The 57,671-nt window shown below is 69.8% G+C and carries 42 protein-coding genes and 1 riboswitch (2 of these 43 only partly in view); of the genes, 37 read left to right on the top strand and 5 right to left on the bottom strand.

Annotation, left to right across the window (positions count from 1 at the left end):
* Window positions 1–1,540, bottom strand: partial view of an AMP-binding protein gene (locus HMPREF9058_RS06720; RefSeq protein ID WP_009405505.1) — the 5' portion only. Its footprint begins 377 nt before the window's first position; the window shows 1,540 of its 1,917 coding nt (coding positions 1–1,540); the start codon lies at window positions 1,538–1,540; its stop codon lies off the left edge, out of view.
* Between the two features lie 161 nt (window positions 1,541–1,701).
* Window positions 1,702–4,326 carry an AAA family ATPase gene (locus tag HMPREF9058_RS06715; protein WP_009405561.1) on the bottom strand — a complete coding sequence of 875 codons (2,625 nt, stop codon included), beginning with the start codon at window positions 4,324–4,326 and terminating at the stop codon, window positions 1,702–1,704.
* Between the two features lie 494 nt (window positions 4,327–4,820).
* Here HMPREF9058_RS06715 and HMPREF9058_RS06710 point away from each other — a divergent pair, with 494 nt between their 5' ends.
* Entirely contained in the window at window positions 4,821–5,759 is a 939-nt protein-coding gene (locus tag HMPREF9058_RS06710) for a PAC2 family protein (protein WP_009747573.1), read from the top strand.
* Between the two features lie 60 nt (window positions 5,760–5,819).
* Here HMPREF9058_RS06710 and HMPREF9058_RS06705 read toward each other — a convergent pair whose 3' ends face one another.
* On the bottom strand, window positions 5,820–6,656 hold the full coding sequence (locus HMPREF9058_RS06705; RefSeq protein ID WP_139018949.1) for a spermidine synthase: 837 nt from the start codon (window positions 6,654–6,656) through the stop codon (window positions 5,820–5,822).
* Between the two features lie 87 nt (window positions 6,657–6,743).
* On the opposite strand from HMPREF9058_RS06705, the gene dinB reads away from it, so the two are divergent.
* The 24 genes from dinB to HMPREF9058_RS06585 all read left to right on the top strand — a co-directional run bounded on the left by dinB (window position 6,744) and on the right by HMPREF9058_RS06585 (window position 38,175).
* Window positions 6,744–8,015, top strand: a complete 1,272-nt coding sequence (gene dinB, locus HMPREF9058_RS06700) for a DNA polymerase IV (protein WP_009406339.1) — start codon at window positions 6,744–6,746, stop codon at window positions 8,013–8,015.
* A gap of 124 nt (window positions 8,016–8,139) precedes the next feature.
* A complete protein-coding gene (locus tag HMPREF9058_RS06695) occupies window positions 8,140–8,553 on the top strand; it encodes a DUF3040 domain-containing protein (RefSeq protein WP_009405634.1) in 414 nt (137 codons plus the stop codon).
* Window positions 8,554–9,192: 639 nt separating this feature from the next.
* On the top strand, window positions 9,193–9,624 hold the full coding sequence (gene mraZ, locus HMPREF9058_RS06690; protein WP_009747347.1) for a division/cell wall cluster transcriptional repressor MraZ: 432 nt from the start codon (window positions 9,193–9,195) through the stop codon (window positions 9,622–9,624).
* Window positions 9,625–9,890: 266 nt separating this feature from the next.
* Window positions 9,891–11,018: a 16S rRNA (cytosine(1402)-N(4))-methyltransferase RsmH gene (gene rsmH / locus HMPREF9058_RS06685; protein WP_009405943.1), complete on the top strand. Its 1,128-nt coding sequence runs from the start codon at window positions 9,891–9,893 to the stop codon at window positions 11,016–11,018.
* Window positions 11,019–11,126: 108 nt separating this feature from the next.
* The gene (locus HMPREF9058_RS06680; RefSeq protein ID WP_009405907.1) at window positions 11,127–11,591 is read left to right on the top strand and encodes a hypothetical protein; all 465 of its coding nucleotides are present in this window, start codon (window positions 11,127–11,129) and stop codon (window positions 11,589–11,591) included.
* Between the two features lie 6 nt (window positions 11,592–11,597).
* On the top strand, window positions 11,598–13,397 hold the full coding sequence (locus HMPREF9058_RS06675) for a penicillin-binding protein 2 (RefSeq protein ID WP_009406371.1): 1,800 nt from the start codon (window positions 11,598–11,600) through the stop codon (window positions 13,395–13,397).
* Window positions 13,398–13,504: 107 nt separating this feature from the next.
* Complete coding sequence (locus tag HMPREF9058_RS06670) at window positions 13,505–15,091, top strand: UDP-N-acetylmuramoyl-L-alanyl-D-glutamate--2,6-diaminopimelate ligase (RefSeq protein ID WP_009405715.1); 1,587 nt, start codon at window positions 13,505–13,507, stop codon at window positions 15,089–15,091.
* Window positions 15,076–16,527: a UDP-N-acetylmuramoyl-tripeptide--D-alanyl-D-alanine ligase gene (gene murF / locus HMPREF9058_RS06665; RefSeq protein ID WP_009406176.1), complete on the top strand. Its 1,452-nt coding sequence runs from the start codon at window positions 15,076–15,078 to the stop codon at window positions 16,525–16,527. The genes HMPREF9058_RS06670 and murF overlap by 16 nt, the downstream gene beginning before the upstream one ends.
* On the top strand, window positions 16,524–17,624 hold the full coding sequence (gene mraY / locus HMPREF9058_RS06660) for a phospho-N-acetylmuramoyl-pentapeptide-transferase (RefSeq protein WP_003786289.1): 1,101 nt from the start codon (window positions 16,524–16,526) through the stop codon (window positions 17,622–17,624). Before murF ends, mraY begins: the two co-directional genes overlap by 4 nt.
* 105 nt (window positions 17,625–17,729) lie before the next feature.
* On the top strand, window positions 17,730–19,289 hold the full coding sequence (murD, locus tag HMPREF9058_RS06655; protein WP_009405990.1) for a UDP-N-acetylmuramoyl-L-alanine--D-glutamate ligase: 1,560 nt from the start codon (window positions 17,730–17,732) through the stop codon (window positions 19,287–19,289).
* The gene (locus HMPREF9058_RS06650) at window positions 19,286–20,815 is read left to right on the top strand and encodes an FtsW/RodA/SpoVE family cell cycle protein (RefSeq protein WP_009747494.1); all 1,530 of its coding nucleotides are present in this window, start codon (window positions 19,286–19,288) and stop codon (window positions 20,813–20,815) included. The genes murD and HMPREF9058_RS06650 overlap by 4 nt, the downstream gene beginning before the upstream one ends.
* Window positions 20,799–22,058 (top strand): undecaprenyldiphospho-muramoylpentapeptide beta-N-acetylglucosaminyltransferase, encoded by a 1,260-nt coding sequence (gene murG / locus HMPREF9058_RS06645; protein ID WP_009405694.1) that lies wholly within the window; start codon window positions 20,799–20,801, stop codon window positions 22,056–22,058. Before HMPREF9058_RS06650 ends, murG begins: the two co-directional genes overlap by 17 nt.
* On the top strand, window positions 22,055–23,629 hold the full coding sequence (murC, locus tag HMPREF9058_RS06640) for a UDP-N-acetylmuramate--L-alanine ligase (protein WP_009747299.1): 1,575 nt from the start codon (window positions 22,055–22,057) through the stop codon (window positions 23,627–23,629). Before murG ends, murC begins: the two co-directional genes overlap by 4 nt.
* 386 nt (window positions 23,630–24,015) lie before the next feature.
* A complete protein-coding gene (locus HMPREF9058_RS06635; protein WP_043537680.1) occupies window positions 24,016–24,861 on the top strand; it encodes a cell division protein FtsQ/DivIB in 846 nt (281 codons plus the stop codon).
* 267 nt (window positions 24,862–25,128) lie between these two features.
* The gene (gene ftsZ, locus HMPREF9058_RS06630; protein ID WP_175284677.1) at window positions 25,129–26,502 is read left to right on the top strand and encodes a cell division protein FtsZ; all 1,374 of its coding nucleotides are present in this window, start codon (window positions 25,129–25,131) and stop codon (window positions 26,500–26,502) included.
* Window positions 26,503–26,531: 29 nt separating this feature from the next.
* Window positions 26,532–27,347, top strand: coding sequence for a polyphenol oxidase family protein (locus HMPREF9058_RS06625; RefSeq protein ID WP_009406052.1), 816 nt, complete (start codon window positions 26,532–26,534; stop codon window positions 27,345–27,347).
* Window positions 27,348–27,498: 151 nt separating this feature from the next.
* Window positions 27,499–27,963, top strand: coding sequence for a cell division protein SepF (locus HMPREF9058_RS06620; protein WP_009747222.1), 465 nt, complete (start codon window positions 27,499–27,501; stop codon window positions 27,961–27,963).
* A 12-nt stretch (window positions 27,964–27,975) separates the two neighbouring features.
* The gene (locus HMPREF9058_RS06615) at window positions 27,976–28,272 is read left to right on the top strand and encodes a YggT family protein (RefSeq protein ID WP_009405529.1); all 297 of its coding nucleotides are present in this window, start codon (window positions 27,976–27,978) and stop codon (window positions 28,270–28,272) included.
* A gap of 165 nt (window positions 28,273–28,437) precedes the next feature.
* Entirely contained in the window at window positions 28,438–29,046 is a 609-nt protein-coding gene (locus HMPREF9058_RS06610; RefSeq protein ID WP_003786267.1) for a DivIVA domain-containing protein, read from the top strand.
* A 245-nt stretch (window positions 29,047–29,291) separates the two neighbouring features.
* Window positions 29,292–30,101, top strand: coding sequence for a signal peptidase II (gene lspA, locus HMPREF9058_RS06605; protein WP_009747362.1), 810 nt, complete (start codon window positions 29,292–29,294; stop codon window positions 30,099–30,101).
* Window positions 30,098–31,018 (top strand): RluA family pseudouridine synthase, encoded by a 921-nt coding sequence (locus tag HMPREF9058_RS06600; protein ID WP_009406043.1) that lies wholly within the window; start codon window positions 30,098–30,100, stop codon window positions 31,016–31,018. The genes lspA and HMPREF9058_RS06600 overlap by 4 nt, the downstream gene beginning before the upstream one ends.
* 76 nt (window positions 31,019–31,094) lie before the next feature.
* Window positions 31,095–32,063, top strand: coding sequence for a ketopantoate reductase family protein (locus HMPREF9058_RS06595; protein ID WP_009405792.1), 969 nt, complete (start codon window positions 31,095–31,097; stop codon window positions 32,061–32,063).
* Window positions 32,064–32,239: 176 nt separating this feature from the next.
* Window positions 32,240–35,833 carry a DNA polymerase III subunit alpha gene (gene dnaE, locus HMPREF9058_RS06590; RefSeq protein ID WP_009406201.1) on the top strand — a complete coding sequence of 1,198 codons (3,594 nt, stop codon included), beginning with the start codon at window positions 32,240–32,242 and terminating at the stop codon, window positions 35,831–35,833.
* 308 nt (window positions 35,834–36,141) lie between these two features.
* On the top strand, window positions 36,142–38,175 hold the full coding sequence (locus tag HMPREF9058_RS06585) for a BCCT family transporter (RefSeq protein ID WP_009406311.1): 2,034 nt from the start codon (window positions 36,142–36,144) through the stop codon (window positions 38,173–38,175).
* A 34-nt stretch (window positions 38,176–38,209) separates the two neighbouring features.
* Here HMPREF9058_RS06585 and HMPREF9058_RS06580 read toward each other — a convergent pair whose 3' ends face one another.
* Window positions 38,210–38,476 carry an RNA-binding S4 domain-containing protein gene (locus HMPREF9058_RS06580; protein ID WP_020991635.1) on the bottom strand — a complete coding sequence of 89 codons (267 nt, stop codon included), beginning with the start codon at window positions 38,474–38,476 and terminating at the stop codon, window positions 38,210–38,212.
* Between the two features lie 186 nt (window positions 38,477–38,662).
* Here HMPREF9058_RS06580 and HMPREF9058_RS06575 point away from each other — a divergent pair, with 186 nt between their 5' ends.
* From HMPREF9058_RS06575 to HMPREF9058_RS06525, 11 genes are all read left to right on the top strand, one after another.
* Window positions 38,663–41,149, top strand: coding sequence for a right-handed parallel beta-helix repeat-containing protein (locus tag HMPREF9058_RS06575; protein WP_009747528.1), 2,487 nt, complete (start codon window positions 38,663–38,665; stop codon window positions 41,147–41,149).
* 74 nt (window positions 41,150–41,223) lie between these two features.
* Window positions 41,224–41,592: a hypothetical protein gene (locus HMPREF9058_RS06570; RefSeq protein ID WP_139018948.1), complete on the top strand. Its 369-nt coding sequence runs from the start codon at window positions 41,224–41,226 to the stop codon at window positions 41,590–41,592.
* A gap of 62 nt (window positions 41,593–41,654) precedes the next feature.
* Window positions 41,655–41,739: riboswitch (SAM riboswitch) on the top strand.
* A 4-nt stretch (window positions 41,740–41,743) separates the two neighbouring features.
* Window positions 41,744–42,952 carry a methylenetetrahydrofolate reductase gene (locus HMPREF9058_RS06565; protein WP_043537678.1) on the top strand — a complete coding sequence of 403 codons (1,209 nt, stop codon included), beginning with the start codon at window positions 41,744–41,746 and terminating at the stop codon, window positions 42,950–42,952.
* The gene (gene metE, locus HMPREF9058_RS06560) at window positions 42,949–45,336 is read left to right on the top strand and encodes a 5-methyltetrahydropteroyltriglutamate--homocysteine S-methyltransferase (protein WP_009406061.1); all 2,388 of its coding nucleotides are present in this window, start codon (window positions 42,949–42,951) and stop codon (window positions 45,334–45,336) included. Before HMPREF9058_RS06565 ends, metE begins: the two co-directional genes overlap by 4 nt.
* A 93-nt stretch (window positions 45,337–45,429) precedes the next feature.
* Window positions 45,430–46,770, top strand: coding sequence for a histidinol dehydrogenase (gene hisD / locus HMPREF9058_RS06555; RefSeq protein ID WP_043537845.1), 1,341 nt, complete (start codon window positions 45,430–45,432; stop codon window positions 46,768–46,770).
* Between the two features lie 380 nt (window positions 46,771–47,150).
* Window positions 47,151–47,399 (top strand): hypothetical protein, encoded by a 249-nt coding sequence (locus HMPREF9058_RS06550; RefSeq protein WP_232211289.1) that lies wholly within the window; start codon window positions 47,151–47,153, stop codon window positions 47,397–47,399.
* On the top strand, window positions 47,399–48,970 hold the full coding sequence (locus HMPREF9058_RS06545) for a glycosyltransferase family 2 protein (protein WP_050798019.1): 1,572 nt from the start codon (window positions 47,399–47,401) through the stop codon (window positions 48,968–48,970). Before HMPREF9058_RS06550 ends, HMPREF9058_RS06545 begins: the two co-directional genes overlap by 1 nt.
* Window positions 48,967–49,680, top strand: coding sequence for a hypothetical protein (locus tag HMPREF9058_RS06540; protein WP_009406401.1), 714 nt, complete (start codon window positions 48,967–48,969; stop codon window positions 49,678–49,680). The genes HMPREF9058_RS06545 and HMPREF9058_RS06540 overlap by 4 nt, the downstream gene beginning before the upstream one ends.
* An 84-nt stretch (window positions 49,681–49,764) precedes the next feature.
* On the top strand, window positions 49,765–50,967 hold the full coding sequence (gene wecB, locus HMPREF9058_RS06535; protein WP_043537840.1) for a non-hydrolyzing UDP-N-acetylglucosamine 2-epimerase: 1,203 nt from the start codon (window positions 49,765–49,767) through the stop codon (window positions 50,965–50,967).
* Entirely contained in the window at window positions 50,964–52,919 is a 1,956-nt protein-coding gene (locus HMPREF9058_RS06530; RefSeq protein ID WP_009405802.1) for a DUF2334 domain-containing protein, read from the top strand. The genes wecB and HMPREF9058_RS06530 overlap by 4 nt, the downstream gene beginning before the upstream one ends.
* A 94-nt stretch (window positions 52,920–53,013) precedes the next feature.
* Complete coding sequence (locus HMPREF9058_RS06525; protein ID WP_003786237.1) at window positions 53,014–54,507, top strand: hypothetical protein; 1,494 nt, start codon at window positions 53,014–53,016, stop codon at window positions 54,505–54,507.
* A gap of 52 nt (window positions 54,508–54,559) precedes the next feature.
* Here the strand turns inward: HMPREF9058_RS06525 and HMPREF9058_RS06520 are convergent, their stop codons facing one another.
* Complete coding sequence (locus HMPREF9058_RS06520) at window positions 54,560–56,893, bottom strand: RecQ family ATP-dependent DNA helicase (RefSeq protein ID WP_009405587.1); 2,334 nt, start codon at window positions 56,891–56,893, stop codon at window positions 54,560–54,562.
* Window positions 56,894–56,947: 54 nt separating this feature from the next.
* On the opposite strand from HMPREF9058_RS06520, the gene HMPREF9058_RS06515 reads away from it, so the two are divergent.
* Window positions 56,948–57,671, top strand: partial view of a sodium:proton antiporter gene (locus HMPREF9058_RS06515; protein WP_009747546.1) — the 5' portion only. It continues 1,211 nt past the right edge of the window; only the first 724 of its 1,935 coding nucleotides appear in the window; its start codon is at window positions 56,948–56,950; the stop codon falls past the right edge of the window.

Genomic DNA, 57,671 nt, shown 5'->3' with positions numbered 1-57,671 from the left:
CCACCTGCGGCATCGAGCGGACCGCGGCCTCCACCTCCGTGGGGTAGATGTTGAAGCCCCCGGAGATGATGAGCTCCTTGCGGCGGTCGGCGATGACGTAGAAGCCGTCCGCCTCCTGGCGCACCAGGTCGCCCGTGCGCAGCCAGCCCCCGTCCAGCAGCACCTCGGCGCTCTCCTCGGGGTTGTCCCAGTAGCCGGAGAACACCTGGGGGCCGCGAGCCAGCAGCTCGCCGACCTCCCCGGGAGCCACCTCGCGCTCGACGTCCTCGGGATCCACCAGGCGCACCTGCGTGGAGGGGTAGGGCACCCCCAGGGTGCCGGGCCGACGCGCAGGCGAGATCGGGTTGCCCAGGATGATGGGGGAGGACTCGGTCATCCCGTAGCCCTCGATGATGGTGCCACCGGTGGCCTCCTCCCAGGCCTGCGCCACCGCTAGCGGGTTGGGGGCCGCCCCGCACACGGCGATCTTGCAGGAGGACAGGTTCGCCCCGGTGGCCCGCGCCCGGGTCACCAGACGGTCGAACATGACCGGCACCCCCGGGAAGAAGGTGGCCGGGCGCCGCTTCCAGGCGGCCAGCACCAGGTCCGCCCCGAACTTGGGCAGCACCACCTGGGTGGCGGCCAGCCCCACCGCGCACAGCAGTGACAGGGACATGCCGAAGGCGTGGAAGAAGGGCAGGACCGCGTAGAAGGTCTCCTTGCCCGCGCTCGTGGTGCCGGACGCCCAGGCCAAGGACATCTCGGCGTTGGAGCGCAGGTTCTCGTGGGTGAGGCACACGGCCTTGGGCGTGCCCGTCGTCCCGCCGGTGTACAGCAGGGCCGCCGCCTCCGAGACGCTCGGCAGGGGAAAACCTGTGGCCAAGGGGATGGCGGAGGCGGCCAGGTCGTCCCAGGAGCGCACCCCGGCCGGGATCCTCCCGCGCAGCTCGCGGCGCTGGGTGCGGGCGGCCGCCACTGGCAGCCTGAGGGCCAGGCGGCTGCGCAGCGGAAGATGGCGGGACAGGTCCACCGAGTACACGCTCAGGCCCCCCAGGCCCGCCGCCTCCAGGGAGCCCACCGCCGCCACGAGGCGCTCGAGGGTCTTCTCCCAGGCGATGATGACGCGCCCGCGGTGAATGTGGAACTGCTCGCGCAGCTGGGCGGCGGGCGCCAGTGGGTTGTGCTCGGCCACGATCGCCCCGATGCGCCAGGCCGCGTAGGCCACGACCACGTGCTGAGGGCAGTTGGGAAGAATGACCCCGACGACGTCCCCGCGCCCGACCCCCAGGCCCCGCAGGGCCTCCGCGGCCCGCGCCACCTGGGTCTTCAGCTGGGAGTAGGTCGTCGTGGCGCCCAGGAAGTCCAGGGCCACCCGGTCCGGGAAGTCCCGGGCGGCGTCGCGCAGCATGCAGGACAGGGGCTCGCTGACCGCAGGGATCGTGGAGGGCACCCCTGCCTGACGGTAGACGGCCTCAAGGGCCTCATTACCGGAGGCCTCCGAGCCGGCCGCCGACGCGGCGCCACGCGTGAGCGCGGCTACCGATGTGCGTGAAGCACTCATGGGTCTTCCCCCCTTGTCTGCCGTGAGCCTTCCCCCGACGGGGAGGGTCTCGCCCGCCGCGGGTGCCGCCCGCGAGCGACGATGAGAACTCAGGAGCAACCGTAACCTACGGTGGCGTAACCTGCGTGGTCGGAGGCGTTGACAACCCTGTGCGATCCGGCTCACCGGCTGGAGGAACGCGGCTCCAGGCCCCGGAGGAGCGGCAGGCGGCTGACCACCCGCAGGCGGCGCGTGGGACGAGTCATCGCCACATACAGGTCGCCCGCGCTGCGCTCACCGACCTCAGCGGGATCCACGAGTACCACGACGTCGAACTCCAGCCCCTTGGACAGCAACGGGTCGACCACCAGCAGCCGCGAGCGCAGCACGTCGCCTCCCGGAGCCTCCATCGCCGCGGCCAGGTCCGGGTCCTGGCGCAGCAGCGCCTCAGTGCGCCCGGGGGAGGGGCAGATGACCGCGATGCGCCCGACGCCGGCACCCACCTGCTCGTCCAGGCGAGCCGCCTCCTGGGCGACGACCTCGCGCAGGAGACTCGCCCAGGCCTCGGGCTGGGCGCCTTCAGGGGACTGCGACAGGTCCGTGACCTCCAGGCAGTCGGGCAGGTCGCGCACCGAGCGCACCGGGTAGACCGGCGGGTGGCCCAGATGCGTCACCGTCTCCTCAGCCGCCTCCATGATCGTGGCCGGCGTGCGGTAGCAGACGGTGAGGGCCTCCTCGCGCAGCGGGGTCGACCCTCCGCGCGAGCGCCCCGACTGCCGGCCCTGGCGCGAGCGCGAACGGGCCCGGTGGCGGGACCGCGACCGGGACCGGCCCTGGGCCTCCGCAGCATCCGCAGCATCCTCGGCCGACGCCGTCCCCAGGGCGGTGAGCACCTCGCCCCAGCTGGCGGGGGCGTGGGGGCCCGAGTACTGAGCCAGGTCCCCCACCACCGTGAAGGAGCGCACCGGGCAGCGACGCGCCAGCGCCCGCCACGCCATGGTGCCCAGCTCCTGGGCCTCATCGACGACGACGTGCCCGTAGGTCCACGTCCGATCCGCCCGGGCCCGCTCGGCCAGAGTCAGAGTCGGGCCGCCCTGGGAGACCCGGTCGGCCAGCATCTCGGCACTGACCATCCCACCGCCCAGCTCCTGGGACTCGATCGCCTGGGCCGCGTAGGCCACCAGGTCCTCGCGGCGGCGGGTCTCCAGCCGGGCGCGCCGGGCCTGGGCGTCCTCACTGGGGCCCAGCAGCTCGGCCAGCTCGTCAATGAGCGGGATGTCCGCCGCACTCAGAGCGCTCCCCGGCTCACGGCGCAGCAGCGCACGCTCCTGCTCGCTCAAGGACGGAGCCACCTGCTCCAGGAGGGCGGGCCGGCTCCACAGCCGCTCCAGCAGCCCCTGGGGCGTCGTCGGCATCCAGCACAGGTTGATCTCCCGGCGGGCGTCCCGGGCGGTACGGATGTCCTCCCGGATCCAGGCGCGCGTGTCAGCGTCCGAGGCGTCCTGGTTCGTGGTCGCCGCGTACTGGTCGGTCAGGCGCTCCAGCAGCCAGATCACGAAGGCCTCGCGGGCCAGGTTGTGGGGCTTGCCGCCCCGACGGGCCCGGGAGGCCGCCTCACGCACGTCGTCGGGCTCCAGGGACAGGCGCACCCCCTGGACCTCGATCTCGCGGGGAGCATCCGGGACGCGCTGCAGGCCCCGCACCGCCCGCTCCAGGGCCTTGACCCACACCGAGCGCCCCTTGAGCTCGGCGACGCGGGCGTCCTCCTGCGCCGTGGCCCGCACCCCGGGAACCAGGTCGCCGATCGTCGTGGAGACCACCCCCGTCTCACCCAGGGAGGGCAGCACCTGCTCCACATAGCGCAAGAAGGTGCGCGAAGGCCCCACCAGGAGCACGCCGGAGCGCTCCAGGCGCTCGCGCTCGGAGTAGAACAGGTAGGCCACCCGGTGCAGCGCCACCGCCGTCTTACCCGTCCCCGGGCCGCCCTGGACCACGAGCACACCCCGGCCGGAGGAGGTGACGACCCGGTCCTGCTCGGCCTGAATCGTGGCCACGATGTCACCCATACGGCCGTCACGGGCGCTGGACATCGCGGCGATGAGCGCCCCCTCGCCCTGCAGGTCCCCAGCGGCCACGGAGGTCCCCGACGAGCCGGACGGGCCCTGGCCGGCCTTCAGGGCGGCCAGGTCCAGGACCTCGTCCTCCACCCCGAGCACCTGACGGGCCCGAGTGTCGATGTGCCGCCGGCGCACCAGCCCCATGGGCTCGGAGGCCGTGGCCTGGTAGAAGGCCCGGGCCAGAGGGGCGCGCCAGTCCAGGATCACCTCACGGTGCTGGGCGTCCTGCAGGCCGATACGCCCCACGTAGTGGCGCCGGCCCCCGTCCGTGACCGGGGAGGAGCCGCCCACGCCCCTGCCGGAGCCGGAGACTGCGGCCGGGGCCCGCCCGGAGGCCCCCGAGTCCGACGCGTCATCGGGCGAGGTGCTCATATCCATCCGTCCGAAGACCAGACGGTCCTCGACCCCCTCCAGGGAGGAGACCAGAGACGAGTAGTGCACGGCGTAGGCGTCCCGCTCCCCGCGGGACTGGTGGGTGCCGCTGACGCCCTGGGCCTCGGTACGGGCCAGGGAGTGGCGGGCCTGAGCCAGCTGGCGATCCAGCTCGCTGTAGGCGAGGTCGACGACGACCTGCTCACCGCGCATCTCGCGCTCGCGGACACTGCCCGCATCTTCCTCCGCCCGCGACGGCGCCTCCTGCTGGGAGTGCGGTGGGCGAGAGGGGATCGTCTGACTCACAAGGCCTCGCATCGGTTCTGGTTCTGGCAGGCATGCGCGTGGGGTGCACTGGCCGGCTCTGGTTGACGCTGACGGGTACTGGGGTCGGTGATGGCTTCAGTACGGTCGACCCATTATTCTCCTGCTGACGCCCCGACGGGGACGCCGAGGGCGAACAAGGCGCCCCAACCCGGCGCGGGCGGGAACATCGACAATCCAGAAGGTGTTGGCAGGAGTGCCCAGGACGCTAACCGCCGTTCCCGGGCACTCACCCGGACGAATCCTGATAAAACGCCGAATCGTCTCACTGAGCCGAGGACGCTCGACGTCGCTCGACCATGAAGCGACTCACACGGAATCGCTCCGGGTGCCGAACCCAGGCCATGCCCAGACCATGACCATCGCACGACACGGACACGCCCTCCCCGGCGCCGTCGGTCTCGCCGCCCGTCACCTCGAGCGGCGAGCGCACCAACGGACCCATGCCACGGGAGGATGAACCAGACCAGACAGGAGGAGACGGGCTCGTGAGACCACTGTTCACCATCCAGCACCCCGCGGATCAGCCGATCTCCCCGAGGGTCCTCATCCACTACTTCGAGGGCGCCATGGACGCCGGCAACGCCGGCGCGCTGGCCGTCGACCAGCTGCTCATGACGCTCCCCAGCGAGCGTGTCGCCACCTTCGACATCGACGCCCTCGTGGACTACCGCGCCCGGCGTCCCACGATGACCTTCGTTCATAACAACTACTCCTCAGTCACCATGCCCGAGCTGGTCCTGGATCTCCTCCATGACGACGACGGCGAGGACGTCCTCCTGCTCCACGGCAGCGAGCCGGACTACCGCTGGGACGAGTTCGTCGGAGCCGTGGCCCACCTGGCCGTCTCCATGGGCGTGAGCCAGGCCGTCGGCATGAGCGGCATCCCCATGGCCGTGCCCCACACGCGCCCGACCTACGTCCACCACCACGGCAGCCAGCCCGACCTGCTGCCCAACCAGCCCGAGCTCTTCGGGCACGTCGAGCTGCCCGGGTCGATGTCGGCCTACCTCGAGCTGCGTCTGGGCGAGCTGGGCCTGGACTCCCGGGGAGTCTCGGCCGCGATCCCGCACTACGTGGCCCGCGACGAGTTCCCGCAGGGGGCCTCGGCACTGCTGACCGCCGTCGTGCAGGCCACCGGCCTGGCGCTGCCGGTCGGGGACCTCGAGGCCGCCGCCAGCATCAACCGTGCCGAGATCAACGCCGAGGCCGCTCAGCAACCGGAGGTCAGTGCCGTCGTCTCCGCCCTGGAGGCCCAGTACGACGCCATGGCCCCCAGGATCGCCATTGACGAGGTCGACACCTCCGCGCCGATCCTCAACCTGCCCAGCGCCGAGGAGATCGGCGCGCGCCTGGAGGCCTTCCTGGAGGCCAACGACTCCGGGGACCTGGGGTCCCAGGGCTGGAACCCCGGCCGCGGGAGCTGACCGGTACCGAGCGCTGCTGGCGCCCCCGGGCCGGCGGCCGGTCAATTGCCTTGTGCGGGTCTAGCGGACCCGGACACCCTCAGGGCGCGGTAGCGCGGCGTCATCGAGCGCCCAGGTGCGCACCGGCAGTGGCAGGCGGCGCACTGCGCGCTCTGCCTCCTCGAGCTGGCCTTCCGTGAAGGGGTCCTGGTGGGCCACCAGCACCAGGTTGCCCCGGCGCCGGCCACGCGCCGCGGCGGGATCGGCGACGATGAACGCGCGGGAGGTGTCCCCGTCCAGGGCGCCGGCGAGCGTGGTGATCTCAGCGCCGGCCAGGGCACGCGGCATGGAGGCGGTGTTGACCAGCAGCAGTCCTCCTGGAGCCAGCGCCCTCAGGCAGGAGTCGAAGAACTCCCGGTTCCTGCAGGAGGCCGGCACGCTCCCACCGTTGAACACGTCGCGCACCACGACGTCCCACTGGCCCGGCCGCAGCCCCGCCACCACCTCGGCGGCGTCGCCGACCCGGATCCGCAGCCTGGGGGACCGGGGCAGGTCGAACCAGGTGCGCACCTGGCTCGCGAGGATCTCATCGATCTCGACGGCGACCTGCTGGGAGCCGGGGCGGGTCACGTCCCACGCCCTGGCCAGGGCACAGCCCGCCCCGCCCAGGTGGAGCGCCCTGACGGGGCTGCCCTCGCCGCGCAGGGCCGAGAGCACCGCGTCCATCTGCTGGTGGTACTCGAAGTCAAGGTGGGAGGGGTCGCGCAGGTCCAGGAAGGAGGACTCCGCGCCGTCGAGCATGAGAAGGATCCCGGTGTCTCGCGCCACGAGCTCGGCCGTGGCCAGGGAAGTGCGCACCGGGCCTGGGGGCAGATCGGTCAGCGCCGGGGCCCCGGAGCTCCTGCGTCTACGTGTCACAGCCCCACGGTAGCCTGAGAGGAGCGCGGGCGGACTCCTCGGGGGCCGCCAGCCGATGAGTCCGTCGCACTCGTTGAGGAGGTGGAGATGAGCAGGGCACCCCGTTCCCAGGCCGCGCGCCGGTCCTGGGGGGACGATGACTCCGCCACCCCCATCATCCACGTCGACATGGACGCCTTCTTCGCCTCGGTCGAGCTCCTCGAGCACCCCGAGTTGGCCGGCCGTCCCGTTATCGTCGGCGGTCGCGACGGCCGGGGCGTCGTCTCGGCCGCCTCCTACGAGGCCCGGGCCTTCGGCGTCTCCTCGGCGATGTCCATGGCTGAGGCCTCCCGCCGCTGCCCCCAGGCCGTGGTCCTGCCCGTGCGCCACGGCCTTTACTCCCGGGTCTCCGCCCAGGTCATGGTCATCCTGGCGGAGGTCACCCCTGTTCTGGAGAAGGTAAGCATCGACGAGGCCTTCCTGGATGTGAGCGGGGCCAGGCGCCGCATGGGCTCCCCGGTGACCATCGGCTGCTGGATCCGCGCCGAGATACGCCGGCGAGTGGGCGTTCCGGCCTCGGTGGGCATCGCCTCCACCAAGTTCATCGCCAAGCTCGCCTCCTCCCACGCCAAGCCCGACGGACTGCTCCTGGTGCCGGCCGTCGCCACGCAGGACTTCCTCAACGTGCTGCCGGTGGGGGCCCTGTGGGGCGTCGGCACCCGGACGCAGGAGGTCCTGGCCAGGTGGGGGATCCAGGACGTGCGCACCCTGGCGGGCACTGACGTGCGTCACCTGGAGAGGATCCTCGGCCGGGCCGCCGGGCGCCACCTGCACGAGCTGTCCCACGGCGTCGACCCCCGCCGGGTCGAGCCGGTGCGTGAGGAGAAGTCGGTGGGCACCGAGACCACCTTCTTCGAGACCCTCACCGACCGGGAGCACGCCCGGCGGGTCCTGCTGGACCAGACCCACCAGTGCGCCGCCCGTCTGCGCGCGGCGGACCGGCGCTGCCGGGTCGCCGTCCTCAAGGCCCGAGGGGCCGACTTCACCACCGTCACCCGCTCACGCACCCTGGCCACCCCCACCGACCTCGCCCAGGACATCTGGGAGACCGTCTCCTCGCTCTACTCCGCCCTGCCCACCCCGCCCGGTGGCTTCCGCCTCCTGGGGGTGCGGGTCGAGGGACTGCTGCGCCCCGACGACGGTGTGCAGCTCCTCCTGGACGAGGACCCGCGGCGCGGCGCCTCCGAGCGGGCCGCCGACGCCGTGCGCCGCAGGTGGGGAACTCACGCAGTGGCCCCGGCCAGCCTCCTGTCAGGAGACGGCCCCACCAAGGCGCCGCCCGGGCAGGAAGGGCGAGGAGGGCGAGGTCGTCGTCGGTGACCCGGGTGCAGGAGCCGCCTGCGTCCCGGCCAACCTCCTCGGTGAGTTTCTCCTGAGCCCCCGCAGCGCCTATCCTGGCAACTACGGCGCAGATCCCCGGCCCCGCCCGGAAGCAAGGAGCATGATGGCACTGTCAGAGCGAGAGCAGCAGGTCCTGCGAGACCTGGAATCGCAGCTCCATGAGGATGACCCCGAGCTGGCTCAGACGTTCCAGCGTGAGGAGCGTCGGCTCTCACGGCCTTCGCCCCGCCATATCGGCGGCGGCGTGGCCCTGGTCCTGGTCGGTCTGGCGCTCCTCATCGCAGGGGTCTCGGTGCCCCACAGCCTCCTGTCCATCCTGCTGGGGGTCGCCGGCTTCCTCGTGGCCGTCGGAGGTGTCGCAATGGCGCTGACCCGGGTCGAGAACACGTCGAGCCCGCGTCGCCCCGCGGGAGGTCGAGGCGGGCCCGCCAAGAGCGGGAACGGCGGGAAGAAGCGCTCCTCCTTCATGGACCGCCAGTCAGAGCGCTGGGATCGCCGGCGCGACTCAGAGGACTGACCGGCCCGCATCCACCTCCCCGAGTCCCCACTCCTCTGCAGCCGCTCCACCACGCCCGCGCCCGCGCCCCTGCAGCGGTGCTGGCGTACGCCGATCCCCACATCCCTCCACCGCCCCCACTTCCCTCCACCTCCATATCCCTCCCGCCGGCACGGCTCCGCAGGTCCTGTCTCCAACGCTCAGCCGTTGCAGACAGGACCTGAGTATCTGCAGACCCCGATCAGTCCTCTGCGGACCTCGTCAGGTCGGGACAGAATCATGAGAATCTCAAGGAATTCCTCGGACTCGGAAGAGCTGCCTCGAGAGCGGTGCGGCTCCGCTCCTACCTCTGCTCGGAGCTCCGAGCTCCACCAGAACCCTGCGTGCAGGCCGAGTGGAATCTGCTTTTTTCCTGGATATCCACCACGCCGAGGAGGGTGGTGGTGAATGCCTCCCCCCACCTGTCCTCCACCTCCCTCCACTCCGCGTGAACGGGTGTTGAACTGCTGTGATTCCAATGAAAAGTCAGGGGTCTGGGGTGGTGGTGCCGTCGTCGGTGATACGCAGCTGTGACGATCTCGAGGAGAAGGGGTGGGAGAAAAGGGAGGGAAGTGGAGTAGGGTGGGGTGCACGGGGTCGTCGAGGGGAAGGAGGTGGCTCATGTTCTTGGGAACGCATGCACCCAAGCTGGACGAGAAGGGCCGTCTCATCCTCCCGGCGAAGTTCCGTGAGGAGCTTGCGGGCGGCGTGGTTCTGACTCGAGGTCAGGAGCACTGCCTGTACGCCTTCACCGCCGCCGAGTTCGAGCGCATGTACTCCCAGCTGCGTGAGGCCCCCCTCGCTCAGAAGCAGGCGCGTGACTACGTGCGCGTCATGCTCTCGGGGGCGGACTCGCAGATCCCGGACAAGCAGGGGCGGATCACTCTGCCGGCCCCACTGAGGGCCTACGCGGGCCTGAAGAAGGACCTGGCGGTGATCGGAGCCGGTGCCCGGGTGGAGATCTGGGACTCCGAGTCCTGGAGCACCTACCTGGCCGCCCAGGAACAGGTCTTCGCCGACACGGCCGAGGAGATCATCCCCGGTTTCTTCTGACGCCTCGACCTCTTCGACAACTGAACGAACCCGACGGACCGCACGCAGATGCCATCTGGGCTCTGGCGAACCATCTCGTGAGGTCTCCGCCCGATGTCGAGTCCGACGCCTCTTCCCCGGCGCCGGAACCACGGGAGGAGTCCTGGCGAGATGGCCGCCCCGCACGGTGCGTCGGGGAGGGACGGATGTCGAGGGCTCATCAGCAACTGACAACCAGCCGGGTACCCGGACCGGGGCCGGGCCAGCACCAGAAAGGAGCACGCCTCATGACCAGCTCTCAGGCGCAGGCATCCGCTGCCGACGCCGTCGGCCGGCACGAGCCGGTGCTCCTGGAGCGCTGCCTGGACCTGCTCGCGCCCGCCATCGAGGGCGCTGCCGGCAGTGCGGCGGCGCCCGGCCCGGCCCAGCCGGTCATGATCGACTGCACCCTGGGCATGGGGGGCCACACTGAGGCGGCGCTCGAGCGCTTCGCGACCCTCAAGGTCGTGGGCATCGACCGCGACCCCGAGGCGATCGCACTGGCCTCGGCGCGCCTGGCCCGCTTCGGGGACCGCTTCGTCGCGGTTCAGGCGACCTACGACGCCGTCAGCCGGGTGGCTCGTGAGCACTCCGTTCGTGCGGAGGGAGCGGTGGACGCCGTTCTCATGGATCTGGGGGTCTCCTCCCTTCAGCTCGATGAGGCCTCGCGGGGCTTCTCCTACGCCCGCCCGGCGCCTCTCGACATGCGCATGGACCAGGGTTCAGGAATGACCGCCCAGGACCTGCTGGAGCATGCCGACGCCGCCGAGCTCACCCGCATCCTGCGCACCTACGGCGAGGAGCGCTTCGCCTCCCGTATCGCTGCCGCCATCGTGCGCCGCCGCGAGTCCGGGGAGCCGGTGGCCAGTACCCAGGACCTGGCCGAGCTCGTCCGTCAGTCCGTGCCCGCGCCGGCGCGCCGCAGCGGCGGGCACCCGGCCAAACGGACCTTCCAGGCGCTGCGCATCGCCGTCAACGCCGAGCTCGACGTCCTGGAGCGAGCCGTGCCCCGGGCTCTCAACAGCCTGCGCGTGGGAGGGCGCCTGGTGGTGGAGTCCTACCAGTCCCTGGAGGACCGCATCGTCAAGCGGGCGCTGGCCCACGGAGCCACCTCCCGGGCGCCCCAGGACCTGCCGGTCGTCCCCGAGGGGGACCGCCCCTACCTGGAGCTGCTCACCAACGGCGCGGAGAAGGCCGACGCCCGCGAGCTCGACCACAACCCCCGCTCAGCACCGGTGCGACTACGGGCAGCCGCCCGCCTGCGTCCGGCCGACCAGGCCCCTTCGCCAGAGGCCTCTGCGCCCGCCGGCGGCCGAGGACGGGACCCCGGGCACCGCAGCGGTCAACGCACCGCCCGCCGTCGCCACCGCAGCTAGGCGGCCCAGCCGCTCCAGACGCCGGCGGACCGCTCCAGGCGGCCAACGATTCCACTGCACCATCGTCCATCCACACCAGTCCAACTACGCCACAGGGAAGGCACATTGATGAGCGCCACTGCTACTGCTCGAGTCACCCGCCCGATCGCGACGCGGCGCACCGCCCAGGCAAGTGGTTCCACCAGCACCCAGGGACGCGCCGAGGCGGGCGCCGTCAACCGGCCCCAGCTGCGGGTCGTCAGTGGCGCCTCCCGGGCGGCCTCGTCCTCCCTTCCCTTCCTGACCGTCATCATCCTCGTGCTGGCCGGCGCTCTCATCACCTCGATGCTCCTCAACGCCAAGATGGCCGACACCGCCTACCGGATGAAGGAGAAGCAGATCGAGCTCAACGTCGCCGAGGACCACGTCGAGACGCTGCGCACCCAGGTTCAGGAGGCCTCGGCGCCCGATGCGCTGGCCGGCCGCGCCAAGGAGCTCGGGATGGTGCCCGCCGCCGCCCCCGGCGTCGTCGACGTCAACAAGGGGCAGCTCACCGAGGGCACCCCCGCCCACGGCGCCAAGAGCGGGAAGTAGGCGCCGGTGAATCCCTCGCGTCGTCAGGCGCTCCAGCTCGGAGGGCTGCTCGTGTTCACCGCACTGACCGGGCGCACCGTCTACGTTCAGGCGATCGAGGGGCCGGAGCTGGCTGAGAAGGCGAAGGCCGAGCGCACGGTCACCTGGGTCAACCGAGCCCCCCGAGGCGACATCACCGGGCGCGACGGCACCGTCCTGGCCTCCTCGGCGGTCAGCTACGACGTCGGCGTCAACCAGCCCGCCATCGCCCAGTACGAGCGCACCGAGATGCGACTCAACGAGTCCACCGGCGCCAACGAGAAGGTCGTCGTCGACTACGGGGCGACGGCGGTCGCGGCCCAGCTCGCCCCGATCCTCGACGTCGATCCCCTGGAGCTGGGAGCCAAGCTCGTGGGAAATCGGAGCTACGAGGTCATCGCTCAGGAGGTCTCTCCTGACACCTGGCGCAAGATCAAGGCCCTGGACATCCCCGGGGTCGAGCCCGACCAGCGCACCCGACGCACCTACCCGGCCGGGACCGTGGCCGGCAACGTCCTGGGCTTCACCCACGAGGGCGAGCACAACCGCGAGCTCATCGGGGCGGCCGGGCTGGAGCTCACCCAGAACAAGCTCCTGACGGGAACCGACGGCAAGGGCAGTGAGGAGGTCGGGCGCAGCGGCGTCATCATCCCCACCGGTGAGCAGGAGGACGAACCGGCCAGGCCCGGTGCCACGGTGCGCACCACCCTCAATCCCGACCTGCAGTCCATCGCCCAGGAGACCATCGACAAGACGGTGGCCGCCCAGCACGCGGACTGGGGCATCGTCATGGCCATGGAGCCTGCCACAGGCAAGGTCGTGGTCCTGGCCGACTCCAACTCGGTTGACCCCTCCGACCCCTCGGCCACCTCCGAGGAGAACCGCACCGCCCGCAGCGTGCAGGCCGTCTTCGAGCCCGGAAGCGTCGGCAAGGTCGTCACCTTCGCCACCGCTCTGGAGGAGGGCGCCGTCAAGCCCGAGGACACCTGGACCGTCCCCTACACCTGGACCTCGGCCAACGGGCAGACCTTCAAGGACTCCCACGAGCACGAGACCCAGACCCTGACCACCGCCGGAATCCTAGCCAAGTCCTCCAACACAGGCACTATCCAGATCGGTCAGAAGGTCTCCGACGACGTCCGCTACGACTACATGAAGCGCTTCGGCTGGGGGCAGGCCACGGGCATCGAGATGCCGGCGGAGTCCGACGGCATCCTCTACCCGCCCAGCTCCTGGGACGATCGCACCCGTTACACCACGATGTTCGGGCACGGGGTGGCCGGCACCGCCCTCCAGTCCCTCCAGGTGCTGGCCACCGTGGCCAACAAGGGCGTGCGCGTGGCCCCACGCGTCATCGACGCCTGGATCGACGCCGACGGCAAGGAGACCCCGCAGGCCCGCCCCGAGGAGGTGCGGGTCGTCTCCGAGGCGACTGCCAAGACCCTCACCGAGATGCTCATCGGCGTTACCCAGGAGGGTGGCACCGCGGAGTCCGCCTCCATCAACGGCTACCTGGTGGCCGGTAAGACCGGAACCTCCGAGATCCTCACCGACGACTCCACCGTGGCCTCCTTCGTCGGCTTCCTGCCGGCCCGCAACCCGGCGCTGGCCATCGCGGTCATCGTCAACCGGCCCGATGAGACCTACGGAGGCACCGTTGCCGCCCCCGTCTTCCGGGAGGTGGCGCTGGCAGCCATGCAGGCGCTCAACATCGCCCCCGACCCGAGCGTCGTGGCGGCCCAAGCCGCTCGTAACGGAGCCGGGGGAGAGCGGGACGCGAACCAGTGAGGTGGTGTATGTGCTAGATGAGCGTGACCACCAGCACCTCGGCGAAGTGAGCCTGAGATGCTCTTGTGGAACATCGACAGTGGAAGGTCGCGATAGATTGAGGAACTATGAGCAACCACGCCTACGAGTCGGCCGCCGCCCTACGGCCGAGCTCCAATGGTCCCATCCCCATCAGTACTCTGAGCGAGCGCTTCTCCCTGGCTCCCGCCTCAGCTGAGGACGCCGCCGCCCTCAACGACCTGAGCATCCTGGGGGTCAGCGTCGACTCCGCCGACACCGCCCCGGGCGAGCTCTTCGTGGGACTGCCCGGTTTCACCGTCCACGGCGCCCGCTTCGCCGCCGATGCCGTCGCCTCCGGTGCCGTCGCCGTCCTGACCGACTCCGACGGCGCCCAGATCGTCCACCAGGCCGCTCCCGGTACCCCGGTCCTTGTGCACGGCGATCCCCGGGCCATCGTCGGTCCTCTGAGCGCCGAGGCCTACCATCACCCGGCACGCGGTCTCATCACCACCGCCGTCACCGGAACCAACGGCAAGACCACCACCGCATACTTCCTCGACGCCATCCTGTCCGCCCACGTCGGTGGCTGCATGGTGGCCGGAACCGTCGAGCTGCGCGTGGGGGAGCGCTCCGTGGAGTCCCCGCGCACCACCGTCGAGGCCCCCGTCCTGCAGCGGATGATGGCCCTGGCCGTGGAGGACAAGGTCGGCGCCGCCTCCCTGGAGGCCTCCAGCCACGCCATCGTCCTGCACCGGCTCGACGGCATCGTCGTCGATGTCGCCGGCTTCACCAACCTCCAGCGCGACCACCTCGACTTCCACAAGACCATGGAGGGCTACCTGGAGGCCAAGGCGCAGCTGTTCACCCCCGAGCACGCCCGCCGCGGCGTGGTCTGCGTCGACGACCAGTGGGGTGCCGCCCTGGCCGCCGAGGCCCCCATCGAGATCGACCGCGTACGTGCCTACCCCGGTGACGCCCCCGCCGACTGGTGGGTCAGCGACGCCGCCGTCTCCATGACCGACTCCGCCACCACCTTCACCCTCCACGGTCCCGACGGCGAGAAGATCGAGGCCTCCTGCCCCCTGCCCGGACTCGTCAACGTCCAGAACGCCGCCCTGGCCCTGGTCATGGCCATCCGTGCCGGGGTGCCCGCCGCCACGGCCGCCGCCGCCCTGGCCGGTGCCCACAACATCCCCGGCCGTATGCAGCGCATCAGCCAGCGCGACGGCCGACGCGGCCTGTGCATCGTCGACTTCGCCCACACCCCCGAGGCCATGGAACTGGCCCTCAAGGCCGTGCGCCCCATCACCCCGGGGCGCCTCATCGTGGTCTTCGGCTCCGACGGCGACCGCGACCAGGGCAAGCGGCCCATGCTGGGCGAGGTGTGCGCCCGCCTGGCCGACGTTCTGGTCGTCACCGACGAGAACCCCCGCAGCGAGGACCCCCAGCTCATCCGCGACGCCATCCTGGACGGGGTGCGCGGCGTGCGCCCCGACCTGACGGACGTCGAGGAGATCACCACCTGGCGCGGCGACGCCGTGCGCCGGGGTGTCGAGCTGTGCGGACCCGACGACACCGTCATCGTCACCGGGAAGGGCCACGAACCCTTCCTGGAGATGGCCGGGGAGTTCATTCGCTACAACGACGCGCCCGTGATGGCTGAGGCCGTCGAGGAGAAATGGGGACGGGCATGAGGCTCAGCCTGAGTCAGATCGCAGCCGCCATCGGCGGAAGGCTCATCGGCCCTGACGCGCCGGTGACCGGACCGGTCGTCACCGACTCCCGCCAGGCCGCCGAGGGCTCACTGTTCGTCGCCGTGCACGGCGAGCGCACCGACGGCCACGCCCACCTGGGATCGGCCGGAGCCCTGGGCGCCGTCGGCGCCATCGTCTCCGACCTGGAGGCCGCCCGCAGCGGACTGTCTCATGGGCAGGCCGAGGAGCCGTCCATGGGGCTCGTCCTCGTGGAGGACACTGTGGCGGCCCTCGGCGCGCTGGCCCGCACCCACCTGGAGGCACTGCGCCAGGCGGCAGCCGAGCAAGGCGATCGTCTCACCGTGGTGGCGATGACCGGCTCGGTGGGCAAGACCACCACCAAGGACCTCACCCGCCAGCTCCTGGCCCCCTCCGGCCCCACGGTGGCGCCCCGGGCCAGCTTCAACAACGAGATCGGCCTGCCGCTGACCGTGCTGGAGGCCGACGAGTCCACCCGCTACCTCGTCCTGGAGATGGGGGCCTCCGGACCTGGCCACATCGCCTACCTCACCGACATCGCCCCCCTGGACGCGGCCGGGGTCCTCATGATCGGCCACGCCCACATGGGTGGGTTCGGCTCCATCGAGGGAGTCGCCGCGGCCAAGGCGGAGATCATCGCCGGCCTGCGGCCCGAGGGAATCGCCATCCTCAACGCCGACGACGCCCGCGCCGCCGCCATGGCCGAGCTCGCACCGGCACGCGTCCTGACCTTCTCCGCCCAGGGGCGACAGGCCGACCTGAGGGCCGAGAACGTGGACCTGGACGCGGCTGCCCGAGCGGCCTTCGACCTCCACCTGCCCGGTCTCGCCGAGCCCCGCCGCATCCAGCTCGCCGTGGCCGGCGTGCACAACGTGTCCAACGCCCTGGCCGCCGCTGGCCTGGCCCTGGCCGCAGGGCTGGCCCCGGAGCTCATCGCCGACAGACTCGGCTTGGTGAGCATCGAGAGCCCCCACCGAATGGATATTTCGGAACTCAGTGGTGATCTTCTCCTTATCGACGACTCCTACAACGCCAACATCGACTCCATGACGGCGGCGCTGGCGGTGCTGCCGGCTCTGGCCGGGGACCGACGTCGCGTTGTCGTGATTTCCGAGATGCTTGAGCTGGGGGAGTCCTCTGCGGCCGATCACGCGCGCACCGGAGAGCTCGCGGCCCGAGCCGGAGCCGCTATGCTCATCGGCATCGGCTCCACCCAGGAGGCACTCGAGGCGGCCAGGGCGCGAGGGGTCGAGGTCGTCGGTTTCGATGATGCCGCGACCGCCATCTCCCAGATCGACGCCCTGCTGTCCGACGGCGACGCCGTCCTCGTCAAGGGCTCCAACGGCTCGGGCGCCTGGCGCCTGGCCGACCACCTCAAGGAGGTTCGTCCCCGATGACCGCCATCCTCATCTCCGGCGTGGTCGGACTGGTGGGCACCCTGCTGGGGACCCCCCTGCTCATCCGCTACCTCCACGCCAAGGAGTACGGACAGTTCATCCGCCAGGACGGCCCCCAGGGACACTTCACCAAGCGCGGCACGCCGACCATGGGCGGCCTCGTCATCATCATCTCCACTGTCCTGGGCTACACCCTGGCCAATCTCAGCCAGCTGCGCACACCGCGCGCCTCCGGGGTCCTGCTGCTCTTCCTCGTCGTCGGGCTCGGGCTCATCGGATTCCTGGACGACTTCGAGAAGATCTCCAAGCAGCGCTCCCTGGGACTGAGGGCATGGCAGAAGATCGTGGGGCAGGCGCTCATCGGCATCGGATTCTCGGTGGCGGCCCTGCACTTCGCGGACCGCAACGGACTGACCCCCGCCTCCGCCCGGATCTCCTTCGCCCGGGACTCGGCGATCAACCTGGCCTTCGCCGGCAGCGTCGTCGGGCTCATCCTGTTCATCCTGTGGGCCAACTTCCTCATCACCGCCTGGTCCAACGCCGTCAACCTCACCGACGGGCTCGACGGACTGGCCGCCGGCGCCTCAGCCATGGTCTTCGGTGCCTACACGCTCATCGGCGTGTGGCAGACCAACCAGTCCTGCAACTACGGACACGAGACCATGGTCCCCACCACCTGCTACCAGGTCAGGGATCCCCGTGACCTGGCCATGATCGCCGCCGCGCTCATGGGGGCCTGCTTCGGCTTCCTGTGGTGGAACGCCTCACCGGCCAAGATCTTCATGGGTGACACCGGGTCGCTGGCCCTGGGCGGGGCCGTCGCCGGCCTGTCGATCCTGACCCGCACCGAGTTCCTGGCCGTCATCCTGGGCGGACTCTTCCTGGCCGAGGTCATGAGCGACATCATCCAGATCGTCTCATTCAAGTCGACAGGCCGACGCGTCTTCCGCATGGCTCCACTGCATCACCACTTCGAACTGGGAGGATGGACCGAGGTCAACGTGGTGATCCGCTTCTGGATCATCGCCGGCCTGTGCGTCATCGCGGGACTCGGAATCTTCTACGCCGAGTACCTGCGCCAGCTCATCTTCGGGTGAGCCGGGACGCTCGGGCCACTGCGACCCGACGAACCATTGAAGCAGTCTTCTCCCGCCGGCAGCCCGGTGAGGAGCAGTGAGGAACCAGGAGCGTGAGCCCGCACCGTGACCAGCCTGACTGAAGTCCCCGGTGAACCGCCCAGCGCCGTCACCGGCCCCGGAGGGTCCCTGAGCGACCAGCTCGACGGCGCCCACGTGGCCGTCGTCGGCCTGGGGCGCACCGGGCGCGCCGTCGTCGACGCCCTGGCCACGCTGGGTGCCCGCATCCACGTCTTCGACAGCCGCGAGTCGTCCGTCGAGATGCTGCAGACCCCCGTGGCCTCCACCACGGTCGCCGACGCCGAGGCGACCGCGGCCGCCCTGGCGCAGTCCCCGGCCAGGCTCCTCGTCGTCTCACCCGGGGTCCCGGCCACCGGGCCGGTCCTGCGAGGTGCTGCGGCGGCGGGTATCGAGACCTGGAGCGAGGTCGAGCTGGCCTGGAGGATTCAGCAGGACTCAGCGCGTCCGCACGTCCCATGGCTGACTCTGACTGGAACGGACGGCAAGACCACCACGGTCAGCATGCTCTCGGCGATCCTTGAGGCCCAGGGGCTCACGGCTCCGGCCGTGGGCAACATCGGCACCCCCGTCATTGAGGCGGTGCTGGCCGGCAGCGCCGACGCCCTGGCCGTAGAGCTGTCCAGCTTCCAGCTGCACACCACCAGAACCCTGGCGCCTCTGGCCTCGGCCTGCCTCAACCTGGCCGCTGACCACCTCGACTGGCACGGGGGCCTGGAGGCCTATGCCCAGGACAAGGCCCGCGTCTACTCCCGCACCCGGCTCGCCGCCGTCTACAACCTCGCCGACGCCGCCACCGAGGACATGGTCCGCCAGGCCGACGTCGTCGAGGGCTGCCGAGCCGTCGGCTTCACCCTGGCCGCGCCGGGGTTGGGACAGGTCGGCATGGTTGAGGACCTGCTGGTCGACCGCGCCTTTCACGCCGAGCGGCGCTCAAGCGGCATCGAGCTGGCCACCACCGCCGACCTGGCGCACCTGGCCCCCGGGCGGCGTGCCCAGAACCTGCCCGCGCACCTGCTGGCCGACTCCCTGGCGGCCGCTGCGCTGGCCCGCGCGGCGGGAGCCGACCCGGAGGCGGTCGCCGCCGGACTGCGCGCCTACAGCCCCGGAGCCCACCGGATCGTCACCGTCGCCGAGGCGGAGGGCGTCACCTGGGTCGACGACTCGAAGGCCACCAACCCGCACTCCGCCGAGGCCGCACTGACCTCCCTGCCGCAGGGGACCGGAGTGTGGATCTGCGGTGGCGACACCAAGGGCGCCCAGTTCTTCGACCTGGTCCGCACGGTGCGCCCCCACCTGCGCGGTGCCGTTGTCATTGGCAAGGACCAGAACGACATCCTGGCGGCCCTGGAGCGGGAGGCCCCCGGCCTACCCGTCACCCGCGTCAGCGACGGCAGCGCCGAGCAGGTGAGCGCCGCCGCGGTGGAAGCCGCCGGCGCCATGGCTCGCGGCGGCGACACCGTCATGCTGGCCCCGGCCTGCGCCTCCTGGGACCAGTTCACGTCCTACGCCCAGCGCGGCGACCTGTTCGCCGCCTGCGCCCAGGCCTATACCCGAGGCGATGGCACCCGGGACGCGGATGTCTCCGGCGACCAGGAGCAGCTGTGAAGACCGGGTCCACCTCGGCCACCAACGCCCGCTCGTCGACCTCCTCCTCGTCAGGCTCCTCGCGCGCCTCCGCAGGTTCGTCGCGGGGTGCCGGTGCCGGCCGCAAGCCGGAGCGGACCGCCCCCGGGAAGGGTGCTGCCACGGCGTCCAAGCAGGCCAGGAAACCCTCCGGCTCCCGGCCCACGGCAGCGGGCAGTCGCCTGGGTGACGCCTGGCGCAAGCGCGTGACGCGCTGGGGCGAGCGGCTCTCACGACCTTGGGACGGCGGGGGCACTCAGCCCGAGGGCACCCCTAAGGAGCGTCGTCGGCGTCCCTCCGGCGGGTCCGACTCCACCCAGAGCGCCGAACAGGTGACTCTGACCTACTACTGCCTGCTCGTGTCCACCCTGGTGCTGGAGACCTTCGGGCTGATCATGGTCTTCTCCGTGCAGTCGGTGACCGTGGCCGCCAACGGTGGCAACGCCTTCACCGACTTCGCCAAGTACCTCATCTTCGCCGCGGTGGGGACGCTGGGCATGGTGGGGGTCTCCCGCATCCCGCTGTCCTGGTTCCCCAGGATGGCCTGGGGGCTTCTGGTGCTGACGATCGCCCTGCAGTGCCTGGTGTTCACACCCGTGGGCGTGAACGTCTACGGTAACCGCAACTGGATCCAGGTCCCGGGGGTCGGCACCGCCCAGCCCTCGGAGTTCATCAAGGTGGCCCTCGCCCTGGTCCTGGGCACCCTGGTGACCTGGTACGCGAACAAGCGCCCCCGGGACCGGGCGTGGGTGGCGGGCTGGGGCGGTGTCGGAGTCGCGATCGCGAGCGTCCTGGGCGGACAGGATCTGGGAACCGTCATCATCCTGGTCATCATCGTCGCCGGGGCCCTGTGGGTGGGCGGAATGCGCAAGCGCTGGTTCGCCCTCCTGGGGGCCGGCGGCATCGTCATGTTCGCGGCCGCCTCCATGCTCAGTGCCAACCGCCGCGCCCGGATCACCGCCTGGATCCATCCCGAGGGCGCAGACCCCATGGGGGTGGGCTACCAGCCCAAGCACGGGATGTGGGCGCTGGGGACCGGGGGCTGGCTCGGCGTGGGGCCGGGATCGTCGCGCCAGAAGTGGGGCTACCTCACCCAGGCGGACTCCGACTACATCTTCGCCGTGCTCGGCGAGGAGTTCGGGCTGGTGGGCACCCTCGTCGTCATCGCCCTGTTCGCCGTCATCGGCGCCTGCTGCCTGCGGCTCATGAGACGCCACACCTCCCTGTACGTCGTGGCCACGACCTCGGCCATCGGTGCGTGGATCGTGGGGCAGGCGATCATCAACATGGGGGTCGTCACCGGTGCGCTGCCGGTGCTGGGCGTCCCGCTTCCCCTCGTCAGCCGTGGAGGCACCGCACTGGTGTCGGTCCTCCTGGCCATCGGGGTGCTTCTGGCCTTCGCGCGCCACGAACCCGGTGCGCAGGAGGCCCTGTCCACGAGTCCCGGGGCGCTGCGTCGTTCCCTGGCAGTCATTGTCCCTAGGAGGAACCGTGCCCGAGACAAGTGAGAGCGCAGGCTCGCCCCAGCAGGAGCGTCCCAGCGGCTCGGAGCGGCCCCGGCCGTTGCGGGTGCTGCTGGCCGGTGGGGGCACCGCCGGCCACGTCAACCCGTTGCTGGCCACGGCTGCGGCCCTGCGGGACCCGGCCCTGGGCGGTGACCCCGGCACGCAGGTCCTCGTCCTGGGGACCGCCGAGGGACTGGAGAAGCGGCTCGTGCCCGAGGCCGGCCTGGAGCTGGCCCTGGTCCCCAGAGTCCCTCTGCCGCGGCGCCCCAGTGGTGACCTGCTGCGTCTGCCGCACCGGCTGGGCAAGGCGATCAGCGCGGCTACTGAGGCCATTGAGAAGGTCAAGGCCGACGTCGTCGTCGGCTTCGGCGGCTACGTGTCGACCCCTGCCTACCTGGCCGCCAGGAAGGCCGGGGTTCCCGTCGTCATCCATGAGCAGAACGCCCGCCCGGGGCTGGCCAACCGGCTGGGCGCCTCCTGGGCCCGGGCCGTCGCCCTGACCTTCGCCTCGACCCGTCTCAAGGCCTCCAAGGGCTGCACCGAGGTCACAGGACTGCCGCTGCGCCCGGCCATCGCCACCCTGGTCGCGCAGCGTGCCACGGACGAGGGGACCCGGCAGGCCCGCGCCGAGGGCGCTCAGGCGCTGGGACTCGACCCCGACCTGCCCACGCTGCTGGTGACGGGCGGATCCCTGGGGGCCCAGCACCTCAACGAGGTCCTGAGCGAGTCTCTGTACTCCCTGCCAACCGGCCTGCAGGTGCTGCACCTGACCGGTAAGGACAAGGACGCCCCGGTGCGCGCCGCCCTCGAGGCGGTAGTGGCCTCGGGTGCTGCGCAGGACCTCGCTGAGCGGTACCACGTGCTCGACTACCTGACCACGATGGAACAGGCCTATGCCTGCGCCGACGGGGTCCTGTGCCGCTCCGGTGCCGGTACCGTCGCAGAGATCACGGCCCTGGGGCTTCCAGCGCTCTATGTCCCCTTGCCGATCGGCAACGGCGAGCAGCGTCTCAACGCCGCTGACGTCCTGGCCTCCGGAGGCGGGCGCATGGTGCTCGACGCCGAGCTCAAGCCCTCGGACATCCTTGACTTCGCCATGCTCATCTCCGACCCTGAGCGGCAGGCCGCCATGGCCCGGGCCGCGGCCTCCACCGGCGTCCAGGATGCGGCGGCCCGCCTGGCCGCCCTTATCCGGCAGTGCGCCTCCATCCACGACACTCCCACTGACGAGGAGAATGCGGCATGACCGCCACCACATCCCAGGACGCCTCCCGCACTTCGCACCGATCGACCGACGGTGACCACTGCACTCTGGCAGACCGGGCCTTCCACCTCATCGGCATCGGGGGAGCGGGGATGAGCGTGGTCGCTCAGCTGCTCGCGGCCCGCGGCGCCCAGGTCTCCGGCTCCGACGCCCATGGGGGGCCCGCCTTCGACCACCTGGCCGATCTGGGCATCACGACCCACCTGGGGCATGCCGCCGCGAATGTTCCCGAGCGGAGCACTGTTGTGGTCTCCACCGCGATCAAGGAGACCAACCCCGAGCTCGCCGAGGCCCGCCGGCGGGGCCAGGACGTCATCCACCGGTCCCAGGCGCTGGCGCTGGCCGCTCGGGGCCTGGACTTCGTCGCCGTGGCGGGTGCGCACGGCAAGACCACGACCTCGGGCATGCTCGCCGAGGCCCTCACGGAGGCCGGAGCCGACCCCTCCTTCGCCATCGGCGGGGTTGTGCGGGCCCTGGGCACCGGGGCACACCTGGGCAGCGGCCCCGCCCTGGTCGCCGAGGCCGATGAGTCCGACCGCTCCTTCCTCAACTACACCCCGCGCGTGGAGATCGTCACCAACGTCGAGCCCGACCACCTCGACAGCTACGGCACCGCGGAGGCCTTCGAGACGGCATTCGTCGACTTCGCTCACCGGCTGGTGCCCGGGGGCCTGCTGGTCGCCTGTGCCGCCGACGCCGGCGCGCTGCGCCTGGCGCAGTCCGCTGCCGCTGAGGGCCTGCGCGTCGTCACCTACTCCTTCGCAGGCCCCGACACCCTCCCCGGCGGAGTGCTCGTGGGGGAGGGTCACGTCCACCTGGACATCCAGGAACGTGGGGCCGCATCCACTCGGGGACTGCTGACCCTCACCACGGCCGCCGGCCGCGAGCCCGCCGGCGGCGCGGGCGAGGAGCCGCATCACGGTCCGGTCGAGCTGGTGCTGGCCGTACCCGGGGACCACGTGGCCCTCGACGCCGCCGGAGCCTGGGCCGCGGGCATCGAGCTCGGCGTCGAGCCGGCCCGGATGGCCCGGGCACTGGGTGCCTTCGGGGGGACGGGCCGGCGCTTCGAGGACCGGGGCGAGGCCGACGGTGTGCGCGTCATCGACGACTACGCCCACCACCCCACGGAGATCGAGGCCCTGCTGCGCACGGCGCGGGGCGTGGCCCAGGAGCGCGGTGGACGGGTCCTGGTTCTGTTCCAGCCGCACCTGTTCTCCCGCACCCGGGCCTTCGCCGACCGCTTCGGACAGGCGCTGGCCCTGGCCGACGCCGTTGTCGTCACCGACGTCTACCCCGCCAGGGAGACTCAGGCGGACTTCCCCGACATCACCGGGGACACGGTCGTCCAGCGCGTCCCCGGTGGCACCGCCAGGTTCGTCGCCGAGCGCCTCGATGCCGCCCATGCGGTGGCCGACATGGCTCGCCCTGGCGACCTGCTGCTGACAGTCGGTGCCGGAGACGTCACCGAGCTCGCCGGCACGGTACTGGGCGACCTGGCGGCACGCGAGGGCGGTGCAGCCCCCTCGCCCGCGGACCGGGACGAGCGGGCATGAGGAAGCCCTCGGCCCCCCGTCCGGAGCGCTCCAACCGCGCTCAGGACGCCCCGGCCAGCATCCCGCCGCGCCGCTCCGGCCCCCGACGTCCGCGTCCCACCCGTTCAGCGCAGGGACCGTCCGCGCCGAGCGCCCCGACGGCGCATCACGGAACCGAGCAGGCCGGGCCGGCGGCCCCCGCCAAGCGGCCCCGGACTGCCTCCGCTTCCAGGACATCCAGGGGCGCGGGGGGCGCCCTGCCACCTTCGCGGCCTCGACGTTCAGCGATGTCGAGGGGCGCGTCCAGCGCCTCTCCCTCGTCGCGTCGCAGGGGCGAAGGCGCCAGCCGAACCAGTCCCCGCCAGGCGTCTCCCAGTCCCGACGCAGCCGCAAGCACCGAGCTGACCGTGTTCGGCCGCCGGCAGGTGGCTCTTTCCGGAGGAGATGACCGGGTCGTCTCCACCGGGCTCGCCGATCGGCTCAAGGAGCGTCAAGCCGCCCTGCACCGGTTGCGGCTGCGACGGGCGGTGAGGGCCGCCGTCGTGGTGGTCGCCATCGTCGTGGCGGTCTGGGCCCTGGCCTTCTCACCTCTCCTGGGCCTACAGGTCCGCAGGATCTCCGTGGCGGGTTCGGACGGCAGCGTCTCCGACAAGCAGGTCCGAGACATTCTGGCCTCGTACGAGGGCGACTCGTTGCTGCGGCTCGACACCGGCCGGCTCTCCACCCAGGTGAGCGACAAGCTGGTCCGGGTGCGCCGGGCGCAGGTGACCAGGGCCTGGCCCCACGGGCTGCGGGTGCACCTGACGATGCGCGTCCCGGTGGCCACCGTGCAGGACTCGGACGGTTACCAGGTCCTCGACAACGAGGCCGTGGTCCTCGAGCGGGTCTCCGAGCCGCCGTCGGGCCTGGTGAATATCGTGCCCGATCCTGCCGCGCAGGCATCGGGGCCACAGAGGATCTCCGCCAAGCAGGTCGCCGCCGTCACCCAGGTGGTGGGTTCCCTCACGCCGGAGACCCTGGCCCAGGTGAGCAGCGGCAGCGCCACTGAGGCGGGGCAGGTCACACTGACCTTGTCCAGCGGGGCCAGCGTGGTCTGGGGCAACAACCAGGACAACGCGCTCAAGGCGCGCGTCCTGGCGACTCTCATGACCACCACCGCCTCCATCTACGACGTCTCCTCGCCGCATCGCCCCACCACACGATCCGCTGACAGCGCCGGCGCGACCCCCGTGGCACCATCGCCGACGTCCTGATCGGCTCTTGCGCTCCGACGCTGCGCGGCATCTCCAGGAACAGCGGGGCACGCAGCAGCACGCACCCGTAAACCTTCAGGTTCATCGCAGGTAAATTGCAGTGATATAGCAGGGAATCCGCAGGCAACTGCACACGAACACGCCGGGCTTCAATGCGATGCGACGTCCTGGATGTCTCATAGCGTTAAGCCCGTCGTTCAGAGAATGACATAAGTATTGACCTTAACTTGAGGTTGAGGTTTGAGGGGAGTCCTCGTCGGAGGGCTCATGACGAAACTCGCGGAGGGGACGCCAGTGGTCGAGAGCATGGCTGTGGACGACTCACAGCACTACCAGGCAGAGATCAAGGTCGTCGGTGTTGGCGGCGGCGGCGTCAACGCCGTCAACCGCATGATCGAGGCCGATCTGCGTGGCGTGGAGTTCATCGCCGTGAACACCGACGCCCAGGCGCTGCTCATGTCCGACGCTGACGTCAAGCTCGACGTCGGGCGGGACCTGACTCGAGGGCTGGGAGCGGGGGCCGACCCGGCGATCGGCCGCAAGGCCGCCGAGGACCACGAGTCCGAGATCCGCGAGGCTCTCGACGGCTCGGACATGGTCTTCGTCACCGCGGGCGAGGGAGGCGGTACCGGCACCGGTGCAGCCCCCGTCGTCGCCCGTCTGGCCAAGAGCATCGGCGCGCTGACCATCGGTGTGGTCACCCGTCCCTTCTCCTTCGAGGGACGCCGCCGCTCGGCCCAGGCCGAGGACGGCGTCCAGGCGCTGCGCGAGGAAGTCGACACCCTCATCGTCATCCCCAATGACCGCCTCCTGCAGATCGCCGACAAGAACATCTCCGTCGTTGACGCCTTCAAGCAGGCCGACCAGGTTCTTCTTCAGGGTGTCCAGGGCATTACCGAGCTCATCACGACCCCCGGTCTCATCAACGTCGACTTCAACGACGTCAAGTCCGTCATGCAGGGCGCCGGCAGCGCGCTCATGGGTATCGGCTCGGCCACCGGTGAGGGGCGCGCGATCACGGCCACCGAGGAGGCCATCGCCTCGCCGCTGCTGGAGACCTCGATCGACGGCGCCCACGGCGTGCTGCTCTTCTTCCAGGGCGGTTCCGACCTGGGTCTGTTCGAGATGAACGAGGCCGCCAACCTGGTGCGCGAAGCCGTCCATCCCGAGGCCAACATCATCGTCGGAAACGTGGTCGACGGCGCCCTGGGAGACGAGGTGCGGGTGACGGTCATCGCCGCCGGCTTCGACTCCGAGCCGGTCGTTGGTGGCCTGGCCGATCCGATGACTCGGCTCTCGCGCGCCGCCGCGGTGCCGCCGGTGCCCTCCTCCCCGGTCGACGACCTGCCTCCGGCCCCGGCTCCTCGTGGTGGCGCCCATGCCGCCCAGAACCCGGTGACTCGTCCGGTCCCGCTGGCTCCGCCGCCCTCCTCCTCCCCGGCGGCCGCGGCGCACCTGTCGGAGGTCAGTGCGGCCGACGCCCTCTCCTCGGGGAGCATGCCGGCCTATGTGGATGAGTCCTACGGCTCCTACGGCTCGGTGCCGGCGCAGCAGCACTCGGTCTCCGATCTTGAGGTTCCTCAGGTGATCGGGGTCGACGCCGACGATGACGGCATCGACTTGCCCGACTTCCTGCGCTGAGCGGCATCGCTGTCCGGGGGCGCGGCAACATGTGCGATACCACCGCCGTTGAGGCCTCGGATCTGATCGAGGTGGATCTGGGCCCGCGGGCTCGTGGGTTCTTCACCACTCGCGGCCTGCGGGCCCGTCCCGTCTCGGCCCCGGGTGGCGGCGCTCAGGACCGGGGTGCGGAGCGCGAGGAAGGGGCCGCATATGACGGGTGGAACCTGGCGCTCCACGTCGGGGACGACTCGCAACGTGTTCATTGTCATCGTCGTCGGCTCGAGGAGCTGCTCGGGCTCGAGCAGGGGCGCCACCTGGCCTGGATGAACCAGGTTCACTCCGCCGTCGTGGCCACGGCTCAGGCCGGTGACGTTCCCACGGCGGACTCCCTCGTCCTGGACTCTCGGACGGGCGGGGCTCCTGCAGGCTGCTGCGTTCTCGTGGCCGACTGCGTCCCCGTCCTGCTCGCGTCCCGGGACGGAGCTCTGACGGCCGCCGTGCACGCCGGTCGGCGAGGCATGCTCGACGGCGTCGTCCCCGCCACCATCGACTTCCTTCGGCGCAGCGGAGTGGAACCGGCGGATCTGTGGGCCGCCGTGGGGCCGTCGATCTGCGGCTCCTGCTACGAGGTCCCCGAGGAGATGCTTGCCCTGTCCGCGCAGCGCGAACCGGCGTGCGCCTCGCGCACATCGTGGGGGACGCCCGGCCTTGATGTTGCAGCAGGGGTCCTCGCCCAGCTCGAGCGCGCCGGTGTTGGTCACATCAGCGCTGGTCAGTGGTGCACCTACGAGGACCCTCGCTTCTTCTCCTACCGCCGTGACGGAGTGACCGGACGCATGGCAGGCATTGGAGTTCCGCGATAATGCCCGTCTGCTGAGTAACTCCTGGGCGTGACCTTCCTGAAACCTGAGGTGGGGGACACGCCGAGGTGAGGTCCCCGTGCGGCGTCACGGGGACGGATACCGTCGCAGCACATCCGGAACGCAGGGGACCGGACGAACCAAGGAGCGATAAATGGGCGCGCTGCGCAGTATGACCAGTTTCCTCGGCTACTCGGAGCCGGAGGAAGAGACCTACGAGGACAGCTACGAGGCTGCCGATGCCGGTTACGCCGTGCAGGAGCACGAGCAGGACTTCGTTGACGAGGGGTACGAGGACTTCTCTGCCCCGGCTGCGCCCGATCCCGTTGTCGCTGCCCCCGACCTTCGCCGCATCGTCACGGTTCACCCCTCGACCTACAACGAGGCCAGGATCATCGGCGAGTCCTTCCGTGACGGCGTCCCCGTCATCATCAACCTCACCGGCATGAGCGAGTCCGACGCGCGTCGCATGGTGGACTTCTCCGCCGGTCTGGTCTTCGGGCTGCACGGTGCCATCGAGCGTGTCACTCCGCGCGTGTTCCTGCTGACTCCGGCCAGCGTGGAGATCGACGGCGGCGAGGTCGCCGAGGCTCGCGGCCGCTTCTTCAACCAGAGCTGAGCTGACTCGTACGTGAACCTCGTCTCTGCGGTAGCCGGGATCCTGTCGAGCATTCTGAGCCTGTACTTCCTCATCCTCCTGGTCAGGGTTGTGCTCGACTGGATTCAGGTATTCGCCCGCCAGTGGCGTCCCCAGGGGGTCGTCCTGGTGCTGGCCAACCTTGTCTACGCTCTGACGGATCCTCCTCTGCGAGTGATCCGTCGGAGGGTTCCCATGGCACGCCTGGGAGGGGTCGGTATCGACCTGAGCTTCCTGGTCCTGGTCTTCGGGATCTGGATCATCCAGTGGTTCCTCGGGTTTCTCATCTGAACAGGTGTGAAGTTGTGAGCGAACCGCTAGAGTGCTGTTCTCACGTCAGCGTGAGATAGCGCGCTTGATGTGGCCTGAACCTCGAGTTCAGGTACTCTGTCCGCATGAGTGACCGGATGCCCGGTGCTCGTGACCTTATCCGTAACGACACCGAGGTGACGACCCATGACGCTGCTGACAGCAGACGACGTCCTCAACAAGAAGTTCCAGGCGACCAAGTTCCGTGAGGGCTACGAGCAGGACGAGGTCGACGAGTTCCTCGACGAGGTAGTCGAGGCCATGCGTCAGCTGGAGGCTGAGAACGCCGACCTCAAGGCCAAGCTCGAGGCCGCCAACCGCCGAGTAGCCCAGCTCGGCGAGGGCGCTGCCATCCCCTCCGCACCCGCTTCCCCCGTATCTCCGGTTCAGGCGGAGCCTGCCATGTCCATGCCGGCCGTCTCCGCCGGCGAGACCGGCGGCCAGGGCCCGGCTGCTGCCTCCGGCATGCTCGAGCTGGCCCAGCGCCTTCACGACGAGCACGTCGCCAATGGCAAGGCCGAGGGCGAGCGCATCGTCACCGAGGCCCGCTCCACCGGTGAGCAGATCGTGCGCGAGGCCGAGGACCAGCGCAACCGCACCCTCGCCCAGCTGGAGAAGGAGCGTGCCAACCTCGAGCACAAGATCGACGAGCTGCGCCGCTTCGAGTCCGACTACCGCACTCGCCTCAAGAGCTACCTGCAGAACCTGCTGGCCAACGTCGAGGACGGCGGCGAGAGCTCCATCTCCAGCCTGTGATCCTGCAGGGGTCGTGATCCTCCAGGCCGTGATCGCCTCCCGGCCCATCCCCGTGAGCACCTTCGGGAGTGGCCAACGGAGCCCCATCACGACGGTCCCCATCCGATCAGGATGGTTCCGCTCCACCAGTCACCAGTGACACGGCCTCCTACGAAGGGCGGCGACCCGCACGGGTCGCCGCCCTTCGCTGGGTACACAGCCCATTCGTCACCCGTTCTCCTCTGAGCACAATGCGAGAAAGCCCCATGCCTGACCACGTCGATCCCGCATCCTTAGCACAGGAAGCCGCCGGCAGTGCTGCTGACGGCGGTAACGCCGACCACGCCGATAGCGCCGTCCCGCTGCCCACGGACAATCCCTTCAGCGCCATGGATAAGGCCATGACGTCGCAGGAGGGGTCAGCGGACGCGAGACGATCCAAACGCCTCCCCGTGATCGTGCTGTGGCTGGTGGCGATCATTGTTATCGTCGTGGACCAGGCCTCCAAGCAGTGGGCGCTCTCAGCCCTGTCCGACGGTCGGCACACAGCGCTGTTCGGCCGGGCGCTTGGCCTGGTCCTGGTGCGCAACCCGGGCGCCGCCTTCTCCTTCGCCACCGGGCAGACGTGGATTTTCGCGCTCATCGCCTCCTGCGTCGTGGCCATCATCATCCGTGTCTCCCGGAACCTGGCGTCTGGCTCCTGGGCGGTGGCCCTCGGCCTGGTCCTGGGCGGCGCGGTCGGCAACCTCATCGACCGCCTTCTGCGCGAGCCAGGCTTCCTGCGCGGCCATGTCATCGACTTCATCGACTACGGCGGCTACTTCGTGGGCAATGTCGCCGACATCGCCATCGTGGCCGCAGCCGCGGGCATCATCATCCTGTCCCTGGGAGGCTGGGAGATCGACGGCACGCGTGCCGGCGCCTCAGACGACCCGGAGGCGGAAGGCGGTGGCGCACCGCCCTCCTCAACCCGCCGAGGAGTTCGGGTCCGCGGGAAGGATCGCGGCGAGGCGTCCTCCAAGCCGGGGGAGCCCTTGGATGCATCGACGCAGGCGGCTCCCGTGGAGCCGCAATGAGCGTGCGCCTGCTGCCCGTTCCCGACGGCTTCGACGGCGAACGCGTTGATGCCGCGCTGGCCCGGATGACGGGATTGTCCCGCAGCCGGGTCGAGGACCTGTGTGAGGCCGGAGAGGTGCGCCGAGGCGGCGAGACGCTGGCCAAGTCCTCTCGTCTGCGCGCGGGCGAGCTCCTCGAGGTCGACCTGCCCGACCCTCGTCCCGTCGAGCCGGTCGCCACTCCCGTGGAGGGCATGGAGCTGCTCTACGAGGACGAGGACATCGTCGTCGTCGACAAGCCCGCGGGCGTGGCCGCGCACCCCTCCATGGGGTGGGACGGCCCCGACGTCCTCGGCGCCCTGAAGGCCATGCACGTGCGAGTGGCCACCTCCGGCGCCGCCGAGCGCCAGGGCATCGTCTCGCGCCTGGACGTGGGCACCTCGGGCGTCATGATCGTGGCCAAGGGGGAGCGGGCCTACTCGGTGCTCAAACGCGCCTTCCGGGAGCACACGGTGGACAAGGTGTACCACGCCCTGGTTCAGGGCCACCTCGATCCCTCCAGCGGCACCATTGACGCCCCCATCGGCCGTCACCCCAGCCGAGAGTGGAAGATGGCCATCATCGAGGGCGGGCGGGAGTCCATCACCCACTACGACGTCATCGAGGCGATGCCCGGGGCCTGCCTGGCCGAGATCCACCTTGAGACCGGGCGCACCCACCAGATCCGCGTCCACATGGCCGCCGTCGGCCACCCCTGCGTCGGAGACGCCACCTACGGCGCCGACCCGGCCATGACGGCGCGCACCGGTCTGATCCGCCAGTGGCTCCACGCCCGCGAGCTCGGCATCGCCCACCCCATCACCGGTGAGCACATGGTCTTCACCTCTGACTACCCCGACGACCTCGTCCACGCCCTCGATGTCTTGCGCCTGCCCTGATCCCGATGATGACTGGTCGCTGACTCCCGGGTGTACGTGCTCGTGCGGACAGCAGCGGGACTGAGAGGAGAGACACATGAGGATCGTCGTCATCGGCGCCGGGGGCATCGGAGGATGGCTCGGCGCCCGTCTGGCCGCGAGCGGCCAGCAGGTCGGCTTCCTGGTTCACGATCGCACCCTGGCGGCCCTGCGCTCGGGCGGGCTGACGCTGCGTGACTGCTCCCGGGGCGATCCCGGTACCGTGACCGCCCGCATCGAGACGCCCCTGGCCAGTGAGGATCCGCAGGCTCTCAACGACGCCCTGGGCGGTGAGCCTGACCTGGTCCTGGTCACCACGAAGGTCGATGCGCTACCGCAGCTGGCCTCGGCGCTCAGAGTTCTGACCGGCCCCGACACCGGTGTCGTCTCCACTCAGAACGGGATCAGCGCGCCCGAACTGCTCGCCGACGCCGTCGGAAAGGAGCACGTCCTGCCCGGAGTTGCCCGGGTCTACTCCGCCATCACCTCGCCCGGGGAGGTCCGCACCATCGGCAACGCCGGCTCCCTGGCCCTCGGGGAGTGGGACGGCTCCGCCACCGCTCGCTGCGCCGCCGCCGTCCAGGCCCTGGAGGTAGCCGGAATCCGGGCCTGGATCCCGGTCTCCATCTGGGCCGAGCTGTGGCGCAAGGTCTCCTTCGTCGTCGTCCAGGGTTCCCTCGGTGCCGCCACGAACGCGCCCATCGGCGTCCTGCGCAGCGACCTGAGAGACGCCTTCACTCGGGCCGTGGGCGAGGTCGTCGCCGTCGCCGCGGCACTGGGCCACGACCTGGCCACCGACGATGCCCCCGACCCGGTCGCTGCGGCCCTGCGCATGGCTGACGCTCAGCCGGCCGGAGCCACCACATCGATGCAGCGGGACATCGCCTCAGGCCTGCCCAGCGAGCTCGACGCCCAGCTCGGTGCCCTGTGCCGCGCCGGAGACGAGGCGGGTGTTCCCACCCCCGTGCTCGACCTTGCGCTCAGCGTTCTGGCTCCGCGGGAGGCCGCCGCCCGGGCGGGCGCCTGAGCCCGAAGCCCCTCCCGGAGGCGGTGGGAAGGGCGCCGCCCAGCAGAGGATTTCTCCCCCGGCTTAGCCGCTACCTCGGCGGTGTCCCGTCATGGCTGGGCAAGGCCCTGCCTTCGCGCTGGAGCGCGCTGGGCCCCTCCAGGAGACATGGTGCCGGGCGGGCCTAGGATGGGGCCATGGCGGAGATGAGCAGTCAGGAAGAAGCAGCCCCCAAGGACGACTTCGTCCACCTCCACGTCCACACCGACTACTCCATGCTGGACGGCGCCGGGAAGATCAAGGACTACGTGGCCGAGGCCAAGCGGCTGGGCCAGCCCGCCCTGGCGATCACCGACCACGGCTACATGTTCGGAGCCTACGAGTTCTACGCGGCCGCCACGGCCGCCGGCATCAAGCCGATCATCGGGGTCGAGGCGTACATGACTCCGGGTACCTCCCGCTTCGACAAGACCCGTGTGTTCTGGGGCGATGAGTCCCAGCGGAGCGACGACGTCTCCGCCCGCGGCTCCTACACGCACATGACGCTGCTCTCACGCAACAACGAGGGCCTGCACAACCTCATGCGCATGGACTCCTTCGCCTCCCTGGAGGGTCAGTGGGGCAAGGCGCCGCGCATCGACCGCGAGCTGCTCTCGCGCTATGCGAGCGGCCTCATCGGCTCCACCGGCTGCCCCTCCTCGGAGGTCCAGACCCGCCTGCGCCTGGGCCAGTGGGACGAGGCCCTGCGCGTCGCCGGGGAGCTGCAGGACATCTTCGGCAAAGAGTTCTTCTACGTCGAGCTCATGGACCACGGCCTGGAGATCGAGCAGCGCGTCACCAAGGATCTGCTGCGCATCGCCCAGGAGATCGGGGCCCCGCTGCTGGCCACCAACGACTCCCACTACGTGCGCCCCGAGGACCGCACCATCCAGGACGCGATGCTGTGCATCAACTCCGGCTCCGTGCTCTCCGATCCTGATCGCTTCAAGTTCGACGGTGACACCTACTACCTGCGCCCCGGCGCCGAGATGCGCCGCCTCTTCTCCGAGATGCCCCAGGCATGCGACAACACCCTGCTCGTGGCTGAGCAGTGCGACGTGCACTTCCGTACCGTGGACGAGGGGGCCTCATATATGCCGGCCTTCCCCGTCCCCGAGGGGGAGACCGACGAGTCCTGGTTCATCAAGGAGTGCTGGCGCGGCATGGACCGTCGGTTTAACGGCGACATCCCCGAGGACTGCCGCAAGCAGGCCGAGTACGAGATCAGCGTCATCACCCAGATGGGGTTCCCCGGCTACTTCCTCGTCGTGGCCGACTACATCAACTGGGCCAAGGCCCACGGCATCCGGGTCGGGCCGGGGCGTGGATCGGGAGCCGGCTCCATGGTTGCCTACGCCATGGGCATCACCGAGCTCAACCCGCTGCGCCACGGGCTCATCTTCGAGCGCTTCCTCAATCCCGAGCGCATCTCCATGCCCGATATCGATGTCGACTTCGACGAGCGTCGGCGCGACGAGGTCATTGAGTACGTGCGCGAGAAGTACGGCGCCGACCGCATCAGCCAGGTGGTCACCTACGGCGTCATCAAGGCCAAGCAGTCCTTGAAGGACTCCAGCCGCGTCATGGGCTACCCCTACGCCGTCGGCGACCGGCTCACCAAGGCCATGCCCCCGTCCGTCCAGGGCAAGGACATCTCCATTAAGGGCATCTTCAACCCCGCCGACGAGCGCTACGGCGAGGCCGAGGAGTTCCGCAAGCTCCACGCCGAGGACCCCGACGCCCAGAAGATCGTCGAGCTGGCCAAGGGGCTGGAGGGCATGACCCGTCAGTGGGGCGTCCACGCCTGCGCCGTCATCATGTCCTCAGCCACGCTGACCGACATCATCCCCATGATGCAGCGCCTCCAGGACGGCGCCGTCATCACCCAGTTCGACTACCCCACCTGCGAGCACCTGGGCCTGCTCAAGATGGACTTCCTGGGACTGCGCAACCTCACGGTCATCTCCGACGCCCTGGAGAACATCGTCGCCAACGGCAAGCCGGCCCTGGACATCGACCACGTCGAGCTCGACGACCGCGCCACCTACGAGCTGCTCTCACGCGGTGAGACCCTGGGCGTCTTCCAGCTCGACGGCGGGGGAATGCGCACGCTGCTGCGCCTGATGAAGCCGGACAACTTCGAGGACATCTCCGCCGTCGGCGCCCTCTACCGGCCCGGCCCCATGGGGGCGGAGTCCCACACCAACTACGCGCTGCGCAAGAACGGCCTGCAGGAGGTCATCCCGATCCACCCCGAGCTCAAGGAGGCCCTCGACCCGATCCTGGGGACCACGCACGGTCTCATCGTCTACCAGGAGCAGGTCATGAAGATCGCCACCGACCTGGCGGGATTCTCCATGGGCAAGGCCGACGCGCTGCGCAAGGCCATGGGTAAGAAGAAGATGGACATCCTGGCCAAGATGTTCGTCGAGTTCGAGGCCGGGATGGTTCAGTCCGGCTTCTCCAAGGAGAGCGTCAAGACCCTGTGGGACGTCGTCGTCCCCTTCGCCAAGTACGCCTTCAACAAGGCCCACTCGGCCGCCTACGGCGTCGTGTCCTACTGGACGGCCTACCTCAAGGCGCACTATCCGACCGAGTACATGGCCGCCCTGCTCACCAGCCAGAAGGACAACAAGGACAAGCTGGCCGTCTACCTGGGGGAGTGCCGCCACATGGGCATCACCGTCCTGCCCCCGGACGTCAACGCCTCGCGGGCCCAGTTCTCCGCGGTCGGTGAGGATGTGCGCTTCGGGCTGTCCGCTGTGCGCAACGTCGGCATCAACGTCGTCGACGCGATCGTGGCCGCCAGGGAGGACAAGGGCGAGTTCACCTCCTTCGAGGACTTCCTCGACAAGGTTCCCGCGGTCGTGTGCAACAAGCGCACCATCGACTCTCTCATCAAGGCCGGGGCCTTCGACTCCCTGGGGCACACCCGGCGCTCCCTGCAGGCCTGCCACGAGGACTTCGTCGATGAGGTCATCGGCGTCAAGCGCAACGAGGCCGCCGGCCAGTTCGACCTGTTCGCCTCCCTCATGGGTGGGTCCGACGACGCCGACGACTCACCCTTCGGCAACGGCCCGGTCTTCTCCTCCGACGTTCCCAACCTGCCGGAGTGGGACAAGAAGGACAAGCTCGCCTACGAGCGCGACATGCTGGGCCTCTACGTCTCCGACCACCCCCTCATGGGCCTGGAGGGGCTGCTGGGCAAGCTCGCGGACAAGGAGATCTCCGAGCTCCACGAGAACGATGAGCTGCCCGACGGCGCCATGGTCACCATTGCCGGGCTCATCACCTCCCTGACCCGCAAGACCACCAAGCAGGGAAACCTGTGGGCCATCGCCCAGGTCGAGGACCTGGCCGGAAGCATCGAGGTGCTCTTCTTCCCCCAGACCTATCAGACCGTCTCCACCATGCTGGCCCCGGACACGGTGGTCACGGTGCGCGGACGTCTCAACCGGCGTGACGGGCAGGTCGCCCTGTACGCCCAGGAGATGACGATCCCGGACATCTCCAGCGCCGCCCACGAGGCGGTCCTCATCACCCTTCCCACCAACCGGTGCACCGGGCCTCTGGTGGAGCAGTTCAAGGACGTGCTCACCAAGCACCCGGGCGGCTCCACGGTCCGTCTGACGCTGACCAGCCCGGGGCGCGAGGTGCGCACTCAGCTGGACGCCTCGCTACGGGTGGAGGCCTCGCCCGCCTTCTACTCCGACATCAAGGCCCTTCTTGGACCGGGGTGCCTGCGCCACTAGAAAGCCGTCTCCCACGGAGTGGATCGCCCGCCCCGATGGGGACGTCGAGCAACCGATGCCAGCCCGAGCGGGCACCGTTCGCAAACCCGTTCGTGATCTCATCGTGTCCTCATCAGTGCGCCACACGCCGGCTTTCCTTAGGGCGGCAGGTCCGCCTTCGGGAAGGTGGAAGCCGTTTTTGAGGCGGTATTCCCACAGGTCGTGCCACCTCCACCAGGGTTGGTGCTCACGTGGCGCCCCGTCTTCATCTTGATACTCTCGTAATGTCCACAAGCAGTCAGTGACTGTATTGTCTATGAGGTAATTTGATGAGTGACGAGGATTTCAACCCTCCAACGTTGACGCAGCAAGAGGAGCGGGACGCCGGCCCGCAGGAAGGGCGGACAGGGGAGGTCCTCCAGGGCGCGGCGGCCGCGACGCCGGCCTTCCAGACCTCCCCGGCAACCGTGAAACGCCGCCAGCGTCACCTGCTCGACCGCCTGAGGAGATCGGTCTCCCGCCAGCCCCACGACGTCGGTGAGGGAATGGACAAGGTGGTCTTCGGCGTCGCCGCGGCCGCGACCATCGCCTTCGTCGTGTGGGGCTTCATCTCTCCGCACGGTCTGGGGAGGGCCTCCAAGTGGGCCCTGGGGGGAACGATCAGCAACTTCGGCTGGCTGTTCGTCCTGTCCTCGACCCTGTTCGTCGTCTTCGTCGTCTTCGTGGCGGCCTCCCGGTTCGGCAAGATCCCGCTGGGTGGGGACGGAGAGGAGCCCGAGTACTCCACCGGCTCCTGGGTCTCCATGATGTTCGCCACGGGAATGGGTATCGGACTGATTTTTTACGGGGTCGGTGAGCCGCTCTACTTCTACGTATCTCCCCCGCCGGAAACGGTCGACCCTCAGACCGCCCAGGCCGCCAGTACCGCCCTGGGCACGGCCATGTTCCACTGGACCATCTACCCGTGGGCGATGTACGCCCTGGTGGGGCTCGGGATGGCCTACGGAACCTACCGGCTGGGACGCTCCCAGCTCTTCTCGGCCATGTTCACCTCCCTGTTCGGGCGCCAGGCCATCGACGGGATCGGCGGGCGCATCATCAACATCCTGGCGATCGTCGCCACCCTGTTCGGGTCGGCCTGCTCCCTGGGGCTGGGGGCCCTGCAGATCGGCGGGGGCATGGTGTCGACCAACCTCGTCACCAAGTCCACCCCCGCGATGATGGTCGGCATCATCGCGATCCTGACGGCCTGCTTCGTGGCCTCCGCGATCTCCGGCATTGAGAAGGGCATCCAGTGGCTGTCGAACATCAACATGGTGCTGGCTGTGCTGCTGGCGATCATCGTCTTCATCGGCGGACCCACCCTGTTCATCCTCAACATCATCCCCTCGGCGATCGGCAACTTCATCGACGAGCTGCCCGCCATGGCCTCGCGCACGGCGGCCGTGGGCAATCAGGACATGGCCCAGTGGCTGTCCTCCTGGACGATCTTCTACTGGGCCTGGTGGATCTCCTGGACACCCTTCGTGGGAATGTTCATCGCCCGCATCTCGCGGGGTCGTACCATCCGGCAGTTCGTCACCGGGGTCATGCTCGTCCCCTCGGTCGTCTCCCTCATCTGGTTCGCCATCTTCGGTGGCGGCGCCATCGGGCTCCAGGAACGCGCCGAGCGCGCCGGCCAGGCGGCGCACGCCCTCGTCCATCTCAAGGCCGATGGCACGCCCGACCTGAACTTCGACACGATCCTGTTCGACCTGCTCAACGCCATGCCCGTGCACAAGGTGGTCCTCATCGTCCTCATGGTGCTGGCAGTCGTCCTGGTGGCGATCTTCTTCGTCACCGGTGCCGACTCGGCCTCCATCGTCATGGGAGGGCTCTCGGAGAACGGTGCCACCGATCCGAGCCGCTTCACGGTCGTCTTCTGGGGCGTGGCCACAGGCGGCGTGGCCTCAGCCATGCTGCTCGCCGGTGGGGACGATCCGCGCGAGGTCCTCACCGGTCTGCGGGACATCACGATCGTCTCGGCGCTGCCCTTCGTCTTCGTGATGCTGCTGCTGTGCGTCTCGCTCTACAAGGATCTCAACAACGACCCCATGCTGCTGCGGCACTCGCTGGCCAACCAGGTCCTGGTCGACTCGGTCACCACCGCGGTCACGACGGCCAACGAGCCGCATGAGGTCGAGACCATCGAGCTGCACACCAGCCTGTCATCGACCACTGACGGCGACGACGCAGACGACGCAGACGGTGAGGGCTGCCAGGACGGCACCGACGAGGCTGCGCAGGACCCGAGTGCCGACATCCGCGCCGTCGACGGCGCCGAGGACGCACCGACGGGATCGGAGCGGAGGCCGGAGGGCTAAGTCGGCCGACTGCTCCTGGTGCTGGGGTCCGGGCTCATTGCCCGGGCCCCAGCTGCTCGACGGCGGCGCCGACCTGACCTGCGGGGTGATCGACGACGACGACGTCTCCACCGGCCAGGTGGTGCCCGCGACGCGTCTCCACGACGCCGTTGACAGTGACGTCTCCGGACTGGATGGCGATGCGCGCCTGTGCGCCGTCCTCCACCAGGCCCGCCAGCTTGAGGAACTGGCCGAGCCGGATGCTTCCGGACACTGAGATGAGTGGGTACCGGGATGGGCGCTGAGATGTTGCGTGCGTCATAGGTGGATCCTCGCAGACAGGGCACGAGACGCGCACGTCGGAGCAGGTAGCGCCCCGGCAGAGCGGTCGGCGACGAGGCGAGTGAGAGAAGCGTCTCTCAGAAGTATGCGGATATAACGGATGCCAAACAAAATTTATCACGGTAGGGTAACGGCGTTCTGATAACACTACGGAGACGGAGACACCATGAAGCGTCGAATCGTCGCCCAGATGGCGATACTCGCTCTATCGCTGTCGGCGCCTGTTCTGGCCGTGACTCATGCACCACAAGCCGCCGCCGCCGACGGCAACATCATTCATGTCTCGGCCGAGGGAGGCTCGGACGCGGGAGACGGAACCGCTGCCAAGCCCCTTCAGACCATTGGAGCCGCCCTGAAGAAGGCCGGCGGCGGAGACACTATCGAGCTGGCCAACGGCACCTACCGTGAGGGCGAGCTCGCCGTCGACAAGGGCGTGACCATCAAGGCGGCCGAGGGTGCCAAGCCGGTCCTCACCGGTGCCGAGGTCCCCAAGAGCTGGAGTGCCGGCGGTGATGGGAAGTGGTCCACGGGCAAGGACATGGTCCGCTTCTGCACGGTCTGCACCATCAATGCCGACCCCGCCAAGGAGGGGATCGCCGCCCACCCCGAGCAGGTGTTCGTGGACGGTAAGCCCCTGACCCAGGTGCTCAGCCGCGCCGAGGTCACCGAGTCCACCTTCTACGTGGACGACCCCGACCCGGTCACCCTGAAGAACCCGAAGAACAACCAGGCCGGCTACAACGTCAAGCCGCACCGGGGCACCTCCTACGTCATCGGTGTCGACCCCAACCAGCACCAGGTCGAGGTGGTCCAGCACTCCCGCGCCCTGTCCTTCAACACCGACAACATCACTCTGTCGGGGCTGACGGTGGAGAAGTACTCCGCGGTGCAGCGCTGGGACTACGAGGACCCCGAGATCGGCACCATCTCCGGTGGTGGAATGGTCGTGGCCGCTCACGGTGCTCCTCGCATTGAGAACTCCACCTTCCGCTACTCCTCGACGGCCGGTGCGCTGCAGGTCATCGACTCGACCAACGCGGTCGTGTCGAACAACCTGTTCGAGAACAACGGCTCCAACGCCTTCGGCATCAACGACTCCAGCGGTGCCAAGGTGGAGAACAACATGTGGAGGAACAACAACACCTCCGGCTTCATCACGAAGGACTGCGGCGCCTACTGCACCCTGGCCGACACCAAGATCACCCACTCCAAGAACATCCGCTTCGCCAACAACACCGTGGACTACTCGGCCACCGGCACGGACATCTCCGACCCCTCGGCCTATGACCAGAACCGGGCCGCGGGAGTCTGGTTCGACGAGGGCGTGATCGACTCCGAGATCGTTGGCAACTACTTCGTCAACGTCCCGGTGGCGATCTTCAACGAGGTCTCCTCCAACAACCTCATCGCCTCCAACATCGTGGCCGGGGCCGGCATCGGTATCCACGTCTCCGGGTCCAACGACACCCGCGTGTGGAACAACACCGTCTCCCACGCGCTCACCAGCCTGTGGATCCAGGAGGACACCCGTTCCGACGGCTGCAACGCCCGCAACGCCCAGGGTGTGTGCACCCAGGTGCAGAAGTGGAGCGCCGAGCACGGACTGAGCTGGGACACCACCAACACCAAGGTGATGAACAACATCTTCTCCTCCGAGCAGACCACCCCCATGCCCGGGGACCCGTGGCGCTACTCCGCCATGGTCCAGGTCCTGGGTGGGGCCAACCAGGACGGCTCCGGCGCGGTGTACGCCAATGAGATGGTCTCCAGCATCGACTACGACGTCTACTACCGCCACGAGAACCCCCAGACCCTGTCGACCACGGTCCTGTGGAACTGGGGCGCCGACCGCATGAACCAGTCGGTCAACGCCGAGAAGCTCTCGGACTTCACGGCCAGCTCGAGCGTCAAGGCTGAGGGCAAGGAGTCCAACGGTCTGGACCTGCACGGCTCCCCGGAGAACAACCCGTTCTTCGTCAAGGAGTCCGCCAACCCGATGGACAAGACCTCGGACTTCCACCTCAAGGAGGGAAGCCCCGCCTCCGGTAACGGTCACGCCCTGCCCGAGGACATCGCCAAGTCCCTCGGCGTCAACGCCAACGTCCCCGTGGACCGCGGTGCGCTGGTCAACGTCGCCTGGGGCGGCGGCGCCGTTCCCGGTGCCGGGGACGCCCCCGCTGACAACGCCAACAACGGTGGCAAGGCTGCCGACAATGGTGACAAGGCCGCCAACAACAACGGCGGCAACGGCGGCAACGCCAATAACGGTGGCAAGGCTGCCGACAACGGCGACAAGGCCGCCAACAACGGTGGTAAGGCCGCCAACAACAACGGCGACAAGGCCAACAACGGTGGCAAGGCCGACAACAACGGCTCGACCGTCACCGACGGGGCCGCCGGTACCGACGGCAAGGACGCACAGGGCGCCAACCCCTCCAACTCCAAGGCGGGGGCCGGTCAGAAGAACTCCGGAATCGCCAAGCCCGGCGGCAACGCTCAGGGCGGTCAGGGCCAGGCCGCTGCGGCTGCAGCGGCTACCGGTGATAGCCGTCTTCCGCTCACCGGTGCCAGCATGACCGGCATCGTCCTCGCGGTGGCCGCCATCGCCCTGGGCGGCGGATTCATCCTGGTGCGCCGTCGCATGGCCAGCTGATCGCTGCTGGCCTCGGGGTGAGGCGCAGCGAGAACGAGCTTGTGAAGAGCCCGGACAACCCGGATCATCACACCGTGACTGAATCGCTCGCCATCACCGTCGGTGACTACTTCCCCGTGGGGGACAGGATGCGCCGACTCACCCCGAGGCTGGCTGAGGCCACCAACGCAGCACGCTCCGTCCTGATAGAGGTCGCACAGCACCGTGAGGTCATCACCTACGGCGAGCTCAGCGACTCGATCGGACGGAGCGTGCTGCCGCGTCATATGGGGCCGTTGCTCTCCATGATCGCCCATGACTGCGCTGCTCGAGGCGAACCGAGCCTGGCCTCCCTGGTGGTCTCGGCGACCACCGGAGAGGTCGGCACCGGGGACTCGAGCTGGGCCCCGCCGCAGCGGCTCGCCTGCTGGGCACGATGGGGTGAGAAGTGGGCCAACGGCTGAGCATCAGTTCTCGGTATGTGGGACGGCGGCGGGGCTGGGAAACAGTCGTGGTTTGATACGCTCGACCATCCAGAGCGGCCGAGAGACCTGGTTCCATGACGCCGCAGCAACCCGGTACGCGGGTGCTTCAGCCAGGATCGATGGAGACGACGTGCACGACAATGAGCCCACCGGGCCCACCGCCGCGGCCAGCAGTCGCGGCAAGGCCTTGAGCAGCGCCGAGACCGGAACCGCTCGGCGACTGCCCACCGTCAGCCTGGAGCTGTTCCCCCCTCGACCGGGTAAGGCGGCCTCGGCCACCTGGGGCCGCATTGACAGGCTCCTGGCCACCGGGCCCGACTTCGTCTCGGTGACTTACCGGCCGACCTTCGTCACTGACCCTGCCGGCGGGGTCACTGGCGGCGGGCGCCAGGGGAGCGCGCATGAGCCCGAGGCGGGCCGGTGCGAGGCCCCCCGCGTGCGCGCGGTCCAGGAGCAGACCAACCCCTCCGAGTGCGTGCTCGCCCACGTGCTGGACTCCAGCACCATCCCCCTCATGGCCCACCTGACCTGTATCGGCTATCGCAAGCAGGAGGCCGTCGACATCGTCACTCGCTTCCTGCGCATGGGAGTACGGCGCTTCCTCGCCCTGCGCGGCGACCCGCCAGCCGGTACCCGGGCCGAGGATGTCGCCGGGGAACTGCGCCACGCCGACGACCTCGTCCGGGTCATTAGGGAGGTCGAGGCCGACTTCTTCGGTGACGGCAGGCGCCACGTCACGATCGCCGTGGCCGCCTACCCGGCCACCAACGACCACATCGAGGCCATTGAGATCCTGGCCGCCAAGCAGGCCGCCGGGGCCGATATGGCGATCACCCAGGTGTTCTACGACGCGGCCGACTATGTGGCGCTGACCAACGCGGCCTCCTACGCGGGGGTGAGCATCCCGATCCTTCCCGGCGTGATCCCACTGACCGACCTGCGTCGGCTCACCCGTCTTGAGGCGCTCACCGGGGTGCGCGTGCCCGCCGGCCTGCGATCCTCGCTGGGATCGGCCAGCGGCGCCACCCTCGTGGAGCGCGGCATCGGCGCGACGCTCGACCTGGCAACCGCGCTGCTGCGCGCCGGCGCCCCCGGTCTGCACCTGTACACCTTCAACCGCACCCGACCGGCCCTCGACGTCATCAGCCACCTGCGTCTGGGCGGCATCCTGGCCGGAGCCGCGCCCGATCGGGAGGTGCGCGACGCCGTCGATCGCGGATACCTCCAGGCCACACCCGGCCGAGGCCCTTCTTTCCTGCGCCGTGGCTCTGCCCGCGCAACAGTGTCTTCCCACCACCCCGTTCAGCCCCTCACCACCATCACCAAGGAGAATGCATGAGCGCCACCCCTGAGTCGGTCGCCCCCGCCTCGCCGGCTGAGATCGCCGTGACCGAGTCACAGGTCCCCTCCGCCCCCCTTCCGGGGGCCACCATCCTGGGATACCCCCGCATCGGAAGGGACCGTGAGCTCAAACGCGCCGTGGAGTCCTTCTGGAAGGGGAACCTGAGCGTCGAGGAGCTCAAGCACGCCGCTGCCGAGCTGCGCGGGGCGACCCGCTCGCGCCTGACGGACCTGGGGCTGACTCAGCCCGCCTCGGTGCCGGCGGACTTCACCCTGTACGACCAGGTTCTTCAGGTGACCGCCACCCTGGGCGCCGCGCCCGCCCGTTTCCGCGACCTGCTGAACGCCGACGGCGCCCTCGATGTCGAGGGCTACTTCACCCTGGCCCGTGGTGAGGGCGCCCGTCCCGCCATGGAGATGACCAAGTGGCTGGACTCCAACTACCACTACCTGGTCCCCGAGATCGACGCCTCCACCCCCATCGACTACGTCGACACCGCCATCGCCGACCAGGTCCGCGAGGCCAAGGCCGCCGGGACCGAGGTCCGCCCCGTCGTCGTGGGCCCGGTGAGCTACCTGCTCATGGCCAAGCCCTCCGACGAGGCAGCCGAGGACTTCCACCCCCTGGACCGCCTCAGCGACGTCCTGCACGCCTACGGCCACCTCCTCATGGACCTGCACGAGGCCGGCGCCACCTGGGTCCAGCTCGACGAGCCCGCCCTGGTCTCCGACTCCTGGAACGTGGAGCGCCAGCGCGTCCTCGACGCCGTGCGTGACGCCTACACCTGGCTGGGCGCCATCGTGGAGCGCCCCCAGATCCTGGTGGCCGGAACCTACGGCTCCCTGGGCGACGCCCTGCCCGTGCTCGCTCAGACCCCGATCGAGGCCGTGGGCCTGGACCTCGTGGCCGGCGCCCTGCCCGAGGCCGGAGACCTGGCCGCCCTGGAGGGCAAGAGCGTCGTCGCCGGCGTCGTCTCGGGACGCAACATCTGGCGCACCGACCTGAACCGGGCCATGGACGTGCTCGAGCAGCTGCGCGAGCGCCTTCCCGAGGGCACCCCCATCACCGTGGCGACCTCCACCTCCTTGCAGCACGTGCCCCACGACGTCGAGCGCGAGACCGCCATCGACCCGGAGATCCGCTCCTGGCTGGCCTTCGCCGACCAGAAGGTCGGGGAGGTCATCACCCTGGCCAAGGGTCTGGAGCAGGGGCGTGACGCCATCGCCGCTGAGCTGTCTCAGGACGCCGACCTGCGCAAGCAGCGCGCCGCCCACCCCGGCGTGCACCGCGACGAGGTCCGCACCGCCGTCGGCGCCGTCACGGACGCCGACCGCACCCGCGCCCCCTACGGTGAGCGCAAGGCGGCCCAGGACGAGCGCCTCGGCCTGCCGGAGCTTCCCACCACCACCATCGGCTCCTTCCCGCAGACCGCCGAGATCCGTAAGGCCCGCGCCGCCTGGCGCAAGGGCGAGATCGACGACGCCGCCTACGACGCCGCCATGCGTGCCGAGATCGCCAGCGTTGTCGCCCTTCAGGAGCGCCTCGGCCTGGACGTCCTGGTCCACGGTGAGGCCGAGCGCAACGACATGGTCCAGTACTTCGCCGAGCTGCTCGACGGCTTCGTGACCACCGAGCACGGCTGGGTCCAGTCCTACGGCTCGCGCTGCACCCGTCCCTCCATCCTGTGGGGTGACGTCGCCCGCCCCGAGCCCATGACGGTGACCTGGTCGGCCTACGCCCAGTCCCTGACCGACAAGCCCCTCAAGGGCATGCTCACCGGCCCGGTGACGATCATGGCCTGGTCCTTCGTACGCGACGACATCCCGCGCGCCCAGGTCGCCGACCAGCTGGGCCTGGCCCTGCGCGCGGAGGTGGCGGACCTCGAGGCCGCCGGCATCGGCGTCATCCAGGTCGACGAGCCCGCCATCCGCGAGACCCTGCCGCTGCGGCGCGCCGACCGTCCCGCCTACCTGGAGTGGTCCGTCGGCTCCTTCCGCCTGGCCACCGGAGGGGCGGCTCCTGCCACCCAGATCCACACCCACCTGTGCTACTCGGAGTTCGACGTCGTCATCGATGCGGTCGACCACCTGGACGCCGACGTGACCTCCATCGAGGCCTCCCGCTCGCGCATGGACATCCTGCCCGCGGTGGCCGAGCACGGCTTCGAGCGTCAGCTCGGCCCGGGCGTGTGGGACATCCACTCCCCGCGCGTGCCCAGCCAGGCCGAGTGCACCGAGCTGCTCCAGCGGGCCGTCGACGCCCTGGGCGCCGAGAAGGTCTGGGTCAACCCCGACTGCGGTCTCAAGACCCGCGGCTACACCGAGACCGAGGCGAGCCTGACCAGCCTGGTCGGTGCCGCGCGCGCCGTGCGCGAGGCCTGATGAGTCTCTGACTCGACTGCAGGCAACTGAGGCGGCCCGGGAGACAACGTGCTCTCCCGGGCCGCCTTGTGCATGGCCGGTAGGCTTACGGTCATGCTCACCCGCACCGATCTGCGCAGTACCCGACTCTCCGCACGCCAGCTGGCACAGGCCCTGCCCCGGGCCGCCCTTGACGTCACCGCCGCCCAGGCCGCCGTGGCTCCACTGATCGAGGACGTCCGCCGTCGAGGAGCGGCCGCACTGCGCGACGCCGCGGAGCGATTCGACGGCGTGCGACCCGTTCACCTGCGTGTGCCCGTTGCTGCCATCACCCAGGCGCTCGACGACCTCGACCCAGCGGTGCGCGAGGCCCTCGAGCTGTCCATTGCCCACAACCGAGCCGGGCACGCCGCCCAGGTGCCCGCTGAGCGCAGCACGGAGGTGGTCCCCGGAGGCACCATCACCCAGCGCTGGATCCCCGTGGAGCGGGTGGGGCTCTACGTTCCCGGAGGACTGGCGGTCTACCCCTCCAGCGTGGTGATGAACGCGGTGGCCGCCCAGGTCGCCGGCGTCGAACAGATCGCTTTGGCCAGCCCGCCTCAGGCCGAGTTCGCCGGTCTGCCCCACCCCACGATCCTGGCGGCGTGCGCGCTGCTGGGGATCACCGAGGTCTACGCCGTCGGCGGCGCCCAGGCCATCGCGATGCTCGCCTACGGCGCCGACGCCCAGGACGACACCGACCGTGCGGACGCCGGGGGAGAGGTCCTGTGTCGGGGCGTGGACGTCATCACCGGTCCCGGCAACGTCTACGTGGCGGCCGCCAAGCGAGCTGTCATGGGGACGGTCGGCATCGATGCCGAGGCAGGACCCACCGAGATTGCCGTCCTGGCCGACGCCGGGGCCGACCCCGAGTACGTGGCCGCCGACCTGCTCTCCCAGGCGGAGCACGATCCCAATGCCGGCAGCGTCCTCATCACCGACTCCCCGCAGCTGGCGGACGCCGTCGATGCGGCTCTTGAGCGCAGACTGAGCGCGACCCGGCACCGGGAGCGGGCATCGACCGCATTGAGGGGTCCGCAGTCGGGAACCGTCCTGGTGCGTGACCTCGCCCAGGCCATCGAGGTGGCCAACGCCTACGCGGCTGAGCACCTGGAGATCCACGCCTCCGACGCCCCTGGGGTCGCGCGTCGGATCCGCAATGCCGGAGCCATCTTCGTCGGGCCGTACAGCCCGGTGCCCCTGGGGGACTACCTGGCCGGCTCCAACCACGTCCTGCCCACCGGGGGCACCGCCCGGTTCGCGGCCGGGCTGAGCGTGATGGCCTTCCTCAAACCGGTCCAGCTCATCGAGTACAGCGCGAGCGCCCTGGAGTCCATGACGCCGGCGCTGGAGGTCCTGGCGAACTGCGAGAATCTGCCCGCCCACGGGGAGGCGGCCCGTGCCCGAAGGCAGTGAAAAAGCCTGCTGAGCAGGCCGATTGAGATCATCCTGTGACCTTCTAGTGACCGTGCTCTGCCGCGTCAGGGGACGGCGCTGGAGCGAGGCGCGGATTCGTTGGCGATTCAACTGGCGGAATCCTGCCGTTTCCCGCTCTTGTGAGCCACCTCCAAGAGGGCGCTTATTGCATGGTCGAATAACACAGTGTTGCAAAGCGTTACTCTATTGTTATATTTGGTGGTGACGCACGGTGCGCCGTGCCCGACGGGCTGAGTTCCCACATCCCGTCATCCCCGGGCGCGCCGCACCGAGGCGTTGGTTGCCGACCTGGCCTGCTCGCGCATGCGGTGATGACGGTCGGCGCCGGCCCTACCCCTTGGATCCAGATGGATGGCCTCATGCACTACTCCCCATTCGCCGCCGGAACCGGACTGTTCGTCGTGTGGTATGTCGCCCCGGCAGGTTCCCTTCCCGCTCTCGTCGCTCGTTTCCTCATTGACTGCGCCGGCCTGGTGTTCGTCGCCATCCTGGCCTTCTTCCTGCTGACCAACCTCTATGGCGCGGCCCGCGCCCTGATCCCGCACTCCAGGCGCTCCGCCGGGCGTCACGCGCAGCAGCGCAGCGGCCTGATGAGTCTGCGGGCGTGATGGTGACGCAGACCCCGTTCCTGCCCATGAGCTTCGATTCCTCGAGCCTCCTGGGAGTCCTCGACCGCATCGGTTGGTGGGGAGCCCTGGGGATGATCGCAGTCGCCCTGGCCTACACCTTCTTCATGCTCATCGCCTCGCGCGGGGCCCCACGGCACGGCGGTCCCTCGCATCCGGATGCGCCGCTGCTCGTCGTCATCCTCATGCCCTGCCTCAACGAGGCGGCGGTCATCGGCGCCAGCGTCCGGCGGCTCACCTCCATCCCGGACCCCGGCCTGCGCATCATGGTCATCGACGACGGCTCCGACGACGACACCGCCCAGGTGGCCGCCCAGGCCGGCGACGAGCGCGTCGAGGTGGTTCGCCGTCGTCCTCCCCACGCCCGCCTGGGCAAGGGGGAGGCCCTCAACGACGCGCTGTCGATCGTGCGCTCCCGGTGCACCACGGTGTCCTCCTCGCGAGTCGTCGTAGGAGTCATGGACGCCGACGGCAGACTCGACCCCCACGCCATCGGGGAGGTGCGCAAGGCCTTCGCCCCGCAGGAGGTCGGTGCTGTCCAGATGGGGGTGCGCATCAACAACCGCTTCGGCTCCCTGCTCGCCCGCATGCAGGACATGGAGTTCGTCATCTTCACCGAGGTCTTCCAGCGAGGCCGGCGCCGGGTCCGCAGCGTCGGCATGGGCGGCAATGCCCAGTTCGTCCGCCTCAGTGCACTCGACGCCCTGGGGCCCCGGCCCTGGACCCGGTCGCTGACCGAGGACTTCGACTTAGGGATCCGGCTCAACGCCACCAGCTGGACCAACGAGTTCTGGCCCGCGGCCTCCGTTCACCAGCAGGGCGTGACCAACATGCGCCGCCTCCTGCGTCAGCGCACCCGCTGGTTCCAGGGAAACCTCCAGGCGCTGCACCTGCTGCGCTCCGTGGCCCGCGAGCAGCGCGGCCTGGGGCGGGCCGACACGCTCTGGCAGATCCTCACGCCCTACCTGCTCCTGACCGGCTCCCTGCTGACCCTGTCCTTCCTCATCACCATGGTGACCGCCGGGGTGGCCGCGGTCCTGAGGTGGGAGCAGTCATGGGCGTGGCTCGTGGGGGCCTATGTCATCGCCTTCGGGCCGGCGCTCATCTACGCCTGGATCTACTGGCGCATCGAGCGCAGTGAGGGCCTGAGCCTGCTCAAGTCCGTGGGCTACGCGCACCTGTTCGTCCTTTACGGCCTCCTTCCCAGCCTCTACGGCTGGCGAGCAGTCGCCCGGGAGCTGACCGGACGCACCGGGTGGGCCAAGACCGCGCGGGAGGCGGAACCGGGGCAAGGAGCGCAGGGCGCGCCGAGCGCACCGGTGGCCGGCTCCAACGGATCGGCAGCCATGGGCTCACCGGTACCGAGCAAGCAGCGCCCGCCCAGCGGGCCGGAGAGGGTGCAGCCCCTCGCGGCCCCCCAGGCCGCAGCCCCGGGCAGTACCGTCCCGGCCACCCCGACCGTGCCGACCCGCCCCGTGCTGAACCCCACCGCCGTGATCGTGCGCCGACCCCGTCCGACATCCAGCAGCCTGACCAATGAGGAGATGAGATGACAGCTGCCAACGCACCTCAGCACGCAGGAGCCGTCGACGGCTCTCGTCGCGGCAGGATCCTGCGTCGCGCCCTCCTGACGGTCTGCGTCCTGGCACTAGTTCTAGGAGTCACCGTGTACTGCCACGCCCGAGAGACCGACGCACCGGACTGCTCCCAGTGGGAGATCATCTTCGACGGTTACGGCGAGGCCTCGTGCTCCGACGGCCTGCTGCGCCTCAAGCCGACGTCGGCCGACTCCCATGACACGACTCACGCCGGTCTGGCCACTTCCACCTCGGTCGAGATCGAGGCGGGAGGCGTCCAGACCATCCACACCACGATGACCACTGTCAGGCAGCTGCGTGAGGACGGCGATCCCAACGCCTGGGAGGTCGCCTGGCTCCTGTGGAACTACACCGACAACAACCACTTCTACGCCCTGGCCCTCAAGCCCAACGGCTGGGAGGTCTCCAAGCAGGACACCGCATACCCCGGGTACCAACGATTCCTGTCATCGGGCAACACGCCCGTCTACCCACCCGGGAAGAGCCACGACGTCACCGTCACCATTGATACGACCAAGCCCTCAGAGGCGACCTTCACCATCACCGTGGACGGGCAGGAGCTCGGAACCGTCACCGACAAGCAGTCCCCCTACCGCTCCGGCAAGGTGGCGGCCTACTGCGAGGACTCCGACGTCACCTTCACCCCGATCATCGAGGACCAGTAAGGCATGCCCGCCTCGACGACGCCGGACTCGACCACCACTGAGGCCCAGCCCGTCCCACTCCCGACACACGACCAGGAGAACCCCATGACCACCGACCCCACGCAAACGGGCGGCCCCCTGAGGGTCATGCTCGTCTACGGCACCCGCCCGGAGGCGATCAAGCTCGCCCCTCTGGTGGCCGCCATGCGCGACGACGAGCGTTTCAACCCGATCGTCGTCGTCACCGGGCAGCACCGCGAGATGCTCGACCAGGTGCACGAGTTCTTCGGAATCGTGCCCGACGACGACCTCGACATCCACTCGCCGGGGCAGACCCTCACCCAGATCACCAACCGCTGCCTGCAAGGGGTGGGGCAGGCCATCGAGGCCCACCGGCCCGACGCCGTCGTCGTCCAGGGGGACACCACCTCCGCCTTCGCCGCCGCGCTGGCGGCCTTCTACCACGAGGTCCCAGTCCTCCACGTCGAGGCAGGCCTGCGCACCGGGGACATCTCCTCACCCTTCCCCGAGGAGGCCAACCGGCGGCTCATCAGCCAGGTGACCGCCCTGCACCTGTGCCCCACCACCACCAGCCGGGACAACCTGCTGCGCGAGAACACCGATCCGCAGACCGTCAGCGTCACGGGCAACACGGTCATCGACGCGCTCCTGGTCGCCGTCGACCGCCGGGTCCCGCCACCGGACGAGGAGCTGGCCGCAGCCCTGAAGGACGCCTCCCGGCGAGTCGTGCTCGTCACCGCCCACCGCCGTGAGTCCTGGGGCGAGCCGATGCGGGCCATTGGCCGCGCCGTCGCGCGCCTGGCCGACAAGCACCCCGAGGTGCTCTTCGTGCTGCCGGTCCACCGCAACCCCAAGGTTCGCGAGGACCTCCTGCCCCAGATCGAGGGCCACACCAACGTCATCTGGTGCGACCCGCTGGAGTACGGCGCCTTCTGTGCACTCATCGACCGCTGCGACGTCGTGCTCACCGACTCCGGCGGCGTCCAGGAGGAGGCGCCCGCGCTGTCCAAGCCCGTCCTGGTCATGCGGGACAACACCGAGCGTCCCGAGGCGGTCGCCTTCGGGGTCGCCGAGCTGGTCGGGACCGACGAGGAGCGCATCGTCGAGAGGGTCTCCACCCTGCTGACCGACGAGGCGGCCTACGCGGCTATGGCCCAGGCCGCCAACCCCTACGGCGACGGACACGCGTGCAAGCGCATCCTGGCCGCCACCGCAGCCCTGTTCGGCCGCGGTGTCCCCCTTCCCGAGTTTGAACCCGTTCCCACCTCATCGAAGGAGCGTTCATGATCCCCCCGACCCTTATGACCGCACGACGCCGCCGCTGCGCACTGGCCGCCATCGCGGTGTGCCTGGGTAGCTCCATCGCCGCAGTCGGCCCCGCTCAGGCTGCACCCGCCGCCGGCGCGCAGGTGCCGGCCGCGATCCAGGCCGCCGCGGCCAAACCCGCCGACGGGGCCCAGGCCAATGACGCCGACCCGGCCAAGAACCCGCTTCCGGCTCCGCCCGAGCCGGCCGCCGCGGCCAAGAAGGAGCTCCCCCTCAAGGGCGACAAGCAGGCCGACGTGGATCTCAACAAGCCCGCGCCCGCCGCAGGACAGGTCAAGATCCGCGACCTGAAGCAGAACGCGCCCGAGGTTCCTGTCGGAGCGGTGAGCTTCTCCAACCAGGAGGCGGGGCCGGCATCGACCCTGGTCCTGTTCGACACCACCGGTGACTATGCCAAGCTGGGGGAGTACTACGCCCTGAGCATGGGTACCCTGGCCAGCCACTCCGGGACCGTGACGACCCTCCCGGTCAAGGACTACGTCGCCGGCCTGGCCGGTCGCTTTACCAACGTGGTCTACATCGGCTCCACCTACGACGAGCCCCTGCCGCGGGCCTTCATCGATGACGCCCTGACCGGCAACATCCCCGTCATGTGGTCCGGTTTCAACATCTGGCAGCTGGCCAAGACCGACGCCGACCGCGCCGCCTTCACCCAGCGCTACGGTTGGGACGCGGCCACCTCCTACATCGACTCCACTGACCGGGTCACCAAGATCAGCTACAACGGCGCCTCCCTGAAGCGCAATGAGCTCAACTCCGGTGGGATCATCGCTCCGCACATCGTCCGGGACAAGGACGTCAAGGTCCTGGGGCGCGCCGAGTGCTCCAAGCCCGACGGCGCGGCCGTCGCCTGCGCCTCCGTCGCCCAGTCCGGCACCACCTCCTTCCCCTGGGCGGTCAGCTCCTCGGGAATGACCTTCATCGGTGAAATCCCCCTGACCTACCTGGGCGAGCAGGACCGCTACATCGCAGCCGCCGACATCCTCCTGGACTTCCTCCAGCCCGGTGCCCAGCAGTTCCGTCAGGCCGCTGTGCGCCTGGAGGACGTGACCCCGGACAGCGACCCCGAGGAGCTGCAGGCGATCGTCGACTACCTCCACAGTCAGAACGTGCCCTTCCAGATGGCGGTGGTGCCCAAGTACATCGACCCCAAGGGCACTGAGAACAACGGGACGCCCAAGGAGCTCACCCTGAAGGACGCCCCGGAGCTGGTGGAGGTCCTGCAGGACGCGGTGAACAAGGGCGGAACGATCGTTCAGCACGGCACCACCCACCAGTTCGGGACCCTGGACAACCCTTACAACGCCGTCTCCGCCGACGACTTCGAGTTCATCCGCTCGTGGTGCTCGGCCACCAACGACACCAAGGCCCCACCCGTCGACTGCCAGGACAAGTCCTTCGTGCAGATCGGCGGCACCCTGCCGGGTACCTCCCAGGAGTGGGCTTCCGAGCGCGTGGACCAGGGGCGCCAGATCTTCGGCGAGGTCGGCCTGCCGACTCCGGAGATCTTCGAGACCCCGCACTACTCGGCCACCCGTGAGGCCTACTACGGCATCGGCGAGCACTACCCGGTGCGCTACGAGCGCGAGCTCCTCTACGCCGGCACCCTGACCAACACCCAGGCCGGTCCCCACGACTACTACGGGCAGTTCTTCCCCTACGCGGTCAACGACCCCTACGGGACCCACGTCCTGCCCGAGAACCTGGGCAACTTCGAGCCCAACGAGATCAACCAGCACCCGCCGCGCCTGGCTCAGGAGGTCATCGACGCGGCCAAGCTCAACCTGGTCAACACTCACGCCACCGCCAGCTTCTTCTTCCACCCCTACTACCCGCTGGCCGAGCTGAAGAAGATCGTCGCCGGTATCAAGGCCGAGGGGTACACCTTCGTGCCGGCCTCGGAGCTGAGATGACCGCGGCGCAGGCTGTGAGACTCAGCAGTCGCCGAATCACGGAAATAGGGCCGTTCGGTCGAAATCTCTTTCAGAAGACTGGGATACTGCTTCCATGACAATCGAGACCAACCGCAGAAGGGTGCTGGCGCTCCTGGGCACCGGGATTCTGGGAGCGTCAGTGTCCTCCTGCGGGCACGCGAACGTGACTCCGACGGCCATGGGGGACGGGGCGACCACCCATGTGAGCCTTCACGTCAGTGATGCGCAGGGCGGTGCCCTCAACCTCGAGGCGCTGCGACGCATTCAGTCCAACGGCAAGGGCGAGGTCGGCTATGACGACGCGCTGCTGGATGCCAAGACCCTGGAGGTCATCGCCGTCGGCCCCCTCTACCAGGATGAGGGTGGTGCCATTGGCATCGATGTGCCTGCCGGGCGTGAGTGCACGCTGACCCTGTCGTGGCCGACCAGCCACGGGTACTCGGCACTCATGGCGGATCTACCGGCCTCCGGGGAGCACGATCTCCTGGAGCTGGCGGCCCGAACCCTCCACGGTCGGCAGGCCGAGCGCCTCGCGCAGGCCACTGCGAAGGGCTTCAAGGGCGCTGACGAGGCGGAAAAGCTACGGGCCTCCGCCCAGCAGTCCCTGGATGCCTGTGCCAAGGCCCAGTCATGGACGGAGCGGGGCCGCCTGGCGAACTCCGCCCTGGAGTCGGCTGCCGGGGCCCAGCTCTCCCTGGACCGGGCGCTGTCCGCTCAGGCGCCGCAGGACGCCGTGATCGGGGTGACCTTCACCCGGGTGCCCACCTCCGCCGAGATCGCCGCAGCACTGGCACCCAGCGGACCGGGGGGCGGCAAGCGGAAGGTCTCAGCCCGCCTCGTCATCGGCGACCCCAATGACGCCGAGGAAATGACCGGTTGGCGCAACACGGTGGAGGCCCTGCACGCGCAGGGCGGCCAGGCCCTGGTCCAGATCTGCGACTCCCACGACCTGGCCGCCCTGACCGACTCCGCCTGGGACACGCGGGTCGACACCCTTATCAAGGCGCTTCCCAACGTCGACGCCTGGGAGATCGGCAACGAGATCGGTGGGGACTGGCTGGGCACCGGGCCGGTGGCCAAGGCTCAGCGAGCGGCCAAGGCCGTGCGCGAGCGCACCAGCGCCACGACGGTGCTCACCCTGTACTACCAGCTCGGGCAGGCGGACCCGACCTACTCCCTGTTCAGCTATGCAGCCAGGGAGCTCCCCGCGTCGATCAGGGAGCTGATCGATGTCGTGGGACTGTCCGTCTACCCCCAGCTCCATCCGCTGGGAACAGCTGCCGACCGGGTTCTCAGCACCCTGGAGGCCGCCTTCTCCTCCTCCCGGATCGCCGTGACCGAGCTCGGGTACGGGGGAGCGGACCTCAATGCCGGTCCCTGGTGGTTCGGCTCGGCCTCCGACCCCGTGGCGGCCCGCACCGCCGTCGCCGAGCACGTCACCGGCGCGGCACTGGGGCGCTCCGACGCCTGGGGAGCCCCCTTCTGGTGGTACTACCTCGAGGATCAGGTCGGAACCCCCGGAGGCCAGGTGGCTCCCGCACTGGCCGCCGTCTCCACGGGTTTCTAGGACGCCGGTGCCGGTGGGCGCTGCCTGCTCAGGCGGTGGTGCCCACCGGCACCTACCTCTGCGCCAGCACGAAGGGGTGGACCGCCGCCGCCCCCGCCTCGCGCAGGAGGAAGGCGGCCGTCGTGAGCGTCCAGCCGGAGTCGCTCCAGTCGTCCACGAGAACCACAGTGCGCTCGCGCAGCTCGTCAAGGGCCTGGGCCGACCAGCCCTGGAGCGTCAGGCTGCGGGCCACCTGCGCCAGGCGAAACGCAGAGCCCACATCGTGCTGCGGTGGTTCCTGACCGGACAGGCCCACGACGCCCAAGGCCCGTGCGCCCAGCCGTGCGGCCACGGCGTGCCCCAGCCGGCGGACCATGCGGGGGCGGGTGCGGGAGTCCACGACGACGACGGCCGGTTCTCCGCCCGGCGGTCCGTCGGAGCCGGTGGCCTCCTGCTCGTCGCGGATGATCTCAGCGAGCCGGTCCACCGCCTGAAGCACTTGTGGCCTGAGCGCCACCGGGACCTCGCCGTCGGAGGCGCAGGCCACCAGCTCGCGCAGCGCCACCGAGGTCCCCAACCCATCCAGCCTGCCCACCGCCAGCCCGGTCGCCGCCTGACGGTCGGCACCGATACGACCCTTGAAACGGCCCAGGCCCAGCCGGTCCATCCCGGTGGGCCACTGGCGGCGTGCCCGCAGCTCGACCCCCACCCTCCCGAGCGCCTCTCGAGCGGCACCGACCTGCTCCTGGTCTGGGGCGTCAGGCAGGTCCAGGCCCCCGCACAGGTCACAGGCTCCGCAGCGCCATCCCGGCTCAAGCAAGGGATCATCGAGCACCGACCTCAGAAAGGCCATCCGGCACGACACGGTTGTCCGCCCAGGGCCGGTATCGGTCCCGAGGCGCTCATAGGCGACCATCGCCTCCTGCTCGGCCCGGCGCGCGGCCTCGACTCGCGCATAACGCTGCACGTCATAGCGCCAGGGCCGGCCGGTGGACTCCCAACCGCCACGAACCCGGCGCACGGCGCCGTCGACGTCGAGGACCTTGAGCATGGACTCCAGCCGGCTGCGCCGCAACGAGGTCGCCGTCTCCAGCACCGCCGTCGAGGTCGCCCCGCCGCCCGCGGCCCTGCGCTCCTCCAGAGCATCGAGGACCACGCGAACCTGCTCCTCGGGCGGGAAACCCTGCGAGCCGAACCACTCCCAGATGGCCCGGTCCTCCTGGCCGGGCAGCAGGACCACCTCGGCCCGCTCCACTCCGCGGCCGGCGCGCCCCACCTGCTGGTAGTAGCTCACCGGCGAGGAAGGAGCCCCCAGGTGCACCACAAAGGCCAGGTCCGGCTTGTCGAAGCCCATGCCCAGAGCGGAGGTAGCCACCAGTGCCCTGACCCGGTTGGCCTTGAGATCCTCCTCCAGGCGCTCGCGCTCGGCGGCCTCGGTCTGCCCCGTGTAGGCGGCCACCTCCACGCCCACCGCACGCAGGTGCTCGGCGACCTCCTGAGCCGCCGAGACCGTCAGGCAGTAGATGATGCCGCTGCCGTGAGCGTAGCGGACATAGGCGGTCAGCCAGGCCAGGCGTGAGGCGGCATCCGGCAGCATCCTGACCCCCAGGTGGAGAGAGCCGCGCTCCAGGGTCCCCCGCAGCACCAGGACCTGCTCGCCGTCCGCCCCGCCTGCCTCCGCAGACGCCCCCAGCTGCTCAGCGATGTCGGCACTGACCCGTCGGTTCGCGGTCGCCGTCGTGGCCAGGACCGGGGTGCGCGGCGGCAGGCCGGCCAGCAGGGTGGCGATGCGCCGGTAGTCAGGGCGGAAGTCGTGGCCCCAGTCCGAGATGCAGTGGGCCTCGTCGATGACCACCAGTGCGGCGCCCGCAGCCAGGTGGGGGAGGACCTCATCACGGAAGACCGGGTTGTTGAGGCGCTCCGGGGAGACCAGCAGGACATCGACCTCACCACCGGCCACCTGGGCCTGAATCTCATCCCACTGCGTGACATTGGCCGAGTTCATGGTCACGGCCCGGATTCCGGCGCGCTCGGCGGCGGCCACTTGGTCGCGCATGAGGGCCAGCAGCGGCGAGATGATGACGCTCGCCCCGGTGCCGGAGCGCGCACCGGAAGATGGCGGTGGGGTGCCCGGGCTCCAGCCTCCCCAGCCCTCTCGCAGCAGCACCGTCGCCACGAAGTACACCGCTGATTTCCCCCACCCGGTGCGCTGGACCACCAGGGCTCGGCGGCGTGCGATGACCAGCGCCTCGATCGCCCGCCACTGGTCCTCACGCAGGCGCGCGTCGCTGCGGCCCACGAGCTCGCGCAGGACGGCCTCGGCCCGCTCACGCACGGGCGAGTCGAGCCGATCGGGGTGCACGGAGCGCTCAGCGTCCTTGGGGTCCTGGGGGCCTGTGATCGTCACAGAACCACGGTAGCGTGGACGATCAAGACGGCACTGCCTAGATAGTCTTGGCCCATGGACCTCCTCATCATCGCCGTGCTGGGCACTTTGGCCATCGCTGCGGCCTCTCAGCTCAGCGACCGCATCGGTGTCGCCCCGGCGCTGATCCTCCTGGCGGGCGGCACGGCGGTGGGCTTCCTGCCCTTCATCCCGGCGATCGAGCTGGACCCCCAGGTGGTCCTGGAGGGGATCCTCCCCCCGCTGCTGTTCTCCACCGCGGTGAGCATCTCCACCATCAACTTCCGCCGCGAGCTCGCCCCGGTGGCGGTGCTGGCCATCCTGCTGGTGCCCCTGTCCGCCGCGGTGATCGGCGCGGTCCTCACCCTCCTGGTTCCAGGGCTCTCCCTGGCCTGGGCCATCGCCATGGGGGCGATCCTCAGCCCCACCGACGCCGTGGCCATCTCCATCGCCCGCCGGCTGGGAGTCTCCCAGCGCATCATCACCGTTCTGGAGGGGGAGGGGCTGCTCAACGACGCCACCGCCCTGGTGGTCCTGTCCTCCGCCGTCTCCGCGGCCACCTCCGGTGGAGTGAGTGTCGGAGGCGTCCTGGGCGGTTTCGCCCTGGCGGTCCTCGTGGCCCTGGGGGTGGGGTGGCTCGTCGGCGAGGCGAGCCTGCGGGTGCGCTCCCACATCACCGACCCCACCGTGGACACGGTGGTGTCCTTCACCGTCCCCTTCCTCGCGGCGATCCCGGCCGAGCACATGCACGGCTCGGGTCTCGTGGCAGCCGTCGTCGCCG

The organism is Actinomyces sp. oral taxon 175 str. F0384 (assembly GCF_000223355.1).
In the GTDB taxonomy this organism is placed as follows: Bacteria; Actinomycetota; Actinomycetes; order Actinomycetales; family Actinomycetaceae; genus Actinomyces; species Actinomyces oris.
Note: the sequence above shows the minus strand (reverse complement) of the source record. Positions and strands in the feature narration are given on the sequence as shown.

Bases quoted from the DNA above. Each gene is read 5' to 3' on its own strand.
- HMPREF9058_RS06715 (WP_009405561.1), bottom strand. From the start codon at position 4,326: ATGCGAGGCCTTGTGAGTCAGACGATCCCCTCTCGCCCACCGCACTCC.
- dinB (WP_009406339.1), top strand. From the start codon at position 6,744: ATGAGCAGGGCACCCCGTTCCCAGGCCGCGCGCCGGTCCTGGGGGGAC.
- HMPREF9058_RS06695 (WP_009405634.1), top strand. From the start codon at position 8,140: ATGGCACTGTCAGAGCGAGAGCAGCAGGTCCTGCGAGACCTGGAATCG.
- mraZ (WP_009747347.1), top strand. From the start codon at position 9,193: ATGTTCTTGGGAACGCATGCACCCAAGCTGGACGAGAAGGGCCGTCTC.
- rsmH (WP_009405943.1), top strand. From the start codon at position 9,891: ATGACCAGCTCTCAGGCGCAGGCATCCGCTGCCGACGCCGTCGGCCGG.
- HMPREF9058_RS06680 (WP_009405907.1), top strand. From the start codon at position 11,127: ATGAGCGCCACTGCTACTGCTCGAGTCACCCGCCCGATCGCGACGCGG.
- HMPREF9058_RS06670 (WP_009405715.1), top strand. From the start codon at position 13,505: ATGAGCAACCACGCCTACGAGTCGGCCGCCGCCCTACGGCCGAGCTCC.
- murF (WP_009406176.1), top strand. From the start codon at position 15,076: ATGGGGACGGGCATGAGGCTCAGCCTGAGTCAGATCGCAGCCGCCATC.
- mraY (WP_003786289.1), top strand. From the start codon at position 16,524: ATGACCGCCATCCTCATCTCCGGCGTGGTCGGACTGGTGGGCACCCTG.
- murC (WP_009747299.1), top strand. From the start codon at position 22,055: ATGACCGCCACCACATCCCAGGACGCCTCCCGCACTTCGCACCGATCG.
- ftsZ (WP_175284677.1), top strand. From the start codon at position 25,129: ATGACGAAACTCGCGGAGGGGACGCCAGTGGTCGAGAGCATGGCTGTG.
- HMPREF9058_RS06625 (WP_009406052.1), top strand. From the start codon at position 26,532: ATGTGCGATACCACCGCCGTTGAGGCCTCGGATCTGATCGAGGTGGAT.
- HMPREF9058_RS06620 (WP_009747222.1), top strand. From the start codon at position 27,499: ATGGGCGCGCTGCGCAGTATGACCAGTTTCCTCGGCTACTCGGAGCCG.
- HMPREF9058_RS06610 (WP_003786267.1), top strand. From the start codon at position 28,438: ATGACGCTGCTGACAGCAGACGACGTCCTCAACAAGAAGTTCCAGGCG.
- lspA (WP_009747362.1), top strand. From the start codon at position 29,292: ATGCCTGACCACGTCGATCCCGCATCCTTAGCACAGGAAGCCGCCGGC.
- HMPREF9058_RS06600 (WP_009406043.1), top strand. From the start codon at position 30,098: ATGAGCGTGCGCCTGCTGCCCGTTCCCGACGGCTTCGACGGCGAACGC.
- HMPREF9058_RS06595 (WP_009405792.1), top strand. From the start codon at position 31,095: ATGAGGATCGTCGTCATCGGCGCCGGGGGCATCGGAGGATGGCTCGGC.
- dnaE (WP_009406201.1), top strand. From the start codon at position 32,240: ATGGCGGAGATGAGCAGTCAGGAAGAAGCAGCCCCCAAGGACGACTTC.
- HMPREF9058_RS06585 (WP_009406311.1), top strand. From the start codon at position 36,142: ATGAGTGACGAGGATTTCAACCCTCCAACGTTGACGCAGCAAGAGGAG.
- HMPREF9058_RS06580 (WP_020991635.1), bottom strand. From the start codon at position 38,476: ATGACGCACGCAACATCTCAGCGCCCATCCCGGTACCCACTCATCTCA.
- HMPREF9058_RS06575 (WP_009747528.1), top strand. From the start codon at position 38,663: ATGAAGCGTCGAATCGTCGCCCAGATGGCGATACTCGCTCTATCGCTG.
- metE (WP_009406061.1), top strand. From the start codon at position 42,949: ATGAGCGCCACCCCTGAGTCGGTCGCCCCCGCCTCGCCGGCTGAGATC.
- hisD (WP_043537845.1), top strand. From the start codon at position 45,430: ATGCTCACCCGCACCGATCTGCGCAGTACCCGACTCTCCGCACGCCAG.
- HMPREF9058_RS06550 (WP_232211289.1), top strand. From the start codon at position 47,151: ATGCACTACTCCCCATTCGCCGCCGGAACCGGACTGTTCGTCGTGTGG.
- HMPREF9058_RS06545 (WP_050798019.1), top strand. From the start codon at position 47,399: ATGGTGACGCAGACCCCGTTCCTGCCCATGAGCTTCGATTCCTCGAGC.
- HMPREF9058_RS06540 (WP_009406401.1), top strand. From the start codon at position 48,967: ATGACAGCTGCCAACGCACCTCAGCACGCAGGAGCCGTCGACGGCTCT.
- wecB (WP_043537840.1), top strand. From the start codon at position 49,765: ATGACCACCGACCCCACGCAAACGGGCGGCCCCCTGAGGGTCATGCTC.
- HMPREF9058_RS06530 (WP_009405802.1), top strand. From the start codon at position 50,964: ATGATCCCCCCGACCCTTATGACCGCACGACGCCGCCGCTGCGCACTG.
- HMPREF9058_RS06525 (WP_003786237.1), top strand. From the start codon at position 53,014: ATGACAATCGAGACCAACCGCAGAAGGGTGCTGGCGCTCCTGGGCACC.